Origin of the sequence: Protofrankia symbiont of Coriaria ruscifolia, assembly GCF_900634745.1 — a bacterium.
In the GTDB taxonomy this organism is placed as follows: domain Bacteria; phylum Actinomycetota; class Actinomycetes; order Frankiales; family Frankiaceae; genus Protofrankia; species Protofrankia californiensis.
Map to the genome: position 1 here is coordinate 87,708 of NZ_CAAAFR010000032.1, position 57,671 is coordinate 145,378.

Genomic DNA, 57,671 nt, shown 5'->3' on the forward strand with positions numbered 1-57,671 from the left:
GACAAGGTCGGCGTGCGCTTCGGTGCGGTCGCCGAGGGGGAGAACGCGCTGATGACCTCCCCGCGGCGTGAGTTCAGCCCGTCCGAACGCAAGAAGCTGGACGAGTTCCTGGACCGGATCTACGAGGACTTCGTCACCAAGGTCGCCGTGGGCCGGAGGATGTCGCCGGAGGCTGTGCACGAGGTCGCTCGAGGACGGGTGTGGACAGGCGCCGACGCCCGTGAGCGCGGCCTCGTGGACGTCCTCGGGGGGCTTTCCCAGGCATGTGAGCTGGCCTGGGAGAAGGCCGGCCTGCCCGCGTCGGTGACCCCGCGGCTGCGTGTCCTGCCGAAGCCGGCGCTGGTGGACAGGCTGCGTCCACCGCGCTCCAGTGAGGAACCCGCGGCTGCCGGGACGGGCGGGGCGCCCCTGAGCGGCCTGTCCCTGACCGGTCCGCCTTTGACCGCTCTGCCCTTGGCCGGCGCGGTGGTTCTGGGAGCATCACTGGAGTTGATGGCGCAACGGGTCATCGGCGGGGCGTATGCCACTGTCGGTGGTGAGGCATTCGCCGCCGGCTGGGGTCCGCTGGCGGTGGCTGCGGCCCGGGCGGGCCTGCCGGTCGGCGGTCCGCTGCTGATGCCGCCGCTGGGCTGTGTCACCTGACCGGCCCAAAAACTCCCTGACCGGCCGATAAGCTCCCTGACCAGCCAGAGATCACTGATCGGGCGAAAGTGGCGCGATCATGTTCTTTCCGCGTCGCCCGCGACAGGCCCGGCGTGATCGGCCGCATTACCGATGGTACGACCTGCTTTCGGCGGCGTCGGCAGGGCAGGTCGCCTCTGGACCCCCTTGTCGTGGCGCCGACGGCGGCTTCGTCATCGCGCACGGACCGGCTTTCGTGGCCGACGTGGCGTGCCGAAGGTGCGTGTCGTGAGCGCGGTGGCGATAGTCTCGGCCGGGTCGTATTTCGTCGGCGCTGCCGATGCCCGCCCTGTCGCACCAGTAGCGTTTTAGTCGGACGTGTCCGTTCGGATGTGCCACACCGGAGGTCGAGGCCCGTGCCGTCCATCGAGGCTGTAGAAGCTCGCGAGATCCTTGACTCGCGGGGCAACCCGACCGTCGAGGTCGAAGTCGTCCTGGAAGACGGCACGCTCGGCCGCGCCGCCGTACCGAGCGGCGCGAGCACCGGAGCTTTCGAGGCCGTCGAGCTGCGGGACGGCGACGACCGCTATGGCGGCAAGGGCGTACGTAACGCGGTGGCCGCCGTGATCGACCGCATCGGCCCCGAGATCGTGGGATTCGAGGCCACTGAGCAGCGGATCCTCGACCTGGCTCTCCTGGACCTCGACGGGACGCCGGACAAGTCCGCCCTGGGTGCGAACGCGCTGCTCGGGGTCAGCCTGGCGGTCGCCAAGGCCGCGGCCAAGGCGTCCGACCTGCCGCTGTTCCGTTATCTGGGCGGGCCGGGCGCGCACCTGCTGCCGGTGCCGCTGATGAACGTTGTCAACGGTGGTGCGCACGCCGACACCAACGTCGACATCCAGGAGTTCATGATCGCTCCGATCGGGGCGGCGACGTTTGCCGAGGCGCTGCGCTGGGGCACGGAGACCTACCATGCGCTCAAGAGCGTGCTGAAGGCACAGGGGCTGGCCACCGCTGTCGGTGACGAGGGTGGTTTCGCCCCGAACCTGCCCGCTAACCGCGCCGCGCTCGACCTGCTTGTGGAGGCCATCGGTAAGGCGGGGTTCCGGCCCGGGGAGGACATCGCCTTGGCCCTCGACGTGGCCTCGACGGAGTTCTTCGACGACGGTGCCTACCGGTTCGAAGGTGCCCGCCGCAGCGCGCAGGAGCTCAGCGACTACTACGCCGAGCTGGTGTCGGCCTACCCGATCGTCTCGATCGAGGACCCGCTTGCGGAGGACGACTGGGCCGGCTGGGTGCAGCTCACCGCCCGTCTCGGTGGGTCGGTGCAGCTTGTCGGTGACGACCTGTTCGTCACCAACCCGCAGCGACTTGCCCGCGGCATCGCCGAGAAGGCCGGTAACGCTCTGCTGGTCAAGGTCAACCAGATCGGCACGCTCACCGAGACCCTGGACGCGGTGTCACTCGCGCACCGCAACGGTTACCGGTCCATGATCTCCCACCGGTCCGGCGAGACCGAGGACACCACCATCGCCGACCTCGCGGTCGCCCTCGATGCCGGGCAGATCAAGACCGGTGCTCCGGCCCGCAGCGAGCGGGTCGCCAAGTACAACCAGCTGCTGCGTATCGAGGAGGGACTCGACGACGCCGCTCGATACGCCGGGGCGGGGGCCTTTCCTCGCTTTTTGCCGACAGCCGGGTGACACCGGTGCCGCGCCGCACCACGTTCACCACCCGGATGACCCTGTTGCTGGTGGTGATCTGTGTGCTCGTGCTGACTCTGGCCTATCCGTTGCGGCTCTACCTGCGGCAGCAGAGCCAGATCGATGAGCTCGCGGCGCACAACGCCGAACAGCGCAAACGGGTGGAGGCCCTGAAGACCAAGGTGGCCGGCTACGACGATCCGGCGTGGGCCCAGGACGAGGCCCGGGTCCGGCTGCATTACACCCGGCCCGGGGAGAAGGTCTACCTGGTACCGGCGGCGTCGGCCACGTCGGCCCCGACCCCCCCGGCCACCGCGCGATGACCGGCTGTCGGGGCGGTAGTACACCCGGCGAGGCTGCCGTCGGCCCGGAAGCCGCCATCGGCCCGGAAGTCATTGTCAGCCCGGATGCCGCCGAGGTTGTCGGAACTGCCGAGGTCGTCGAGGTTGTCGCGCGTCAGCTCGGCCGGCAGCCGCGGGCGATGCACCGAGTCGCGCATTGGTGCTCCTGCGGCCTGCCGGATGTGGTCGAGACCTGGCCCAGGCTGGCCGACGGGACGCCGTTCCCCACGTTGTACTACCTGACCTGCCCGCGGGCGGCGTCGGCGATCGGGCGGCTGGAGGCGTCCGGCCTGATGCGGGAGATGACCGAGCGGCTTGCCGCCGACCATGACGGCTCTCTTGCCTGCCGTTACCAGGCGGCGCATCGCGACTACCTGGCCCGCCGGGACGCCCTTGCCGAGCTGCCCGGCGCGCCGAGCGCGGGCGGGATGCCCACCAGGGTGAAGTGCCTGCACGTGTTGGTCGCCCACAGTCTGGCAGCTGGCCCGGGGGTGAACCCGTTCGGTGACGAGGCCCTGGCCCTGCTACTGGACTGGGGTGCCCGCGGGCCGTGCGTGACCGCTGATCCGTGTGGATCCGGACGGGAGGGTGGATCGTCGTGACCCGGGTGGCTGCCATCGACTGCGGCACCAACTCGATCCGGCTGCTCGTCGCCGAGGCGGCGAGCGAGGCCGACGCCGGGTACGCACCAAGTGATCATGCCGGTCATGCCGGAGGTACGGGCCGTGCGGGAGGCAGGCGGGCGGCCACCGGTGTCCCCCGACTGCGGGATCTGGCCCGCCGCATGGAGATCGTCCGGCTGGGAGCCGGGGTGGACCGTACCGGCGAGCTGTCACCCGAGGCGCTGGATCGGACGTTCACGGCGTTGCGCGACTACGCCGGGGAGATCGACCGGCTCGGCGCGTCCAGAGTGCGGATGGTGGCCACCAGCGCGACCCGGGATGCCCGCAACCGGGACGTCCTGGTGCACGGGGTCCGCGCGATCCTCGGCGTTGAGCCGGAAGTGATCACCGGCGACGAGGAGGCCGCGCTGTCCTACGCCGGTGCCACGGGGGAGCTGCGAGGCCACCCCGAGCCGTTCGTCGTGGCCGACATCGGGGGCGGGTCGACCGAGCTGGTTCTCGGGGACGCCGTGAAGGTGTACGCGGCCAGGTCGGTGAACGTCGGCTGTGTGCGGCTGGCCGAACGGCATCTGCACGACGACCCACCCACGGCCGGGCAGCTGGCGGGGGTGGTCGCCGATGCCCATGCCGCGTTCGACCTGGCCGAACAGACCGTGTCGATCCGCTCGGCCGCAACCCTCGTCGGGGTGGCCGGGACGGTGACGACGGTGGCAGCCCTTGCCGCGGACCTGCCCGGTTATGACCCCGACCGGATTCACCTGTCCGTGACATCGGCATCGGACGTCGCCGCGGTGGCCGACCGGTTGGCGGCGATGTCGCATGCGCAACGGGCAGCCCTCCCGGTGATGCATCCCGGTCGGGTTGACGTGATCGTCGCAGGGGCTCTGGTGCTGCGGACGCTGGTCGAGCGTGTCGGCGCGGCTACCGTGATCGCCAGCGAGCACGACATCCTCGATGGTATCGCTCTGTCACTGCTCGGCTCGTAGGTTTCCCGGGTCCTCCGAGCACGCGAAAACCATGATCGCACGCTCGTTGGCCAGCTACTCGTCGGCCGGCTGGGCAGGTCTAGTCTTGTGGCTCGATGGACGAGCTCTGCAACGGCGTACGCGACCTCGACGCTTTTGACGGCGCCGACGGTGTCGATGGCGCCGACGGTGTCGATGGCGCCGGCGGTACCGGCGGGGCCGACGCCCTTGGCGGTGTCGGCGGTACCGCCGGTGCCGGTGATGTCGATGACCGGCGTCCGGTTGCGCCGGGTTCGGGCTGGCCGGGGGATCCTGCCTCGGTGGTGACCCCGGTGGCCGTCACGTCAGGTGATGTTGAGCGGCTCGCCACTTCCGCGACCGACACGTTCGAGCTTGACGCCAGGATGTCGGTGTGCCGGGCCTGTCCGCGTCTGGTCGGCTGGCGGGAGGATGTCGCCCGGCTGCGGCGGGCCGCTTTTGCGCGTGAGCGCTACTGGGGTCGACCGGTTCCGTCGTTCGGCCCCGCTGACGCCCGGGTACTCGTTGTCGGTCTGGCGCCGGCGGCTCATGGCGGCAACCGCACCGGGCGAATCTTCACCGGAGACCGAAGCGGCGACTGGCTGTTCGCGTCCCTGCACAGGGTCGGGCTCGCACAGTTACCGACCTCGGTGTCGGCTGGTGACGGCCAGCGTCTGATCTCCACCCGCATCGTGGCCGTGGTTCGGTGTGCTCCGCCGGTGAACAAGCCAACCACACAGGAACGGGACACCTGCCGGGGATGGCTGGTCCGTGACCTTGAGCTGTTGCGGCCGACTCTGCGTGCGGTCGTTGTGCTCGGCGGGTTTGCCTGGACGGCCCTGTGGCCGGCGCTGGAGCGGGCCGGTTATCGGGTGCCGTCGCCGCGACCGGCATTCGGACATGGCCGCCGTGTTGTCCTTGCGGATGTTCCCGCGCACTCTCCGGCAGAGCTGCAGCGGTATGGGACGGGTTCAGAGCAGCGAGTTGCCGCTGAACCCGCCGCTGAACCCGCCACTGAACATCGTGCGGGGTTGGTTGTCTTCGGCTGCTACCATCCCAGTCAGCAGAACACGTTCACGGGACGGGTCACCGCCGAGATGATCGACTCTGTGCTTGACAACGCGGCGGGCGTAAGTGGTGCGGTTGGTGATAAATAGCTGAACCGTGGTCGACGTACGCGCTATCGGGTTGATCTCCGCGTGTTGCACGTCACGTGAGTCCGTCGCTCACCGGCGGCGTATCCGCGGGCATAGTCGCGTGGTGGCGAGTACCTTTTTTGTATGAGCTTTGGACAACCTCCGCACATCCTTGTTGTGGGTGGCGGTTACGTCGGTATGTACACGGCTTTGCGTCTTCAGCGTCGCCTTCGCCAGGGCGAGGCGACCGTGACGGTGGTCGAGCCCAACTCGTACATGACATATCAGCCGTTTCTTCCCGAAGCGGCGGCAGGAAACCTCGAGCCACGTCACGTCGTCGTACCGCTACGTAGGGTGCTGAATGGTTGCAGGGTGGTCAGCGGCAGCGTGACCGGGATCAACCATGCCCAGCGAGTCGCCCATATTGCACCGAATCAGGGCGCGCCGCATGAACTCCGCTATGACGTTCTGGTCGGCTGTCCCGGATCGGTCGCCCGGACGCTGCCCATCCCGGGTCTTGCGGAGCTGGGTATCGGTTTCAAGAGCGTGGCCGAGGCGATCCACATCCGAAATAAGGTCATTGAGCGAATGGATGCCGCGGCGTCCAGCACCGATCCACAGTTGCGGCGCCGTGCGCTGACGTTTGTATTCATCGGTGGCGGATTTGCGGGTATCGAAGCGATCGCCGAGCTTGAGGATATGGCCCGGGACGCGTGCAAGTTCTATCCCGAGTTGTCGCCGTCGGACATGCGCTGGGTGATGGTCGAGGCGAGTGGGCGGGTGCTGCCCGAGGTTTCGCCGGCGATGGGTCTGTACACGCTGAAGCAGCTCGAGCACCGCGGTATCGAGATGAAAATCAATACCCGGGTGAAAAGCCTTGTTGACGGTCATGTCGTGCTCGACAGCGGTGAGGAGTTCGACGCCGAGACCATTATCTGGACCGCCGGGGTCAAGGCCCACCCGCTGCTCGCCAACACCGATCTCCCGCTCGACGACCGGGGCCGGATCAAGGCGACGGCGTTCCTCCAGGTCGACGGCGTCGAGCAGGCGTGGACAGCGGGTGACTGCGCTGCAGTGCCCGACCTTACCAAGGGTGAGGGTTCGACCACTGGACCCTCTGCGCAGCACGCCGTTCGCCAGGCCAAGGTGCTGGCGGACAACATTCTCGCCGATCTCCGCGGTGAGCCGATCGCGCCGTACGAACACAAGTACGCCGGAAGCGTGGCCTCCCTCGGGCTGCACAAGGGTGTGGCCGATGTGTACGGGATGAAGTTGCGTGGCTGGCCCGCGTGGTTGATGCACCGTACGTACCACCTCAGCCGGGTGCCGACCTTCAACCGCAAGGCGCGAGTGCTCGCCGACTGGACGCTGTCGCTGTTCTTCCGACGGGAGATCGTCTCGCTGGGAGCCTTCGCCGACCCCAGGGCGAGCTTCCGTGAGGCTGCAAGCCCGCCGGCCACTCCGACGTCGGCGGCGCAGGTGTCGGCTGCTCCGGAGCCTGTGCTTTCCGGGAAGCCGGCAGGGCGGGTGGAGACGAACGGTTCCTCCGGGCCCACCCGCAAGTCGCCTGCGCCCGCCAGGACCGTGGGGCCGGCCAAGGCCTCCGGGGGAACATCGGTGGCGTGACTGAGAGCGACCGAGGGTAAGATCGTCCGGTTCGCGACTCCCGGACGCACCTCGCTTCATCTTTTCCGTGCGCCACCACTCGCACCGCCACCACCCGCACCGTCGCTTCGCGACGGCACGGATCCCCAGTCGCGACGGCGCGGGTTCCCGGTGGCGGTGGCGCGGGTTCCCAGTGGCGACGTATGGGTATTCCGGCTCACCCGGCCGGCGCCCACATACCTCCGGCGCCTGTCTGCTGCCACCTCGTGATCCGCTCATCCGGACACCGCCGACTGATCGAATGCTCTGTCTTCAGGTGTTTTACCCGGAGACAAACCATACAGATCAATTTGTAACGATTTAATACCAGATGCCCGCTGTAGGTCACTACAGCGGGCATTTCCATGAGCGGGTGCCCTGCGCGGTTGGAGCTCCCAGCGGCCACCGTCCATCGGAGAAACGGTGCTGTGGCGACCGTGGATACTGCATGGCCCGGATACCGGCCACGGGGCGTCGTCGGTATCCGATGACCGTCCGTTCGAGTGTCCGACCGATCCCTGGGTGGCTGACCGGCCGCCGCCTGCCTGAGAGCGGCGCGTGCGCGAGGTGAGGTCCCCAGACGCCCCGACTGTATTGCCATCTGGTCATACCGTGATCAATCGCCTACCTTAAGTAGGCGAGTCGGGTGTGAGTGTCACAACGAGTTGCGGATCGGGATGGTACGGTCACTTCTCACACTTTCTTCATGTTGTCTCTTTCACAAATCCTACGTAGCGTGGTAGAAACATCTCCGATGTAGCCGAGCCGGTGTATCCCAACAGGCAGAGGAGGCTGTCCTAAAAACAGCTCGAGTGTCGGTTCGACTCCGACCACCGGCACATTCAGGTGCGTTCTGGGGTCGCCGGCCGGATCATTCCGGCCGGCAGTTCACCATGCCATCAGACTATTCGCCTGAATGCCTCACCGTTATTGACGGGTGACCCTTTCTCGTGCTGGTTGCCGTCCCGACACCGGCAGTGCCGTCCACGAGTTCTGCGATCATGTCGGCGGTAGCTCTGGACGATCTTGTGGGTGCTCCGGTGCCATCGGGTGACCGTTTGCAGGACTCCGGGCACAGCCTCCGTGCGGGGCGTTCTACTCTGTATTCCGGACGGGTTCGCTGATCGTGTTCGCTGATCGGATTGGTGTGCGGCGCGATCGACCGGGCTCGACAGCAGCTGCGATCTGTACGCCCGGCTGGATGCGGGTGGCGGAAGGAGTCATGTCCTGATGGCCGAGATGCGCTCGTCGAATCCGGTGTTCAGCCGGCGTGGATTCACCGGCTGGTCGGCGCCGCCTTCGGGGTACGGCCCCGGAGGCTATGCGCCGCCGGGCGCGGGAGCCCCGCCCACCCCGACACCGGAACATCTCGCCGGGCTGTACAGGGCGCCCAGCGGGTTGACCATTGACGACGTCGTCGTCCACACCCTGGGCCTGTTCGCGGTGATGGCCGTTACCGGGGCGGCCGGCTGGGTGATCGCGCCGACCGCCCCCGCGGTCGGGTTCGCGGCGATGCTCGCCGCGTTCGCGCTGTGCCTGGTGATCTCCTTCGGCCGGCGGTTGCGTCCCGCGCTGATCGTCGTCTTCGCCGCGCTCGAGGGTCTGTTCGTGGGCGCGGTTTCCCGGTTCTACGAAGACGCCTTCCACGGGATCGTGCTCCAGGCATTGCTCGGGACCGCTCTGGTCTTCGTGGCCATGCTCGTGGCCTACCGCAGCGGTCGGCTCCGCGCGACCGGTCGGATGGTCCGGATCGTCTACGGATCGCTGCTCGGTGTGATCATGCTCGGCCTGGCCGACCTGGTGATCAGGGCGGTGTCGGGCAGCCATCTGCCGATCATCAATGACGCCTCCCCCCTCGGCATCCTGTTCAGCGTCGCCGTGCTCGTGGTCGCGAGCCTGCAGTTCATCCTTGACTTCGACTACATCGAGCGGGCGATCGCCGCTGGCGCTCCCCGGGAGGAGGCGTGGCGGGCCGGGTTCGGACTGCTCGTCGGCTTCGTCTGGACGTACCTGGAGATGCTCAGGCTGCTGTCGAAGCTTCGGGGCTGACTCCTCGGGTATGCGGCTTGAAGGGCTTGAGGTAGCCCGTAGAGGTTTCGCGGCAGGCCGCGGCGATGGGGCCCGGTGGCGTTCCACCGGGCCACCGCCACCTGTGGTGACGATCGGCTGGTCATCCGGAGCGGTCGGGACCGGCGTGCTCGATCTCGATGCTGATCACGCAGCGCTGGTCGCGGACCATGGCGGCGCGATAGTCCTCCCAGTCCGGGTGTTCACCCGACAGCGTGCGGTAGTAGTCGACGAGGGCCTCCATGGCTTCCGGCAGCGAGATGATCCGCGCGCGGCCGTTCACCTGAACCCACGGCCCGAAGAAGCTGTCGGGAAAGACGCACAAACTGGCCCGCGGGTCGCGGTACAGGTTGCGAACCTTGTACGCGGTTTCCCTGCTGCTGATGACGAGTCTGCCGCCGGTGTCGACGCCGACGGTGACCGGTGACATCTGCGGGGTACCGTCCTGCCGGAACGTCGCAAGGACGGCCTGGTGGTTGTCCCGGACGTAGGCCCGAGCCGCTTCGATGTCCATTGGCTGATTCTCGCCCAACCGGCCCGGTGGTACCGCGCCGGATAGCACGACTGCCGCTCGTCCAGAGCGCCAAAGGCAGTGCGATCATGTTTTTCGCGCTGTCGGAGGCCCTTGTCCCCGGGTTGCGCCGAGGGGGAGGACGACCGGGATCGGGTCCGTGGGTCACGGCAATGGGGACCGGTGTCGGGCCGGTTGGGCGAGGGGGTTGTTGTGTCAGGTCCGGATGGCGCGCCTGCGCAGATCCGCTTCGTGGACCACAGCCGCCGCATAGCAGTGGGGAAGCCCGTGCTCATCCCGTAGCCAGTTGACGCGTTCGGAGAAGCGAAGGAGACCAGGTCCTCGGTCCAGGCATCCCAGCCAGTGGCCGACGTCGTGTCCGGTGATTCTAGGAATTCGTTCGATAAGGCTGTGGTGGGTCTCTTCGGAGCGTTGTTGCGACATTGGCGCCTCCAGTACGCACTGGTCAACCAGTCATGGAAGGAGCGTGCACCACCAGTCGGACAACGGCAAGACCCGCCACGGCTGTCATGGGGTAGCCTTTATGGATGGCCGAAGCGGGTCCCCTGACGATTCGGGATCTGATCAATTCGGACGTGACTGTTCGGGATGCGCCCATTGTGGAGTTGGTCGGTGAGGTACGACGGCTGCACGACCGGATCCACAGGTGGTCACCGGCTTCCTGGTGGGAGCCCTGTACCACCTCCACCTCCGGGTCCGACGCCAGCTCGTCCGGATCCGGGTCCGCCGTCGGCACTCGCGCCGATCGGGTACGTGCTCTTGCCGTCGAACTCGCTGACCTGGGGCGCGAGGCGGGATCCGGGGCCCCCGCGGGGGCCGGTCCACCGCACCTGGCCGACCACGCTCTCGCGGATCAGATCGTCGTGTTGGCGACGGACATCATCGAAGCGCTGGTCGCGGACGCTGCCGGTGATACCACCGTGAGTGGTTCGCCTCGTCGAAATGATCTTTCTGAGCGGGTTCGGGCGGCCATGTACACGGCTCGCATGGATCTGGAGACTCCCCGGCCGCGACACGGTGGGGGAGGTTCTTGAGGGCGACCGGCACCGGCGACCGGGCGTCCCGGACGGGATATCTCACGGATCCGCGGAAGTGCGCCGAAAGGTGGGTTTTTCAGGAAGGTATGTGCCAATCGGTGTTGATGGCCTTTATGAGGATGTTGGCGGCGATTCGGGCCCCGTCGAGTGTCAGGTGGACACCGTCCCTGGTGCGGGCCAGCACGGTCCGCCCGTGGTCGTCGGTGAGGTAACTGCTGTATTCTCCGTTTTTCGACAGCCGATCATCGATATTCACGAAACGAGCGCCCGGAACCTCCCGGACGGCATCCGTAGTTATCGCGCGGAGCTGGCGGAAATAGCCGTTGAGGGTGGGTTCGCGAGTTGGTGGCAGGCTTGTCCAGTACACTCGCCGTCTGCCGCCGTCGGACCAGATCCGCAGGATGGCGACGGCCCGCCGCCGGTACTCCGCACACCATTCGGGTGATCCGGTCCGCAGTACACTGCCATCCGGCATCGTGATTGCCTGCCCGTCGTTGCCGCCGAGGGCGACCACGATCGCCTCCGGATCGCGGTTTGCGATCTGTTCGCGAGCGTGCCCGGCCCAGTCGAAGAAGTCCGGACGCACCAGGCCGGTGCCGGACCGGGTGTCGGTATCGGCGTGGATCGTCCCCGCGGACGCACTGGCGAGCATCGGCCCCAGCCCGTCGGAAAGGGAGTCCCCGGTCACCAGGAGGCGAAGTGGTTCGGCGGCGCTGGGAACGCGCAGTCGAGGTGTTGTCGTGCCGGAGCCGTCTGTTCCGCCCGGCAGCGGGATCCCCGCGCCGGTACCGGCGCGGGGAGGCAGGGCCGTCCGATCATCGGCCGACAGTTGGGGCGAACCGCCTGCGCCCACCTCGTGCCCGAACGCCGCTGCCAGCGTCCGGGTGACCCCGTCGAGGCCGGTAACGCTGGTGATCCGGTCGAGTGGACGCCCCACGGCGAGCACAAGGCTGCGTGTTGCCCCGGCTGGCATGCCCTCCCCGGCGTGCACCATTCGTGAGGCATCGAACACGATGAGCATACCGAGACCGGTGGCGACGAGCCTCGTGGCGCGTCTGGCGTGCACAGCGCTTCCTGGACCGCAACCCGGGGCGTGGTAGTGCTGTCGCCGGCTGCGTCTCCCGCGGGCGGACTGGGGTTCGACCATGGTCGACTGCGTCGTCCCGGTCGTCCCGGTCGTCCCGGTCGTCCCGGTCGTCCCGGTCGTCCCGGTCGTCCCGGTCGTCCCGGTCGTCCCGGTCGTCCCGGTCGTCCCGGTCGTCCCGGTCGCTTGGGCTGCCCTGGTTCTCTCGGTTGCCCCGGTCGGTGGGGCGTCGGTGTCCCTGGGGACCCGATGCTCGGGAGGCCTCCCCGCCGCATGGACCCGTTCTCGCTCGTTCATCATGTCCCCGAAAAGGTGGTTCCACTCTCGGCCCTCAAGTGGTCGGATACCTTCAGCTGTTTCTGGTCCGATTGCGATTACTCTAAGTATCGGATGTGATCGATCCGGGCGTACGCGGGGATGGTGCGGCTGGTGCCGTCCGCCTGGGACGGCGTGGACTCCTTGTGCACAAACCTGGCCTGTCCGTGCCCGTCCCGGTAGTATCCGGACATCGTCAGTTGGCCGAAGAATGCGTGATCACCGCTGTTTTCACGTACCCGGAGAGCGCAAGGATTCTAGGTACCTCGTACCCCGAGTGCATTGTGCCAGTCAGCCTGAAGGGCCACAGGCAGTGCGATCATTCTTTTCTTGCGCTGCCGGAGGTCCGGGTCCTCAAGCCACCAGGAGAGTAGGCGCGGTCATGCAGGCTTTCACTCTGCCGGACTTCTACATGCCGTATCCAGCCAGGATCAATCCTCATCTGGAGCGTTCCCGCGAACACAGCGCGGCCTGGGCCCGGCAGATGGGCATGCTTGAGGTGTCCAAGCCCGGTGGCGGTGTCGTCTGGGACGACGCGGCGTTGGCTAGGATGGATTACGCGCTGATGTGCGCCTACACCCATTCGGCACCCATCCGGACTGCGACGGCCCCACCCTGGATCTGATCACCGACTGGTACGTCTGGGTGTTCTTCTTCGACGACCATTTCCTCGAGCACTTCAAATACTCCCGTGACCTTTCCGGGGCGAAGGCGTACCTCGACCGCCTCGAACTGTTCATGACCGCGGAGGGCGAGACGTCGCCGGAACCGACGAACCCGGCCGAGGCGGGGTTGAAGGACCTGTGGCGGCGCACCGCGGGGCCGATGGCGCTGCCTGCGCGCAGGCAGTTCCGCAAGGCGGTGGAGGACATGACCTCCAGCTGGTTGTGGGAGCTGGACAACCAGGCCCAGCACCGTATCCCCGACCCGGTCGACTACATCGAGATGCGCCGTAAGACCTTCGGGTCGGATATGACGATGAGCCTGGCCCGACTCGCACACGCGGACGTGGTACCCCCGGAGATCTACCAGAACCGGACCCTGCGCGAGCTGGACGCCGCGGCGCAGGACTACGCAGCGTTCACCAACGACCTGTTCTCCTACCAGAAGGAGATCGAGTTCGAGGGTGAGACCCACAACCTCGTCCTGGTCGTGGAGAACTTCCTCAACGTGGATCGCCTGCAGGCCCGGGACATCGTGGCCGACCTGATGACGGCCCGGATGCGGCAGTTCGAGCACATCATCGCCAACGACCTGCCGGCGCTGTTCGACGAGTTCGACCTGGACGAGCCGGTCCGCGACATTCTCACCCGCCACGCTGACGACCTCAAGGAGTGGATGTCGGGAATCCTGGAATGGCACCGCAGGTGTGTGCGGTACACCGAGTCCGAACTCCGGCGCAGCCGGACCCCGGATGCGCCGGCGGACTTCTCGTTCCTGCCCACGGGGCTGGGTACCTCGGCGGTTCGGGTCACGGCGTTGGTGGGCAGCGGCGGGCTCCGTTGATCCGTTGATTGGCTGATTCGTCGGTCGCGTCGTCGTGGCCACCTGAGCGGGGTCAGAGCCGTCGGTCTTGGCCCCGCCTTCCACGTGATTGTTGTTCAGAACCGGAAGTACACGAAAGGTGCGACGTCCTGCCGGCCGACAATGGTGTGGGCCAGCAGGACGAACGCAACGATGCCGACGACCTGGCCGAACATGCTGAGCCGCGAGAAAAGGTCCTGGGCGTGCAGCCACCAGTTCTTCGGCACCATCTGGGTGGCGAGCCCGGCGGCGATGGCGAGCAGAACCGTCCGCGTGACCATGGGCGCGGGTCCGGGCGCGGTGAACAACCGGACGAATATGTTCATGGCCGTCCCGAGATCGGGCGAGCGGAAAAGGACCCAGGTCGCGCAGACGAAATGGAAGACGGCCACCCGCCCCAGCCACGCCCGCCCATGGGAGCGTAGGCGTGCCACCGTGAATGCTCCTCCGGGGGCTGTGGCCACGGCCGTGGCCGTCATGGCTGCGGGAGTCACGGCGGTGAGGCCGGCCACCGTGGTTTCGGGGGTGGCCGCCATGGTGACAGCGTCCGGAACGAGGGGCGGCGTGCCGTGTAGGTGTGGTCGGCGTCCGACCCACCAGCGTTCGGTCGACAGCGCCGCACCGTGCACGGCGCCCCAGATGACGAACGTCCAGGCGGCACCGTGCCAGAGCCCGCCGAGGGTCATTGTGGCCAGGAGATTGGCGTAGGTGCGGCGAGGGCCGGCGCGGCTGCCGCCGAGAGGGATGTACACGTAGTCGCGCAACCAGCGGGACAGGGTCATGTGCCAGCGTCGCCAGAATTCCTGCAGGCTGGCCGCGGTGAACGGGCGGTCGAAGTTGTCCGGGAAGTGGAAGCCCAGCAGAAGGGCGATCCCGACGGCCATATCAGAATAGGCCGAGAAGTCGCAGTAGATCTGGACGGCGTAGCCGTAGACGGCTACCAGTACTTCCGGTGACGAGTGTTGGCTCGGCGTGTTGAGGACCGGGTCGACGAGCTGGCTGGCAAGAAGGTCGGCGAGCGCGACCTTCTTGAACAGCCCGCCCGCGATGAGGAAGACCGCCCGGGTGACCTGCACCTGGTTGGGGTTGCGGGGGGCGGCGAGCTGGGGCATGAACTCGCCGGCCCGGACGATGGGTCCGGCGACCAGGTGCGGGAAGAACGCCAGGTACACCGCGAAGTCGATCGTTTTCGTGGGACGGATGTGTCCACGCCGGACGTCGACGAGGTACGACATCGCCTGGAAGGTGAAGAAGGAGATGCCCACCGGCAGCGCGACCTGGAGTAGCGGGAAGGGGGCAGGCAGCCCTATGCGCTCCAGCGTCCGGTCGACGGAGAGGGCGAAAAAGCCGTAGTACTTGAACCAGCCGAGCAGCCCGAGATCACATACGATTCCGACGGCGAGGATGCGCCGGTGGGGCCATCGCCCGAGCGCGCCGGCCGTCGCCTGGTTGACGACTGTCGAGGCGAGCAGAAGAAGGGCGAAGCGTTCGTCCGCGTATCCGTAGAAGAAGTATGAGCAGCACAGGATGAACGGCTTCCACAGGCGTGGACGGGGCATCAGACGCCAGGAGGCCGCCATGACCACGACGAAGAACGCCGCGAACTCGATTGTCGGGAAGATCACCTGTACCCGTCCTCACGGTTGCCCTGGGCACCGATTTTCTGACTCAATGTAGCCGAATGGGTGCGGTGTGTTCTAGATCTCGGACGCTGGACGTGACAGGTGTCAGCAGATATCGGCGGATGCGAAAGGTTTGCGCAACGCAGCTGACGAAACCGTGGGCCACCGTGCCCGGCGGCCGGGCCACCGTGCCCGGCAACGGCGGTGTCGTGGGTGCGCCTGATGGCATCGGCGCTCCCGCTCGAGCTCCGATGCGTGCTCGCTGTCACCCGAATAGGTGACCTATGAGCAAACTTCGCGGGATTGCGAGCGTCAGCGGCGAACGCTCGCTACCTTCCGTCTATGGGCACGGTTCAGGCCAACGGCATCGAAATCGCGTACGAGCTGCACGGTGACTCCGGCGGCTTGCCACTCGTCCTGGTCGGCGAGCTGGGCCAGCAGCTCGTCGGCTGGCATCCCGATCTTATCCGGGCTATGGTGCGTCGCGGCTTTCAGGTTGTCGTGTACGACAACCGGGATGTCGGTCTTTCCACCCATTTCGACCATCTTGGGCAGCCGGATCTCGTGGCCGCGATGTCCGGGGATACCAATGCCACCCCGTACACGCTCGCCGATATGGCAGCCGACGCCATCGGCCTGATGGACGCCATCGGCTGGCAGTCTGCGCACGTTTTCGGGATCTCCATGGGCGGCATGATCGCCCAGACCGCCGCACTGCGCTTCCCAGACCGGGTACGCAGCCTCACCTCGGTCTCGGTCACCACCGGCAACCACGGGGTGGGTCAGGCCGCCTGGGACGCTGCCGCCGTTGTGCTCCGCCCGGTGGCGGCGAGCCGAGAGGCGCATGTGGACGGAGCCGAGCAGACCTACAACATCATCGGCTCGGCCGAGTTCCCGCACGACCGCGGGTGGATACGGGAGCGGGCCGGGCTGGCCTGGGACCGCAGGTACGACCCGCACGGAACCGCGCGGCAGCTGATCGCGATCCTGGTCGCGGAGGACCGGACACCCGATCTCGCCCGACTGGAGATCCCCACCTTGGTCGTGCACGGCACGAACGATCTGCTGGTTCCGGTGGCCGGCGGGCGCCTGACCGCTGCCGCCATCCCGTCCGCGGAGCTGTTGGAGATCGATGGCATGAGTCACGACATCCCACGCCAGGTCTGGGACCGTCTGCTGGACAAGCTCGACGACGTGGCCCACCGGGGCGAAGCGGCCACCACGGCGCGTCAGGCGACCATCCCCGTCGCCGTCACCGGTCGTTCGTAGTCCTCGCAGCCGGGCAACGCCCCGGCTCGCCGGTTGGCGTCCAACCCGCCGGTGTCCAACGTCCTGGGCGCGAAAGAAACATGATCGCGTTGTCTTTGTCCCGCCGGCCACCCGGCTGCCGTTGGCCGATCGAGCGTCCTGCCCCGGGCGTTCTTGCTACTGCGTGTCCGCAACTATCATTTTTGTGACATCTGTCCGTAGGTGTAGCGGTGGGGGGTGCTCATCCGGGATGTAACAAGGGATGGAACGGTACCTCCCACCCGGCCAAAGGCCACGCGATCATGGTCTTCTCGCGCCGGGAAGCCCCGGATGCGCGGGTGCAGGTACGGGTCGGCGTACGACGAGGTCGTCCGTCCTCGTCCGCATATTTCTTCCGTGACGGCAACTGATGACGATAAGGGATAAAGGCCATTCGAACAGTTTCGGTACCGGGCAACCGTCCGGTGTTCGTCGAACGATCGTCTGTTCTCGTTGGCGACGCGGGTGACGGACGGCTACGACGATCCACCCCACTGCTCGTCGGGCTGGCGGTGGTGATCACACTCGGGACGCTGGCGTTGGTGGTCAGGCAGGCGGGTCTGCGCGAAGGCGAGCGCCAGCGGCTGTCCGACCGCTCCCGGGTTGTCGAACGGGTCGCGGAGAACGCCTCGAGAATGCACGACCCGCAGCGGACAGCCGCGGCGGCCGCCGGCTCTTCCTTCGCGCCCGACCAGCCCGTCCACAACCAGAAGTTGCTGCGGCAGCTGGCGATGGCGCCTCCCGGGAACATGAGCCTTCTGGTTGCCCTCGTCGATCCGGACGGCACGTCGCTGGCTACCGTCCCGGACGGGCTGCAGGTACCGCTTGCCGGTCTCGGCACGGCCTGGACGGCGGCGCTGGCGGGGCGTCCGGCCATGTCACCGGTGTTCATCCTGCGTGACGTACCGGTGCGGGCCACGGTCGTGCCGGTGGGCGCGTCCCGCCCGTGGGCCGTGCTGGTCCGCATCGTCGACGAGGGGGTGGCCCGGGAGAGCAGTGAGAAGTTCGTCGCCCTCGTCAGCGGGTCGGGCAGCCTCTGCGACGTCGATGCGTCCGGCGTCGCGGTCGCCTGCTGGAAGCAGGACCTGCGGGGTCGGCGCCTGGTCGAGCCGGGCGAACTGGCCGGTCTGGTTCCGGGCACGGTCCGGGTGTGGACGTCGGACAGCGCCGAGGGACAGGTGACCAACGTCGCCGAGACGCAGCCCACGACCGGTTACACCACGATCTTCCAGCAACCCACCGCACGGCTGTTCGCGGACCTGCGGACCGCGCAACATCACGGGAACCTGACGCTGCTGGCTGTCCTGGCGGTCTGCGTCGGCGGGCTGGTCGTGTTCGGTCTGCGCCGCGAGCAGGTCGCCCGGCGTGCCCGAGCGCGTCTGCACACCATGCTCGGAGGTGTCCGGGACATCATCCTGGTCGTCGGCGACGAGCAGAAGATGACCTTTGTCAGCCCTGCGGTGAACGACCTGCTCGGCTACGATGCGGCGTCCTGGCTCGGTCGCGTGCTGACCGACTTCGCCGATCCCGACGACACCGGACGGATCCGGCGGCTGCTGGCCGACCCGGGTGGGGGTGTCGTCTTCGACATACGGCTGACCACCGCCTCCGGTGACCTGCGCTGGTTCGACCTGGAGGCCAGCGACCTCACCGGCCATCCGGAGCTTGCCGGTGTGCTGGTGACCTGCCACGAGGCCGGGGAGCGCAAGGACCTGCAGGATCAGCTGGGTTACCAGGCGTCCCACGATCTGCTCACCGGGCTTCCCAACCGGGTGGTCTTCATGGACGAGCTGGAAAGGGCGGTCGATACCGCCTACGCGGGCGGTGCGCCGTTCGCGGTGCTGTTCATCGATCTCGACCACTTCAAACCGGTTAACGACGGTCTCGGTCATGATGCCGGCGACGCTGTCCTGCGGGTCGTCGCGGAACGTCTCGTCCAGACCCTGCGTGACGGTGACCTGGCGGTCCGGTTCGGCGGTGACGAGTTCGGGATCCTGCTGCGCGGCGCGGATGAGGTATCCGCCGGCGCGGCCGCCGACCGGATCATCAAATCGGTGCGCGCTCCGATCATGGTGGACGCCTCGGCGGTTCGGGTCGACGCCAGCATCGGTATTGCGGCGTCGACGCTCGAGGCCGCGGCGCCCGAGCATCTTCTACGCGCCGCGGACAACGCCATGTACGAGGCCAAACGGGCGGGAAAAGGCCGTTTCGCCGTGGCGACCGGCGCGCCGTCCACCAGGGTGTCCACCATGGCGGGCGGCGCACAGCCTGGCGCGCAACCCGCCGTACCCGTCACCGAGATCCACGACGGGATGCCCCTTCCGCTGCCCCTGCCCGAGCCGCGGCGCCCGGCCGAGCAGCCGGCCGAGCGACGCTTCCCCCCGCCGACCGGGCCCGGTTCCATCCTGCCCTGTGGCTATCCCGCCCGCAGCCGCCTCGGCCGACTGGGACCGCCGCTGATGGCGGGCGGAGCCCTGCTCGCCATGGCCGCGGTCAGCCTGTGGCTGCAGACGCAGGCCCGGCACACCGCCGAGCGGCAGCGCCTGGCCGAGCACGTGACGCTCACCGCCATCGTGGCGGACTCCTCCGCGCACAGCGTCGACAGCCAGCGTCTGATCGCGGCTGTTTCCGAGGCGTCCTGGTCGCTGAGCGATCGGGCTCAGGACGCCGGCACCCTGCGGTCGTTCGCCGGATCAGGGATCGGCGGAAGGAACTACGTCTGGGCCCTGGCCACCGTGGACGGCGAGGTGCTGGCCGCCGAACCGCCGTCGCTTACCCTGCCGATCGGTCCGGGTGATCCGGCGTGGCAGACCGCTCGCGGGGGACGGGCCGGCAACTCACCCGTGATGAACGTCGACGGGGTCTGGCGGGACTATGCGACGGTCCCGGTCCTGCGCGAGGGCCGGCCGGTGGCGATCGTCGTCATGGGCGAGTCGCTGCGGGATTCGCCCAGCCAGGCCAACCTGGCGACCAGCGGCACGCTCGGGTTCGTCGTGGGCGGCCTGTCCGTGGTGGATTCGGCGGGAACGGTCATGTTCTCCTGGAATCCCGATCTGATCGGCCACCGCCTGGCGGCCCCGGCCGACCTGGCGAATCTGCGGGTGGGTGAGGCCAGGAAGATCGATCTGGCCGGCGCCGGCGACCGCATCACCATCGCCTCTCCGGTCGCGGATCTGCTCAATGGCGGCTACCTGGTGTTCCAACAGCCGGTTCCGGCCTTCTACAGGGACATCCGCTCCGGTCAGCTCACCCGTGACAGCAGCCTGCTGGCCGTCGTCGGTGCCGCGCTCGTCGGGCTCACCGTCCTCAACGGCCGGCGCGAAGCGGCGATCCGCCGGGAACAGGGGCGCCTGCAGGCCCTGCTCCACAACGCCCATGACATCGTGATCGCCACCGGAGCGGATGGGAGCGTCACCTTCGTCAGTTCCGCCGCCGCGCTCCTGCTCGGCCTGCCGGCCTCGTCCTACCTCGGTCGGCAACTGCCCGACATCGCCTACCCGGACGACGCGGCCACCCTGGCGGAGTTCCTGCACCGGGCTGCCGAGGCCGGGACCGCCGCGGTCCGCGACGTCCGGCTGTCGACCGCGGGCAGCGGCCACCGCTGGTTCGACATCGAGGCGATCGACCTGCGCGACCGCCCGGAGGTCGCCGGTATCCTGCTGACCTGCCACGAGATCGGCGAGCGCCGGCTCCTGCAGGACGAGCTGCGCTACCAGGCGTTCCATGACGCCCTCACCGGCCTACCGAACCGGGCGCTGTTTGCCCGCCGGCTCGATGTCCTTGCCGCCGAGCGTCCGACACCGGCGTTCGCGGTCCTGTTCATCGATCTCGACCGGTTCAAGTCGGTCAACGACACCTACGGCCATGACGCCGGCGACGAGGTACTGCGGATCATCGGTGCCCGCCTGCAAGGGGCCGGGACGGGGCAGGACGCCGTCTGCCGCCTTGGCGGGGACGAGTTCGCCGTCATCCTGGGTGACACCGACAGCGCCCGGGCGCACGATGTCGCGGACCGGCTGCTGGAGTCGATCCGGCGGCCGATATCGGTCGCCGGGCGTTCCGTCACCGTCGACGCGACGATCGGTGTCGCCCTTGCGGAGTCGCAGGACGCCCCCCCCGGCGCGGTCGTCCGCAACGCGGATCTCGCGATGTACCGGGCAAAGGAGGCCGGTCGTGTGCGCCAGGCCGCCTGCGTGCCCACCGCCGGCCAGCCCTGACGTCACAGCCGATCATGGGCGCGTGGGTGCGCGCCGCCGGACCCGGCCTAACCGGTGGTCCGCCGCCGTCCGCCGCGGGCACGCAGGTAGTCGCGCACGACGTAGCGGCCGAGTGCGCCCGGATCCGGGGAGAGCATCCGACCGCCGTTGCGGCGGACGACCTCGTCGACGAACTGGACCAGCCGTGGTTCGTCGTCGAGCATGAAAACGTTGATGGTCGCCCCGCGACGGGTGAGCCGGTCCACCTCGGCCAGGGTCAGTTCCAGGGTCTCCGGGACCGGCGGCCAGGAGAAGGACGGGGTTCCGTTGCGCATGAGGTGAGCGGTCGGCTCACCGTCAGTGATAATCAGCACGACCGGTTCGGAATCCGGGTACCGCGACAGCAACCGGCCCGCGATCATCAGAGCGTGCTGCAGGTTCGTACCCTGTACGACCTCGGAGTCCAGGCCCGCCAGCTCGACCGGACGCAGCAGACGGGCATAGTCGGAGAACCCGACCAGATGGATCGTGTCCTGCGGGAACTTCGTGCTGATCAGGGTGTGCAGCGCCAGCGCCGTCGACTTCGCCACTCCCCAGGTGCCCCGCAGCGCCATCGAGTAGGACAGGTCCACCAGCAGGCAGACGGCCGCGGAGGACCGGCGTTCGGTCTCGGTCACCTCGAAGTCACCGACTTCCAGCCCCACCGCCCCGTCCGGGCCGCTCGGACCCGCCCGCAGCACCGCGTTGCGTACCGTGCGCACCACGTCGATCGGCTGCGTGTCGCCGAAGTGCCATGGCCGGGACGTCCCGGTGGGCTCTCCCGCGGCACCGGCGTCCCGGGAATCGTGATCGCCGCGTCCGCGGGCGTCCATGCGCTGGAAGATGCGTGACAGCGCGCTCTGGCCGATCCGGCGGACCGCCCGCGGGGTCAGTTCCAGCTTGCCGGCATTGCGGGTCAGGAAACCCTGGCGCTCCAGCTCCTTCTCGATCTGCTGGAGGGTACGCAGGTCGTCGATGGCGTCCCGGCCCAGCGCCCGGGCGACCGCGTCCGGGTCGACGTCGTCGAGGGACGCCCCGGGGTAGTCCTGCGACAGCGCGGCGGCGAGCTCGTCGAGTTCGGCCAGCTCCTCCAGGACGCTCGTGGCCTCGCCCAGCCCAAGCGCTGTGTCACCGGTCATCGGGTCACGGAAACGGCTGCGCCGGTCCCAGCCGAGGTCCGGACGGGCGGCGCGCAGCGCCTGCTGCAGCCGGGACAGCTCGGCCGCCATACCCAGGTCGGCCATGGCCGACGCCATCAGATCGGCCAGCTCCTGGCGCTGCTGGGGGGACAGGCCCGCCAGCAGCCGGGCAGCGGCGGCGGCGCGGCGCGCCAGCGAGTCCACCAGCTCGTCCAGGGATTGCGGGTTCTCCGGGAAGAAGTCGCCGAACGAGCGCATGAAGTTCGCGAAGGCGTCGTCGATGTGCTCACCGCGGGCGTCGGCTTCCAGCATGTCGTTGAGGGCGCCCAGCATCTCGGTCACCCGGGCCATGTCCTGCGGTGTGGCGTTCTCCAGCACCTGTTTCATGCCGCGGAACTGCGTGTCGAGCACCTCGCGGCGGAGCAGGTCGGAGATCTTCTCGAAGGTCTCGCGCGCCTGTGACGAACGCCACTCGTAGGTGGACAGTGCGTTCACGGCCCGAGCCGGATCGGCCGGCAGCGCGTCGAGTTCGGCCTCGCGCAGCCGGGCGTCATCGGAGGGGTCGGGGAACAGCTGCGCACGCTCCTGGCCGACGGCGGTGTCGAGGAGTTCACGGACCTGTTCCAGGGTGCCGTCCAGGCGGCCGCGTGCCCGGGCCTCGCGCCGGCGGCGTTCCACCTGCCGGCGCAGGTCCTCAAGCCCGCGGCGCTGGTTGGTACCGCGCCGCAGCAACGCGTCCAGCGCCTCGCGCGGGGTACGGCCGTCCAGGATGTGCTCGGACATCTCGTCGAGCGCGCCCGCGACGTCGAACGGGTAGGCGAGCGGGTCCGGGCCGCCGTCCCACGGGCCGTACCGGAAGCCCGCCGACCCGGTCGGATCGCTCATGCGCCGTACACCGTCCGGCCCGGCAGCTCCTCCTTGGCCAGCCGCCGGTTGAGGTGCAGGCCCTCCATGGCCAGTTCCAGTCCGGCCGCGGCGAGCCCCGGCGCCTCGGCGCCGTCGATGCCCAGTTTCGTCAGGATCGCGGCGAGCCCCGACACCGGACCGACCCGCCGCAGCAGTTCCGCGGCAGGGACGAGGTCACCGGTCTCGACCGGCCCGTCCACCTCGAACCGCCGTTGCAGGCCGGCGAGGTCGGTGCCGGCAAGCCGGGCGCGGAAGGTCTCGGCGACGGCCCGGCGCAGCAGGTGCGCGAGGATCTCCTCCTCCCGTCCCTCCTCGAGCTGGTCGAACTCGATCTTCCCGCGCACCGCGGGCACGATCGCCGCAAGGTCGACGACCCGGGCGGTGGGGACGTCCTCGCCGGACAGGGCCGCGCGGCGTACCGCCGAGGCGGCCACGGTCTCCGCCGCGGCCACCGACAACCGGGCTGACACGCCGGACCGGCGGTCGACCTGGGGTGCGTCGCGGACCAGCCGGGTGAAGCGCGCCACCACCTCCAGCAGGTGGTCCGGGACGGCGGGAAAGCCCAGCGGCGATTCCTTCCAGTCCAGCACCGCCTCCTGCCGGATCAGGGCCAGTTCGTCGTCGAGCCGCAGCGGGTAGTGGGTGCGGACCTCGGCGCCGAAGCGGTCCTTGAGCGGCGTGATGATCCTGCCACGGTTGGTGTAGTCCTCGGGGTTCGCCGAGGCGATGAGGAACAGGTCCAGCGGCAGCCGCAGGATGTAGCCGCGGACCTGGATGTCGCGCTCCTCCAGCACGTTGAGCAGCGAGACCTGGATGCGTTCGGCGAGGTCGGGTAGCTCGTTGACGCTGAAGATGCCCCGGTTGGTGCGCGGTATCAGGCCGTAGTGGACGGTCTCCGGGTCGCCAAGGGTACGGCCCTGCGCGACCTTCACGGGGTCGACGTCGCCGATCAGGTCGCCGACGCTCGTGTCCGGCGTGGCGAGCTTCTCACCGAACCGTTCCGACCGGTGCTTCCAGGCGACCGGGGTGTCGTCGCCGAGCTCGGCGAACAGCAACCGGCATCGGGTGCACACCGGCGCGTAGGGATGGTCGTTGATCTCGCAGCCGGCGACCACCGGCGTCCACTCGTCCAGCAGACCGACCAGGGTGCGGATCAGGCGGGTCTTGCCCTGCCCCCGCTCGCCGAGGAAGACGATGTCGTGACCGGCCAGCAGCGCACGTTCCACCTGGGGGAGCACTGTGTCGTCGAAGCCGACGATGCCAGGGAACCGGTTCTCGCCGCTGGTCATTCGGGCAAGGGTGTTGTCCCGCAGCTCCGTGCGTACGGACCGATGCCGGTGTCCTGAGCCGCGCAGAACGCCCAGTGTTGTCGGTTCGGGGGACGGCGGCGCCGGAGACCCTGACAGATCGAGCACCAGTTGACGGTACGTCCCCGCGCTCCGTCGCGCAGGGAAGTCGCATTGTGTCCACGTCCGGCATGCCGGGTGTCCACCGGTCGGCATACCGGACGTGGGGGGTGCGCACCGGCCGGTCGGCCGGGGTACGTCAGTGGGAGTACGGCTCCACCGCGACGATCTCAACGGTGGCCGAACGGCCGTTGGGCAGGGTGTAGGTGACGGTGTCACCCGCCTTGTGGCCGGTCACGGCTCCGCCGAGCGGCGACTGGGCCGAGTACACCTCCAGCGACGTGCTGTGGTCCTCTCTGGACCCGATCAGGAACTTCTCCGTGCCGTCGTCCCCGGCGAAGCGCACATCGACCACGGTGCCCGGACCTGCCGCACCGTTGAACTGCGGAGCCTGCCCGACCCGGGCGTCACGCAGCAGGTCGGTGAGCTGCCGGATGCGCGACTCCATCTTGCCCTGCTCTTCCTTGGCCGCGTGGTAGCCGCCGTTCTCCTTGAGGTCGCCCTCCTCGCGGGCAGCTTCGATCTTGTTGGCGATCTCGACACGACCGGTCCCGGTGAGGTGGTCGAGCTCCCCGCGGAGCCGGTCGTACGCCTCCTGGGTCAGCCACGTCTGCTGCGACACGCGTCACGCTCCTAGATTCCTGAAGAGGCCCGGAGACACGGGAAGAACCATGATCGCTCATCCTCCGGACGCTCGTACTTCGACGGCCACACGACGCATACGACCGACCCGCGGTGAAGTCGGTCGTATCTCGGTTCGGCCTCGTCGGGCCCATACGGGGGCCCCTGGACAGGGACAGTGGGTCGGGTGCTCGGAAACTACGGGATGCACGGTTGGTCGAGGGCGGATCACGAGATGATGGGACGGGGGCAAACGCCCAGCTTAACAGTTGGCATTCGAGTCGGAACAGCGTGAGCAAGCGCCGCTGCTTGCCGTGCGAGGCGAACCGGGAATCGGCCGCGCCCTGGTCGCACACCAGTGGCCCGAGCGGTTGTCAGCCGGCGCGGGCGATCTGACAGTCCTCGACCTCGACCACGTTCGCTTCCCGGGACGTAGCGAGTACGACCGTTGTGGTCATGACCCGCTGGCCGTCCGTAGCCGGACCGACAACGATGTCGGTGCGCCGGCCGACGACCTCGTTATCCCGGGAGCGTGCGCGGACAGTGCATTGTGCCACGGCGTTGGGTGACTTTTCCACATCGAAGGTCAGCTGGGCCTGCGTCGGAGCGATCCGGTAGGCGCGGGTCCCGTAGTTCAGGCGCTCCGGATGGCCCTGGATCCACGCCGCTCCCACCGCGGCGACCACGACGATGACGAACCCCGCCAGCAGGAACCAGGGGGCGACCCGGATGCCACCGAGCCACGGGATGTCCAGGAGGCGTCGCGCCACGGCGAACACGCCCGACTTTCCCGTCGGGGAGCCGGGTGGCGTCGTAGTGGAGCCGGTCACGGAAGGCATCGGGAACAATGGTCGCATGTCCATGGCGATCAACGGGGGTGGCCTGCGACTCATGGCCGTGCATGCCCACCCCGACGACGAGTCCAGCAAGGGCGCTGCCACCATGGCCCGTTACGTCCACGAGGGTGCCGACGTCCTCGTGGTGACCTGTACCGGTGGTGAGGCCGGAACCGTCCTCAACCCCGCCCTGGACCGTCCGGACGTCCACGAGCGCCTCGTCGAGCTGCGCAGGGCCGAGATGGGCGAGGCGCGGCGCATCCTCGGCGTCCAACAGGTCTGGCTGGGTTTTCTCGACTCCGGACTGCCCGAGGGCGACCCACTCCCACCCCTTCTGGAGGGCTGTTTCGCGCTCACGCCCCTCACCGACGCGGCCAGACCGCTGGTCAGGTTGATGCGCGAGTTCCAGCCACAGGTCGTGGTCACCTACGACGAGAACGGTGGTTATCCACACCCCGACCACATCATGAACCACAAGATCACGATCGAGGCGTTCGAGGCCGCGGGTGACCCCGGGCGGTACCGGGAGGTGGGCCAGGACATCGGCGTGGCACCGTGGCAGCCTCTCAAGCTCTACTACCATCAGACGTTCCACAAGGAGCGGATGCTCGCCCTGCACGATGCCATGCAGGCAAGCGGGCGGGAGTCACCATACGCCGCCATGTTGGAGAAGTGGGTCGACCGCTCCGACGACTCCGGCCGGATCACCACCAGAGTGCCGTGCGGCGACTTCTTCGAGACCCGCGACCGCGCGCTGCTGGCACACGCGACCCAGGTCGACCCGAACGGACCCTGGTTCCGCGTTCCGCTGGAGATCCAGCGGAAGGCCTGGCCCACCGAGGACTACCAGCTTGCCCGGTCGTTGATCGAGGTGGGCATGCTGCCCGAGGACGACCTGTTCAACGGCATCCGCTGAGTCGTCCTTCAACGACATCCGCCGAGCGCTTCGGGGACTTCGGCGATACCCGGCTGTCGACCGGTTACCGCTGTCGACCGATCACCTGTCATCTATCCGCCGGTAACCCTGAAATCATCCGTAGTCGGGGCACGGTCGCTCGTCATCGGTCGTTGCTGGTGACGGAGGGCGTGACCGTGGGCATCCAAATCCGCGTATACCTTGAGACTGATGAGGGGATCACATCATGGCGATCTGGGATCGTCTGCGCACCAGTACCGCATCGATGCAGCAACAGCTCAACGCCAAGAAGAACGATCTGAAGAGTGGTGCCTTCAGGGATGCCAGCATGGCCATCTGCGCCCTGGTGGCCGCCGCCGACGGGACCATCGACCTGGAGGAGCGTCGCAAGGTCGCCTCGCTCATCGCTTCCAACGAGGTACTCCAGAACTTCCCCGCCGAGCAGCTCCAGCAGAAGTTCAACGACTACTGCAACAGGCTGCAGACCGACTTCGACTTCGGCAAGGTCGGTGTCATCCAGGACATCGGCAGGACGAAGAAGAAGCCGGCCGAGGCCCGGGCGGTGATCCAGATCGGGATCGTCATCGGAGGCGCGGACGGTCACTTCGACAAGTCCGAGCAGCAGGTCGTCCGCGACGCCTGTTACGCGGTGGGGCTGGATCCCAACGAGTTCGACCTCTGATCGCTAAACCCCAGCCGGTGCCTGATCGCCAGGCCACTGGCTCCGGCCGGAGCTCGGCGGCGTTTCTCGTCGCCTTGCCAGCCGTTTGCCCTGCTCGGCGGTCAGCGACGTAGGGTACGGGGGTGACTCTCGCTGGGCAGCTCCTCGCGCTCGAGGTCAGCGCGGGCGCCGGCGGATTCCTCGTCGTCCTGCTGCTGGGCCTCGCCGCTGTCGGTCTTTTCGTGATGATGCCGCGCAGCCTGGCCCGGATGCGCGGCAACGTCGCCAACGGGCGGTTCGGTGACCGTGCGACCGATCGGAACAAGCCGGCCGGCGGTCAGGGCTCCGACACCGGTATCCCGCCCCAACACTCGCCCCGGCACGACCAGTAAGCGCCCCTGGGAGCTGTATCCCCTCAAACGCCCCCGCGCCGGATCAGCCGCGTTCCGTATCGGTCATGATGTGGACGGCCGGGCCGGGGCACCGAACCGGGTATCTGTCGCAGGACGCCGCCAAGAGCGTAGGTAAAAACCGTCGTCAGGGCAGTGGTTCCTACCTACGGCTTCCGTATCTGTAGGTGGATTTCGTCGTCGGGGCGGCGGTTTCTACCTACGCTTTCAGCTCAGTCGGCTTCGGCCCGGCGTTGACGCTTGATCTGAGCTCGGTGCTTCTTGCCGGCGATGCGCCGTTGGACGGCGCTTGCTGACGGACGGGTGGGGCGCCGTACGGGCGGCGGGGGACTGCTTGCCCTGCGCAGAGTTGTGATCAGCCTGGCCGCGGCGGCCTCCCGGTTGCGAAGCTGCGACCGGTGTTCGCTGGCCGTGACGGTGAGGATGCCGTCGACCAGCCGGCCTTCCAGCCGTCCGAGCGCCCGCTCGCGCAGCGGCTCGGGTAGGGACGGCGAGCGGCGGACGTCGAAGGACACCTCGACCCTGCTGTCGGAGGTGTTCACCCCCTGCCCGCCGGGTCCGCTCGACCGGGAGAACCTCCAGGTCAGGTCGGATTCGCGCAGAACGAATCCGGGGCTTACCTGCATGGATGGGAAGGCCATTCTCCCATGGTGACCGATCCCGGTGATCGCGATTCCGGCAGCATCGTGATCATAACTATGGTCCGGATACCCGACCCGGTCGCCGGCTCATCCATGCGATCTTTGTATCTGGGTCGGTCCGGGTCGCAACTGTTGCGGCTGATGAGGGTATGACCGACCGTCAGCTGCTGATTTCTCAACGATCGCGCGCCATAGTGTCCCGCGTTACGCTCGAAAACGGCCAGGGCGGGAGGGTTCCGGCGTGATTACCAAAGGAGGACCCGCGTCCACTGTGAAGCGTCCATTGTGAAGCGTCCACACCTTGACGATCTTCTTGACGGACTCCTCGACGCCGGTACGTGGAGGTGCTGGGATTGCGCCCCCGAGCAGCCGGTACTGAGCGCCGCCTACGGTCGGGACCTGGCGCGGGCCGCCGAATGCAGCGGTGCGGACGAGTCGGTCCGCACCGGTGAGGGCCATGTTGGCGGTCACCGTGTCGTGGTCGTGGCCAGCGAATACGGCTTTCTCGGCGGCAGCGTGGGGATGGCCGCGGCGCGTCGGGCCACCGCCGCGATCGAACGGGCCACCGCGCAGCGGCGGGCGCTGCTGGCGCTGCCCGCCAGCGGCGGTACCCGGATCCACGAGGGAACCCCCGCGTTCCTCCAGATGCTGACGATCAGCAGTGCCATCGCCGAGCACCGGGCGGCCGGTCTGCCCTACCTCGTCTACCTGCGCCATCCGACGACCGGGGGAGTGCTCGCCTCCTGGGCCTCCCTCGGGCACGTCACGTTCGCCGAGCCCGAGGCGCTGGTCGGTTTCCTTGGGCCCCGGGTCGTCGAGGCGCTCACCGGCACGACGCTCGGACGGGACGCGCAGAGCCCCGAGACCCTGCGCCGGGCCGGCCTGGTGGACGCCGTCGTCACCCCCGATGACCTGCGGGAAAGCGTCCAGCGAGTGCTCAACGTCGTTGCGGTTGGGACCGCAGTTGCCCCCGCGGGGCGCGACGGCGAAGCGGATCCGCCGGCCCGCCTGGATCCGCCGGCCCGCCCGGAGCCGTCTGGAGCCGAGCCGTCCGGAACGGAACCGTCCGGGACCAAGCTGTCTGGAGTCGGGCCGTCCGGGATCGAACTGTCCGGCTCTCAGCCGTCCAGGAGCGGGCGGGATCCGTGGATGTCGGTGCTGGCCACCCGCGCGCCCGACCGCCCCGGCCTGCGCGAGTTCCTGGCGGCCGCGGCCAGCGACGTCACGCTGCTCGGCGCGTCCGAGCTGGGTCGGGGTGGCAGCCAGGTTGCGGACACTCCCGGTACGCCGATCGTCACCGCGCTCGCCCTGCTGCGGGGGACACCCTGTGTCGTCATCGGGCAGGACAGGGCGGCCCAGTGGCATCGGCGCATCGGCGTGGACGACCTTGACGCGGCTCGGGACGCGGTGCGACGGGCCGCGGACCTACGGTTACCGGTGCTCACCGTCATAGACACCCCGGGAGCGGAGCTGTCGGAGGCGGCCGAACGCCGCGGGATCGCCACGGCGATCGCGCGTTGTCTGGCAACATTGTTGACGACGCCGGTACCCACGATGAGCGTACTGCTCGGGCAGGGTGCGGGCGGTGCGGCGCTCGCCCTGCTGCCGGCGGACACAGTCGTCGCCGCCGAGGACGCCTGGCTCGCTCCACTGCCGCCCGAGGGCGCTTCGGTGATCATGCATCGGGACGTCGGCCACACCGCCGGCATGGCCCGCGGCCTGCAGATCACCGCCCACGACCTGCAGCGGCTGGGCGCGGTCGATCTGGTCGTCCCCGGCCCGGACGGCGGTCCGAACAGTGGCCCGGGGACGGCGACATCGTCGGGCGCCTACGGGCGGATGGCCGGTCTGGCCGAAGCCGCCGCCGGGTGCCTGCGGGCCGCCGTGGGGCTGGAGCCGGCGACGAGGCTTGCGGCCCGACGCGACCGCTACCACCGCCTGTCGCCGTAGTAGCTTCGCCGTGCCGCCGTGATCGACGGTCTGCTCCGGTGAGCGAACCGCGGACGGCTACTGAACGTAGCCGGCCACCGAACGCGGTCGGCCACCCGGGCTCAGCCGTCCGCCATCCAGATTCAGCCTAAGGCCGGGTTCAGCCCAGGGCGATGTTGACGATCCGGCCGGGAACCACGATCAGCCGCTTCACCGTCCGGTCCGCGGTGTGTCGCGCGTACTCCTCGTGGTCGGTCACCGCAGCGCGGACGGTCTGCTCGTCGGCGTCCGCGGGGACGTCGACGGTGAACCGCACCTTGCCGTTGACCTGCACCGGCAGCGTCACCGTGGATTCGACTGCCAGCGACTCGTCCCCCTGCGGGAAGGGATGCAGGGCGAGCGAGCCGTCGTGACCCAGCCGCGACCACAGTTCCTCGGCGATGTGCGGGGCCAGCGGGGCGACCATGAGCACCAGCGCTTCGGCGAGTTCGCGCGGCAGCCCGCCTGAGCCGCCGTAGTGCTTGCTCACGAAGTTGGTCGCCTCGATGAGGCGGGCCACCGCGGTGTTGAAACGCAGGCCCGCGTAGTCCGCGCGGACCGCGAGGATCGTGCGGTGCAGCGTCCGGGTGGCCTCGGCGTCCGGCGGGACGTCGGAGACGACCGCCGTGCCGGTCGCCTCGTCGATGATGTTGCGCCACAGTCGCTGCAGGAAGCGGTGGGAGCCGACGATGTCGTCGGTGTGCCACGGCCGGTCCGCATCCAGCGGGCCCATGGCCATCTCGTAGACCCGCAGGGTGTCCGCGCCGAAACCGTTGTACATCTCGTCCGGGCTGACGCTGTTTTTCAGGCTCTTGCCCATCTTCCCGGACCGCCGGTTCACCGGCTCACCGTTGTGGGTGAACCCGCCGTCGGCGGTGCGGACGATCTCGGCCGTGGGCACGTACATGCCGCGGGCGTCGGTGAACGCGTCCGCCTGGATGTAGCCCTGGTTGAACAGCCGCTTGAACGGTTCCTTCGTCGAGACCAGCCCCAGGTCGTAGAGGACCTTGTGCCAGAACCGCGCGTACAGCAGGTGCAGGACGGCGTGTTCGACACCGCCGACGTAGAGCCCCACGCCACCGTCGCCGGGCGGGCCGTCCGGGGTGTGCATCCAGTAGCGCTCGACCTCGGCGTCGACGAAGCGCTCGCTGTTCGTCGGGTCGAGGTAACGCAGGTAGTACCAGCACGAGCCGGCCCACTGCGGCATGGTGTTGGTCTCGCGCCGGTACGTCCTCGGCCCGTCGCCCAGGTCGAGGGTGACGGTGGCCCAGTCGGTGATCCGCGCCAGCGGGGGGACCGGATCGCTGACGTCGTCGTCGGCCATGGCCGCCGGCCGGAAGTCGGTCATCTCCGGCAGGGTGACGGGCAGCAGCTCGTCCGGGAGCGCGATCGGCAGACCGTCCTCGTCGAACACGATCGGGAACGGCTCGCCCCAGTACCGCTGCCGGGAGAACAGCCAGTCCCGCAGCCGGTAGGAGCGGGCCGCGCGGCCCGCGCCGACGTCCTCCAGCCAGCGGACCGTCGCCTTGATCGCCTCCGGCTTCGACAGTCCGACCAGGGACGGCGTCACACCCGCCGCCGGCAGGTACTCCCCTTCCCCGGCGAAGGCGACGGGCCAGGTGTCCGGGGCCGCGCCCGCGGGTACCTTGTGCTCGGTTCGCCAGTCCTCGCTCGGCGCGAGCACGGCCGGGACAGACAGGCCGAGCGTGCGGGCGAAGGAGAAGTCGCGCTGGTCGTGCGCGGGAACAGCCATGATCGCGCCCGTCCCGTAACCCATCAGGACGTAGTCGGCGAGGAAGACCGGGATGGCGCTGCCGGTGACCGGGTTGGTGACGTACGCGCCGGTGAACACGCCGGTGCGCGGGATCTCGTCGGTGCCACGCTGGCGATCGCCCAGGCGTGCGGCGTATGCCCGATAGGCGGCTACGGCCGCCCGCGGCGTCCAGGCTGCTTCGTCCGGTGCCGGACCGCGACTGTCGGTTCCCAGAGTTCCCAGGGTTCCCGGGACGCCCGGGCCGGCTTCCGGGCTGTCCTGACTGTTCTGCGGGCGGCCGGCTTTCGGGCTGTCCCGCAGTCCGGTTTCCAAACCGGGAACCGGGTCGGCGAACGTCCAGCCGACCGGCGTGCCCGGCGGCCAGGTCGGCGCGGTCAGCGTGTCGACGAGGGGGTGTTCCGGTGCCAGCACCATGAAGGTGGCGCCGGCCAGGGTGTCGGGACGGGTGGTGAAGACCTCGATGCGGACGTCGGAGCCGACCGCGGGGAACTCGACCGTGGCACCGTCGCTCGGCCCGATCCAGTTCCGCTGCATCTGCTTGATGGAGTCTGGCCAGTCGACCAGGTCCAGGTCGGCGATCAGGCGTTCGGCATAGGCGGTGATCCGCATCATCCACTGGCGCAGCGGGCGGCGGAAGACCGGATAGTTGCCGATGTCGCTGCGTCCGTCGGCGGTGACCTCCTCGTTGGCGAGCACCGTGCCGAGGCCGGGACACCAGTTGACCAGCTGCTCGGAGATGAAGGCCAGCCGGTACCCGTCCACGACCTGCCGGCGCTCGGTCGGGCTGAGCGCCGACCATGGTCGGTTGTGCGGGTTGGCGCTGCTCCTGGGCGCCCGGGTGCCGGCGGAGAACTCGGTGATCAGCTCGTCGATCGGGCGGGCGCGGTCAGCCTGGTCGTCGTACCAGCTGTTGAAGATCTGCAGGAAGATCCACTGGGTCCACCGGTAGTACTCCACGTCCGTGGTGGCGATCTCGCGGCGGGCGTCGTGGCCCAGCCCCAGCCGTCCGAGCTGGCGCCGCATGTTGTCGATGTTGGCCTCGGTGGTGACCCGTGGGTGCTGCCCGGTGTTGATGGCGTACTGCTCGGCCGGCAGGCCGAATGCGTCGTAACCGAACGGGTGCAGAACGTGGTGACCAGTCATCCGCAGGTAGCGGGCGAGCACGTCGGTGCCGATGTAGCCGAGCGGATGGCCGACATGCAGACCGCTACCGGACGGGTAGGGGAACATGTCCATGATGAAGAACGTCGGACGTCCGGTGACCTCGTCGAAACCGTCCGACAGCGGACCCCGCGGGTTGGGGGAGTTGAACGTTCCCCGCTGTGACCACGTCTGCTGCCAACGGCGCTCGATGTCGCCGGCCAGCCGGGCATTATAACGGAACGGTAGGTCCACGACCGGGACTGTGCCCGCGGCGGGCTGGGCGCCCGCAGGCCGGGTGTCGCTGTCGCGCCCGGTGCCAGTGTGCTCGGCGTCGGCGCCCTTCGTACTGGTGTCCTTCGTACTGGTGCCTTCGGTACTGCTGTGCTCGGTACTGCTGGTCATGTCTCATCATCCTCAGGTCGACCCGACCCGACCCGTCCCGCGGACCCTGCGGGAATCCGCGGATCACGACAGCGGTGCCGGCTGCAGGCTCACGCGGATGGTGTCGATCGTTGTTCTGAGCCTATCCGGAGCCTGGAAACGGGGGCTGGGAGGCCGGAAGATACGAGACCGGAAGATACTGAGGTTGGAAGGTATCGGGCGCAGACCAGGCCGATGCCGGCCGCGACGAGGTGCCCGGCAGCGGTGAAGTCGGGTGTGTGGAGTGCGGCAAGGACGAGCACCGCCAGCCCGCCGCCGGTCAGCGGCCACCGCCAGCAGGCCTGCGCTGTGGCGGCGAGCACCGCGGCGCAGGCGATCAGGCCGTAGCTGGCGCCGACGTCGACGGCGTCGGTGACGTGGTCGTCGACGAGCCCGACGAGCTGGCCCAGCACCAGCCCGCCGGCGACGAGCAGGCTCGCCCCGGCGTGTCCGGATGCGAACACGCCGAGTGCCGGTCGAGATCCAATCGCTCGTTCCAGGGGCGCGAGGACCGCCGCCACCGCGGCACCTGACCGTAGGAACATGCCGCTTTCAAGCCAGAAGACGCTGGCCACCAGGACGTAGAGCGGGTGCGTGCGCAGCCCGGCGAGGTTGGTGGACCGGCTCAGCAGAAGACGCCGGTAGGCATCCTGGTCGAGCCGGTGGGCGACCGCGACAACGGCCGAGGTGAAGCCCAGGATCGAGACGTAGGTCATGGCCAGGGGCGCGGCCCGCCAGGCCTGGATTATCAGATCGCTGCGGGCGGGAGACGTCGCCCGTGGCGACGACCGGGACCACAACGGCGAAAACGACCAGGATAATGCCGGAGAAGCCGGATCGGAAGAAGCCGGATCGGAAGGAGCCGGATCCGGAGACGTCGGAAGAGGGGGGCGCGGCCAAGGGATGTGACGTCCCGTTCGTGCGCTTTGCCACGATTCCGGCCGAGTCTGCGACCGCAGTCGTAACCAGAACTGTGAGCGGGACGGCGCGGCGGGTACGGCGCGGGTCGCGATCCGGTCGGCTTTTACCACACAGGTTCCAAGGTTTCGAAGCCGGCCGAGCTTCCCGACAGTAGGCCCGGCAACGGGAATGCTGGGCATATGCCGAACCGTCTAGCCGACCAGACCTCGCCGTACCTCCTTCAGCATGCCGACAACCCGGTCGACTGGTGGCCGTGGGGCTCGGACGCCTTTGCCGAAGCTGTCGCCAGGGACGTACCCGTCCTGCTGTCGGTGGGCTACGCCTCCTGCCACTGGTGCCATGTGATGGCGCACGAGTCCTTCGAGGACCCCGACGTCGCGTCGATCATGAACGAGCACTTCGTCAACGTCAAGGTCGACCGTGAGGAGCGGCCCGACGTCGACGCCGTCTACATGGACGTCACCGTCGCTCTCACCGGCCAGGGCGGCTGGCCGATGACGGTATTCCTCACCCCGGCGGGCGAGCCGTTCTTCGCCGGTACGTACTTCCCGCCGGTGTCGCGGCCGGGGATGGGATCGTTCCGGCAGCTTCTTGTCGCGGTCACGAACGCCTGGCGGACGCGGCGTGACGAGGTGGCGGCCTCCGGTGCGGACATCGCACGCCAGATCGCCGCGATGACGCTGCGCTCGGGTGCCCCGCCGGCCAGGCTCACCGACGAACTGCTCGGCACCGCGGTGGAGAAGGTCGCGCGGACCTTCGACCCGGAGCACGCCGGTTTCGGGTCGGCGCCGAAGTTCCCGCCGTCCGCTCTGCTGGAGATGCTGCTGCGGCACCAGGCACGCACCGGGGACGCTGCCAGCCTGCGGATGGTCACCGCCACCTGCGAGCGGATGGCCCGCGGAGGGATCTACGATCAGCTCGCGGGCGGGTTCGCCCGCTACAGCGTGGACGCCACCTGGACCGTCCCGCACTTCGAGAAGATGCTCTACGACAACGCCCAGCTGCTACGGGTGTACCTGCACCTGTGGCGGGCGACCGGGTCACCGCTGGCCGAGCGGGTCGCCCGGGAGACCGCAGCCTTCCTGCTGCGCGACCTGGGCACCACCGAAGGCGGGTTCGCCTCGGCGCTGGACGCGGACACGGTCATGTCCGGCGGACCCGACCCCGGTGAACCCGACCCACACAGGCATGGCTCCGGCGGTCACAGTGTGGAGGGCGCCACCTATGTGTGGACGCCGGCCGAGCTCGTCGACGTCCTCGGCCCGGACGACGGCGCCTGGGCCACGGGCGTGTTCGGCGTGACTGCCGCGGGCACGTTCGAGCATGGCACGTCCGTGCTGCAGCTGCGGGCGGATTCCGACGAACCGGGCAGGTTCGCGTCGGTGCGCGAGCGGCTTTTCCGGTCGCGGGCGGCCCGCCCGCAGCCCGCCCGCGACGACAAGATCGTCGCAGCCTGGAACGGGCTTGCGATCGCGGCGCTCGCCGAGGCCGGCGTGCTGCTGGCCGAGCCGGCGTGGGTGGCCGCGGCCACGCGGGCCGCGGCGCTGCTGCGCGATGTCCACCTGGTGGACGGCCGGCTGCGACGCACCAGCCGGCACGGCCGTGCCGGGACGAACGCCGGGGTGCTGGAGGATTACGGGGACGTCGCCGAGGGTTTGCTCGTCCTGCACCAGGTCACCGGGGACGAACAGTGGCTGGCGCTGGCAGGCGACCTGCTGGCGGTTGTTCGCGAGTACTTCACCGCGGACGACGGTGGTTTCCACGACACCGCCGACGACGCCGAGCTGCTGCTGCGCCGGCCACGGGACCCCTCGGACTCACCGACGCCGTCCGGCCAGGCCGCGGTCGCAGGCGCCCTGCTGACCTACTCGGCCCTGACGGCATCGTATGAGCATCGGCAGGCTGCCGAGCGCGTCCTGGAGACGCTCACCCCGCTGCTCGCCGCGAACGCGTCCTTTGCCGGGTGGGCCGGGGCGGTCGGTGAGGCGCTTGTGGCCGGACCTGTCGAGGTTGCCGTCGTCAACCGTCCGGACCTCGAGCGGGTGGCCCGGCTGGCCACCTCGCCGGGCGCGGTCGTGGTCACGTCCGGACCGCTGGCGCGGGGGCGGAGCTCCGCCGGGGTCTACGTGTGCCGGGGTTTCGTCTGCGAACGGCCGGTGACCACAGCCGAGGCGGTGCGTGACCAGTTGGGAGTCCGGCTCGTCCTGCCGTCGACCGGCTGAGCGCCTTGGGTGGATGCCCCGGGGACGTCTCCTGACTGATATCTGTTGCCGCGTATCTCGTGTAAGGGTGTAATCAAACAAGGTGCGAGACGCGCGGAAGTCCACACCGGGTGCAGGTGACGAGGAGGCACGGCATGGCAGGTTCGCGTGGACGCGGCTTCGGTCGTTGGGGCGAGCGTGAGCAGGCGCCGCCCGCGGATGACGCGTCGGCATGGTTCTCCGGGAGGCTCCCCGACGGCTGGTTCACCGCCCCCGCGGCGGTGACCGTCGACCGGGACGAGATCGTGCTCGTGGGGACGATCCCCGCGCCGGAGCTGGAGACCGACGATCTCGCCGCGACGGCCGCCGCCGAGTCGGGTCGCATCCGCCGGTTTCGTGAGCAGACCAGGGAGGCCCGCATCGCGATTGCCCAGGAGGCCGAGCGGCGCTACGGGCGCAAGGTGGCATGGGGGGCGACCGCGGGCGGGACGACCGAGCTGTTCACCACGTTGTCCGTTCCGGTGATGACCAGGCTCCGGCAGCCGGAACGCCATGTGCTCGACACGCTGGTCGACTCCGGGGTCGCGCGCAGCCGAAGCGACGCGCTGGCCTGGTGCGTCCGCCTTGTCGGTGACAATGCGCAGCCATGGTTGGCCCGCCTGCGGGAGGCGATGGAGAAGGTCGAACAGGTCCGTGCGGAAGGGCCCGAATTGTGAATTCGCATACTTGGCCGGTGCCGGGCCACGCAGACGTGGCGACCCCCTGGAATACGTAGATCGCCGGGCTAGGTCGCGTAGATCGCCAGAATGACGGCGATGTAGTGACACGTCGCGGCGACGAGGGTAAATGCGTGGAAAACCTCGTGGTAGCCGAACGTCTGCGGGGCCGGATTGGGACGTCGGGATGCGTAGACAAATGCCCCGAGGCTGTATAGAACGCCACCGGCGAGGATCAGAACCATCGTCGCGACACCCGCGGTGTGCAGCAACTCGGGTATGACGAAGACCGCCACCCAGCCCAGGGCGATGTAGAGCGGCACCATCAGGAAGCGCGGCGAGTGCAGCCAGAGCATCCGCAGCCCAATACCGATCGCGGCGCCGCCCCAGACCACCGTGAGTATCGTCCTGGCGGTCCGCGGTGGTAGGGCGAGCAAGGTCAACGGCGTGTAAGTTCCAGCGATGAAAACGAAGATCATAGAATGATCGAGTCGTTTCATCAGAGATCGCGCACGTGATGTTGACCACATTTTTCGGTGATACAACGCGCTCGTACCGAACAGCATGGCGATGCTTAGCGCATAAATGCCCACTGCCACGCGTGCACGGAACGTCGTGGTCAGCGCAATGGCGATGACGCCGAGTGCCAGGCTGACTGGGAAGGCGCCTGTGTGCAACCATCCGCGCATCCTTGGTCGCACCAGGTCGTTCGGATGGTGACGGAAGTCGCGGCCAGGTGCGGTCGTGGTCACGCGGTCACCGTATCTTGCTGCCGTCATGGTTGCCAGTGGGAGTTGTTGATCGGCTCCTTGCCGACTTCGAAGCACGCGGATTTGACCGATTGCCATGGCTCGACCGCGCGACTGTCGGAAGCTCCCACGGTAGAGTCAAAAGATCCTGTACACGGCCTCGAATCGGCTATGGCTGTGGCTGATCCACTATGTGGTGGACGGTGAGTTGCGGGCACAGTGTTGCGGGGTGACCGCGCATGCGTTCCGCGGCCCCGGGCACGAGTGGACCTTCCCATGACTGGGCATAGGTGCTATGGCGAGGCCGTGGTGGGCTCGACTCAAGCGGAGGTGGGAGCTGTGACGACCGCGGCGCAGATTCCGGGGCTGGACGCCGTCCCGACCAGGCATGCCGGGCTGATTGCCTGGGTGCGCGAGATCGCCGAACTCACCCAGCCGGAGCGCATCTGGTGGTGTGACGGCTCTGACGCGGAGCATGCCGAACTGGCCCAATTGCTGGTCGACAAAGGCACGTTCGTCCCGCTGGACGCCGAGAAGCGCCCGGGCAGCTTCTACGCTGCTTCCGATCCCACCGACGTCGCCCGGGTCGAGGACCGTACCTTTATCTGCTCCCGGGATCCCGCGGACGCCGGGCCGACCAACAACTGGACCGATCCGGACGAGATGAAGGTGAAGCTGCGGGGCCTGTTCGAAGGCAGCATGCGGGGGCGGACGATGTATGTCGTCCCGTTTTGCATGGGTCCGCTAGGTTCGCGGATTTCGGCGCTCGGGGTTCAGATCACCGATTCGGCGTATGTCGCCGTGTCGATGCGGACGATGACGCGTATGGGTGCCTCCGCTCTCGAACAGCTGGGTGACGACGGCTTCTTCGTCCCGTGTGTGCATTCGCTGGGTGCACCGCTTGAGCCTGGTCAGGCGGACGTGCCGTGGCCATGCAACTCGACCAAGTACATCACGCACTTCCCGGAGACCCGGGAGATCTGGTCCTATGGCTCGGGTTATGGGGGTAATGCCCTGCTCGGCAAGAAGTGCTATGCACTGCGGATCGCCTCGGTAATGGCGCGGGACGAGGGCTGGCTGGCCGAGCACATGCTCATCCTCAAGCTCACCTCGCCTGCGGGCAAGGTCCACTTCATCGCGGCGGCATTCCCGTCGGCCTGCGGCAAGACCAACCTGGCAATGCTTATTCCCACGTTGCCGGGCTGGAAGGCCGAGACCGTCGGTGACGACATCGCCTGGATGCGGTTCGGGGAGGACGGCCGGCTCTACGCGGTGAATCCCGAGGCCGGTTTCTTCGGGGTGGCACCCGGCACGGGCGCGGAGACCAATCCGAACGCGGTCGCGACCCTGTGGGGCAACACGGTCTTCACCAATGTCGCCCGCACCGACGACAGTGACGTGTGGTGGGAGGGGCTGACCAAGGACAAGCCGGCTCACCTGGTGGACTGGAAGGGCCGGGACTGGACGCCGGAGTCCACCGAACCGGCTGCGCACCCCAACGCCCGCTTCACCGTGCCGGCGAGCCAGTGCCCGACGATTGCGCCGGAGTGGCAGGACCCGAAGGGTGTCCCGATTTCGGCGATCCTGTTCGGCGGGCGCCGGGCGAGCGCGGTTCCGCTGGTGACCGAGGCGCCGACCTGGCAGCGCGGGGTGTTCTTCGGGTCGATCGTCGCCTCGGAGACGACCGCGGCACAGGCCGGCGCGATCGGCAAACTGCGGCGTGACCCGTTCGCGATGTTGCCCTTCTGTGGCTACAACATGGCCGACTACTTCGCGCACTGGCTGTCGATCGGCCGTCAGGCCGACCCGGAGAAGCTCCCGCGGATCTACTACGTCAACTGGTTCCGCAAGAACGCGCAGGGTCGCTTCCTGTGGCCGGGTTTCGGTGAGAACAGCCGGGTCCTGGCCTGGATCGTCGGTCGGCTCGAAGGCGATGCCGAGGGTGTGGAGACCGCGCTGGGCACCCTGCCCACGCCCGAGGCCCTGCCCACCGATGGGCTCGACGTCCCCGCTGAAGATCTTGCGGAGCTGCTCACCCTCGACACCGAGCTGTGGAAGCAGGAGGCAGAGCTGATCCCCGAGCACTACCGGACCTTCGGCAATGCGCTTCCGGCCGAGTTGTGGGCCGAGCAGGAGGCACTGGTCGGCCGCCTGAAGGACTGATTTCGGGGGATGCCGGGGCCGATGGGTCCCGCTTCCCAGGGGCAGGGGTGGCTGCGGCCACGTACGTGGTGACAATCACCCCATAGCGATCCTGAGCGCGAAAAAAGCATGATCGCGCCGCCTTGGGCCCTCTGTCCAGGGTCCACTGCCGTAACCAAGGTCATCCAACGGTTATGGCTGGAGCTGGAGACGGTCGGGTCGGCGTCCGGTATGTGCCACGGACGTCGACCCGACCGCTGTCGTCACGGCTTGTCGATGTTCTGACGCCTGTCGTACCGACTGTCTGCTTGCCGCTGTCGTGTCTGTTGTCACTGTCATGTCTGGCGACTTGTCCTGTCCGGCGCAAATGTCGTCGTGGCCTGTCGTCGTGGCCGTCCGTTCTCCGACCGAGATGCCGGCCACGTGAACGCAGGGAAACGTGGGGATACGAACGCAGGGACACATAGTTGTCTTCTGTCGCACGGTCCAGAGAAGGCGATCATCGATTGTGGCTGAAGTGCAAGCGGTTTCCCGCTGGCCGTCACTATACGGTCGGTGACTGTTGCTGAACGTGTTGTGCAAAGATGGTCGCGCTTTCGTGGCGGGGGAGCTAACGTGTGGCCCTGGGTACGCCGGGTGGGCGTCGCGGAACGGCGATCCACCGAGCGGATCCAGATGGCTCAAGTCGTGGTCCGGCACTGGGCCGGGCCACTCGGGAGGCCCCTCGGTGCCGCATTCGCGACAACGCCAGGAGGTCGGTACCCGGCCTCCCCAGAGGGGCCCGGTCCCGGACTTCCTCCGAATAAGCGGGTGGGCGTGTGCCACGAACGCATGTCGTCGACACAAGCGTGCTCCTGTCTGATCCTGGTGCGCTGCTGCGGTTTGCGGAGCACAATGTAGTGCTTCCTTTGGTAGTTGTAGGGGAGCTGGAAGGAAAGCGGAACCACCCCGAACTGGGCTGGTTTGCCCGCGAAGCCCTTCGCCTCCTCGACGATCTACGAATCCGCCATGGTCGACTGGACCAGCCATTGCCGTTGGACGACGGTGGAACGCTGCGGGTCGAGCTCAACCACACCGACTCGTCGGTACTCCCACCGGGGTTCCGGGTGGATGACAACGACTCGCGCATTCTTGCTGTCGCGCTCAACCTTGCCCGGGAGGGCAACGATGTCGTCCTGGTCACGAAGGACCTGCCGCTGCGGGTGAAGGCATCCGCGGTCGGGCTCTCCGCCGAGGAGTACCGGGCGCAGACGCCGGTGGACTCGGGCTGGAGCGGCATGGCGGAGCTCACCGCCACCCAGGACGATCTGGACCGGCTCTACGCCCGCGAGACCGTCGAGATCCCGGAGGCGGCCGGAATGCCGTGCCACACGGGACTGGTGCTTACCGCGTCCGGTGGCAGTGCCTCCGCGCTGGGCCGGGTGACCGCGGACAAGAAGGTGCGCCTGGTTCGAGGTGACCGGGAGGCGTTCGGCCTGCACGGGCGATCCGCGGAACAGCGCGTCGCGCTCGACCTGCTGCTCGACCCCGACATCGGGATCATCTCCCTCGGTGGACGGGCCGGTACCGGCAAGTCTGCGCTGGCGTTGTGCGCCGGCCTCGAAGCGGTGATGGAACGCCGGCTGCACCGGCGGGTTGTGGTGTTCCGGCCTCTGTATGCGGTTGGCGGCCAGGACCTCGGCTACCTCCCGGGCAGCGAGAACGAGAAGATGGCGCCCTGGGCGCAGGCCGTCTTCGACACGCTTGGCGCGCTGGTCTCCCCGGAGGTCATCGAGGAGATCGCCGACCGTGGCATGCTCGAAGTGCTGCCGCTGACGCACATCCGTGGCCGGTCGCTGCATGATGCGTTCGTCATAGTGGACGAGGCGCAATCACTGGAACGCGGCGTGTTGCTGACCGTGCTGTCGCGGCTGGGGCAGGGGTCACGGGTCGTACTGACGCACGATGTTGCGCAGCGTGACAATCTGCGAGTGGGTCGGCATGACGGGGTCGCCTCTGTGATCGAGACCCTGAAGGGTCATCCGCTGTTCGCGCACATCACGCTTACCCGTTCCGAGCGGTCGCCCATCGCCGCGCTGGTCACCACCATGCTGGAGGATCTCGTTCTGTAGTCCTCGCGGGGACGTCCGCCTGGTCGGCCACGATTGTTTGCCGCCACAGCCACCATGGCTTGCAGGCATGGTCAACATGGCTGCCGGCGTGGCCAGCCGTGCGGGCGGACATCCGCGCGGACATCCGCGCTGGATCCCGGGTGGACAATCACGGGAGTCGGGGAACGTACCGGGGACGGATGCGGTTGACGTTTCAGGCTCTGCCGCCAGTGGGTCGAAGGCGGCGCGATCATGTTCTTTCGCGCCGCCTTCGACCGTTCCGAATCCCGGAGGTTTTCAGTCATGATCTTCGCTCGTCACAAGTCGGCCCTACCCACCGCCGAGCAGGTGTTGCCCGGTCGTCGGATATCGGCTTTCGCCGTGCCGGAGCGGCACGCCGTCCTCGGTACGCCGTTGCAGGGGCCTTTCCCGGCGGGGCTGGAGATCGCCGTGTTCGGGCTTGGCTGCTTCTGGGGCGCAGAGCGGAAGTTCTGGCAGACCCCGGGGGTGTACTCGACCGCGGTCGGGTATGCGGGCGGAATCACGCCGAATCCGACGTATGAGGAGACCTGTTCGGGTCTGACCGGGCACACCGAGGCTGTGCAGGTGGTGTTCGACCCCGCCGTGGTGAGCTTCGAGAACCTGCTGAAGGTCTTCTGGGAGGCGCACAACCCGACCCAGGGCATGCGCCAGGGCAACGACGTCGGCACCCAGTACCGTTCGGCGATCTACACTTTCTCGGACGAACAGCTTGCAGCGGCGCTGCGTAGTCGGGACGCCTTCCAGGCCGTCCTCGACACGGCCGGTTTTGGCCCGATCACCACGGAGATCGCCCCGGCCGGGCCGTTCTACTTCGCGGAGGACTACCACCAGCAGTACCTTTCGGACAGTAAGAACCCGAACGGTTACTGCGGCCTCGGCGGCACGGGGGTGTCCTGCCCGGTGGGCGTGGCCTCGGCCGACGCCGGCTGACGCCAGGGCGCTGGCCGCTGGGAGTTTTTGGTCGGTCGGCGCTCGTCCAGGTTCTTCGTCGAGCGCGTCCGCTCCCCGTTTTGTACAATTCGGGGTGTGAGTGAGATGTCGATCAGTCAGGCGCGGGACCACCTCGGTGAGATTGTGTCCAAGGCGGAGCACACCCACGAGAGGATTGTGCTCACCCGTCACGGTCGCGCGGTCGCTGCGGTCATTTCGATCGAGGACCTGCGGGATCTGGAAGAGGCCGAGGACGAGTCTGATCTCGTCGCCGCGAGGGAGGCGCTCGCCTCCAGCGAGCCCCGAGTGCCGCATCGGGACGTGATGGCGGAGTTCGGCCTGACCTGACGGTGAAGTACGAGGTCGAGTGGACGACGCGGGCGCTGCGTGAACTGCGCAAGTTGGACAGGACTGCGGCTCGTCGGGTGTTGCTTGCGGTGACTCGGCTGGCGGACGACCCACGTCCGGCTGGTGCGCGTGCGCTGGTTGGCGAGCCATCGGGGATGTTGCGCCTGAGGGTCGGGGACTACCGGGTGGTCTACCTGGTGGACGAGGGGCGCATCGTCGTGACGGTGGTTCGGGTGGGGCACCGCAGGGAGGTCTACCGGTCCTGATCGCAGCTGTCTCGGTGATCGGCGCCACCAGCAGTACCTGTACAAGGTCCCCAACGGCTACTGCGGCCTGGGTGGTACGGACCTGTTCTGCCTGAGATCGGCGACCCCGCCCGCCGGTACGCGCCTTCCACTCGCCCCGACTGATCCAGGACACGTCGTTGTCCAGCCAGTGGTTCTGGTGGATCGGGGCGAACAGGCCCCGCCGAGTCCGTTCCGTGAGATGATCGCGGTGGCATCGTTTGCGAGGTGCCCCAGGTCCCTTGGGTCATCCGGGCGTGCGAAAAACCATGATTGCGCACCCTTTGGCCACTGGGAAACCGGGGAGAATCGGGAAGCCGGTGAAAGTCCGGCACGGGCCCGCCGCGGTGATCGGGGAGCCGCCGTCCACGCGCGTAGGCGCAGCCACTGGACCACGTGGTCTGGGAAGGCCGGGCGGGCAGGCGTTGATCCGAGAGTCCGAAGACCGGCCTCGCATCTGTGCCACCCGTCGACGGTCGGGTGGTGGACAGCAAGCGGGAGCCTGCCATGCCTGTAGACCTGTACAACGTGATCCATGGGCGACGCGACGTCCGCGCCCAGTTCACCGGGGCGCCGATCCCGGACGAAGTCCTGGACCGGGTGCTTGCCGCGGCCCACGCGGCCCCCAGCGTCGGGCTGAGCCAGCCGTGGGACTTCATCGTGATCGAAAGCGAACGGATCCGGAGCGCTTTTTACGAGCATGTCAGGCGGGAGCGGGCGGTCTTCGCCGCGACACTGACAGGCGAGCAGGCTGCCCGCTTTTCCCGGATCAAGATCGACGGTGTTATGGAGTCCACGCTTTCCGTCGTGGTGACCTACGACGGGGAGCGTGGCGCACCTGCTGTTCTGGGCCGGCATGCCATTGCCGACGCGGGGCTGTACTCGGTGTGTCTGGCGATTCAGAATTTGTGGCTGGCGGCCACAGCCGAGGGCCTCGGTTGCGGCTGGGTGTCGTTCTTCCGCGAACAGGCCGTCCGAGGCATGCTGGACATTCCCGACGGTATCCGGCCGGTCGCGTGGTTGTGTCTCGGTCCGGTTACGCATCATGAGAAAATTCCCGATCTGGAAAGGCATGGCTGGACCCGCCGTCGACCCTTGGCGCAGGCGGTCCATCGTGAGACGTGGCAGTCCGCCTGTTGGCTCCGGCCACCGGACGAGGGCAGGCGGCGACTGGACGAGGGCAGGTAGTGACGTGCGCGCAGCTGCGACGGCGATCGTCGATCTCGGGAGCTGCGCCCTCACGTCCGGTCGCCTGTGAGAGGTAGGAGATCCGCGGGATGTGGAAGATCGGTGGGACACGGGAGAAGCGTAGGACAGACCGTGATCAAAGCAGGCCGTGAGGCGGGGTAGGGCAGCGTCGCGGTGGAACCTGCGCGGTGCCTTGCCGACGTCTATCTTCTTGACGAAGGGTAAAGGTGTGAGCATCCATCGGGTATGGGAGCGGCCGGCCGTCGCTTCCGGGACCGATCTGGTGGCGCGAACCGAGCGGCCTGAGCGGCAGGCGTCGTGAGCGGCCGGCGTCGTGCGTATGTGGTGACCCAGGTTTCCGCGGCTACGCCGTCAGCGGTGTTCGATCTCTTGGCGGACGGCGCTGGTTGGTCACGGTGGGCGAGTCCGTTCATATCGCGATCTTGGTGGGAGCGGGAGGGTACGCCCCCGCCGGGCGGAGTGGGAGCGGTACGCCGGGCCGGTCGGCCACCCTTGATCGCCCGCGAAGAGATCGTTGAGCACGTCCCGGCTCGTAGGCATGCCTACCGGATCCGTTCGGGTCTGCCGGTGCGGGACTACCTGGAAACGGTGGATCTGACACCGGTGGATGGCGGTACCGAGATCGTGTGGCAGGGCAACTTTGTTCCGCTCGTGCCGGGGACGGGAGCGATACTGGCGGCCGTCCTGAAGTTCTTCATCACCCGGTTGGCTCGCCGACTTGCCGGGGCCGCGGCTGCGGGCTCAGGAACCACGCCGCCGACCACGGCCTGAGCCGTCTGTCGTCCGGCGCCCCTCGTCCGCCGTCCGCCGTCTGGATCATTGGCGGCGACGAATCAGCCCCAGGGCGTGCCGGCCGAGCCGCCTCGCCGGCCGAGCAGCCTCGCCGGCCGGGGCGCCTCGCCAGTGGCTGGGCGGCACGTCGGTGTCGATGCCGACAGATCGGGTACGGCCGTTTGGACGGGCCGTCGGCGTAGCCGGCCCCGTGTACCGGTCCGCCCTCGAGAATGATCTGGAGGAGATTATGGCCGTGAGGTTGAGCCGCCGGTCCTACGAGCACGCGAGAAGGCTGATCGACAACGGTGCCGTGGTGCTCGACGAACGAGACGACTGGAGCGAGCATCGGCCCTCGTCGCGGCAGGAGAACGAGTTCATAGCCGAACACGGTTTCAGTGAATATCAGAAATGGTACCTGGGAATCTCCGAGGAGGAGGACGAGGACAACAAGGAACGGTACAAGTTCCCGTACGGCGACTTCCACAAAGTGCACCGTTGTGGCGTGCTTGCGGCCGAGTCGCGAGCCGGCCAGTACAAGTACTTCGACATCGAATGGGCGGTGGCACATCTGCACGGGATGCTGGACGCCCTGATGAGCGCGAAATGATATTCGGGTCGACCCTGCCCGAAGTCGGCGGGGTTGGGTGCCCGGCGGCTGTCCGACGGCTGTGACGGGGGCGGCAGCGTGGCGCTGGCCGTGTTGGTCGTCATCACCGCGTAGCCGTGGGCCTGGAAAGCTGCCGGGCTCGGAGCGGGATCCGGCTTACTTCCTCCTGAAGGTAAGTATCGCGCCGTTGGTTGTTCCGATCCCGGCCGCACCGATGGTCCCGGTCAGACCATGACCTTCGAAACCGAGCGAGGCCACGAGGCCGGATATCTGGTTGTCGCTGGTGATCGTATAGCCGGCGGCTGGCAGTGCCGTGCGGTAAAAGGCCGCCACCGCGCTGTCGGAAACACCGGTCAGGGTGACCGTGGACTCGTTGTTCCTGGACGTACCGGTTTCCACCTTGACCCCTGGTGGGATCGGGAAGTCCGCTGGGATGTTTGCCGCCTTCAGGGCATCGCTGCCCGTGGCCACATCCCCGCCACCCGGCAGCGACACCGAAATGGACGGGAGGGCTGTCGGCAGGCCCGTGGGCAGCGACGTCGGCAGCCCCGAAGGACTCACCGACCCGGTTGCCCCGTCCGTGCCCACCGATGCGCTGCAGGCGCCGAGCAGCAGTACCGCCAGGCCGCAACTTGCGGCTATTGCCCCCATCCGATACCGCATGGATCCGGTGTAATCGCCGGAGCCTCTGGAAACACCCAACCTGATCTCCCCCTTCATGAACCCGGGTGCCAACGCGCATCTTGTTCCACCGACCCTGCTCGCCGGAGTCTGTCCCACCTGAACCGATGTGGCCGCCAGCGGTCGAGGCTGATTGATGCGGGTCGATGCCGGTCGCAACACCATAAACATCACATGCCGACACGTCGACGTGGCTGTCGTCAGCCTGTCAGTGCGGCCGCGGGTAAGCCGGTGGGGTGACCCGGTCATGTGTGCGTGATCTTGTCGGCTTGGCGACTCCAGGGACGGCTGCCCACCTGTTCAACAGGGCCACGACCGCCCAACGTGCCGTCGGAAAGTGCGTGCTACGGATGGGATCCGGTTGCTGCGCTCACCGTTCGAACACTGCGAGGTACTCCGTGGGTACGGTCGAAGCGGCAGCGCCCGACAGGCCCACATGTATCCGAAATCGTCCTTTGGCGGTACCGTTATGTGCCGTGGCAGTGAGCAACAATGCGGTCGCCGGAGTGGTTCTCCACTACCTCGAAGACAATCCCGATGAGATCGAGACCGTGGGTCCGCTGGTGCTGGCTTCGATGGAGGGGCCGAGACCGGTGACGGACCCCGCCACGATGCCGGTGCATGTCACCTGCGGCGCGGTTGCGGTCACGGCGGACTGGCGGGTGTTGCATGTTCGTCACCGGAGCTTGGCGGGCTGGTTGCTTCCCGGCGGGCATGTCGCGGCTGGGGACCAGTCCCTGTTGGGCGCGGCCCTGCGCCAGCTCACCGAGGGGACCGGAATAGCAGCGAACTCTGTGATTCCGGACACCGCCCGTCCGGTTGACATCGATGCGCAGGTCGTACCCACTAATCCTGTTCGGGGGGAACCCTCGCACGTGCATTACGACGTTCGTTTTGTCCTATACGTCCCGGACGGGACGGTGCAGCTGTGCTCCGAGGAGATAACTGACTATCGCTGGATTGCGGTGCGGGATCTGTCGGGGACGTTGGGTGACAAGCTCCGTGCCCGCTGTGCCCGCGGCGCCCAGCCGGAGTGGGCTCACCTCGCCCGCTGACTTCTGGTCTCGACGGTCCCGTGGCCTGCGGGGAGCCCGCGGCAGGCCGCCGGCCGGATCCAGCCGGATCAGACCGGGATCCCAGCGGGACCCCGGTTGGGATACGGCCGGATCCCGGTGGCTACCGGTGGGTACCGACCGGCCCGATCCTTCTTCCGGAACGACACCGAGGCTCGATACGACATTGTTTTCGGTCTTCTGAGGCGCTTTTAATCCTTCTGTAAGGACCTTCTCGGCATCATGTGTCGGTCCGTGCTGTTAAGGAAAAAAAGGAATGAGTTAATGCGGCGACGGCCCGGCGCAGGTATACATCGGCTGTGGCTATGCGGCACCGCACAACCGTGGCTATGCGGCACTGTGCAACGCCATACACCACCGCTACGAAAAGCGCGACCTCGTGGACGACAAGGGGCTGTTCAGGCCCGGCGAAATCTGCTGGTATGCCGCTGCGGGTTTCGGCCTCGAGGCGGGCCGGCGCAATACTGGTCACCGCTGCGCTGATCAACGCGCTTGTGGTGGCCCCGGTCATCGGAGCTGCACGCTTCGTCGGTGCGAGCAGGCCCGCAACAAATGTGTCCACGGATCTGTCGGGCATCCCGTCGTCGCACGACGACACCGTCGTGTCACCGGCGCAGCCTGTTACCGACGTACCGCCGGAGTTGTCATCTCCGCCCGAACCCGACCTGGTCGAGCAATTCCAGGGGTATCTCGAAGGATGCCCCGGGCATGTCGGCGTGGCAGTGTACGACGCGGTTACCGGCCGGACCGTCGCGGTCGACGATCCGGCGGTGTCGGGTTTCGAGACGGCCAGCACAGTAAAACTGTCGATACTGTTGGGAATTCTGGAACGTGCCGGGTTGTCCGGACGGCTGAGCGCGGGCGAGATGCGCAGTGCCCAGGCAATGATCGGCGTAAGCGACAATGCGGCCGCGAGCCGGTTGTGGCGGTCACTCGGCGGTGCGGTGTCGATGGACGCCCTTTTCCAACGCCTCGGTATGACCAGGACGAAGGCAGACAGCGGTGGACGGTGGGGGCTCACCCTCACCAGCGCCGTCGACCAGCTTGCGGTGCTGCGTACGGTGGCCTATCCCAACGGGATACTCAGCGATCAGGCTCGCGCCACCGCGACGCAGCTGCTGGCCGGTGTGGTGGCCTCCCAGCGGTGGGGCGTGCCCGGCGGTGTGCCACCGGGCGTCACCGTGGAGGTGAAGAACGGCTGGCTGCCCTATGACGACGGATGGGTGATTGCCAGCATCGGGCATGTCCACGGAGGCGGGCGGGACTACGTGATGGCGGTCTACAGCCGCGACAACCCGTCGATGCAGGCCGGCATCACCACGGTCGAGGGACTGTCCCGGATCGCCTGGGAGGCTGCCGCGACATCACCCGCACTGGCGGCGCACACCCACTGAAGTCATTCCGCTACATATCTGGCACGTCCTCTTCTCCTGCTTTCCGGCTATGGTGATGATCTTATCCGGCTGTGGTACACCGAACACGCTGTGGTAAATCGGGATTATCGCGTCGCCGGAGACTCAACTGAAGGGAACATCGTGGAAGGGAACATCGTGGATGCCGTGGGAGCCATTCCGGCTCATTTCACCGACGCCGGCCCGCACGCCGTGGTCGACATCGTCGAGTCACTCTCGACGATCAAGAGTGAGGGCCGGCATCTGTGGCTCGGCGGTGACGAGACGGTGACGATCGAGCGGGTGACCCTCAACGCCGCCGGAGACGTCTACGACAACCATGTCTCCTTCCCGGTCGGTGACTTCCTGCCGTTGCCGGAGGGGCCGGACGCCGCCGGCGCAGTCCCTGAGATCGATATCGAGGGATTCGACCGGAATGGTGACTATCTGTGGTTTGTTGGTTCGCACAGCCTGACGCGCAAGCGGGTCAAACCGCACCATGCGACCGAGGATGCACTGCGTGCGCTGGCGAAGATCCGTAAGAACGCGAACCGGCACCTGCTGGGCCGTATCCCGGTCGTCACCCAGGACGGGTTGCCCGCCCTCGTGGCCAGCGCCGCTGCCTCGGACGGCACCGGTGGGTCTCTGGCCGCCGCCGCGCTGGGGTTGCGCAAGCAGACCCGGCTCACCGCGGTGTTGAAGGACGACGAGCACCTCAGCCCGTTCCTGGCGATTCCGAGCAAGGATAACGGGTTCGACGTCGAGGGGCTGGCCGTCGTCGGTGGGCGGGTCTACCTGGGTCTGCGCGGGCCGGTACTGCGTGGTTGGGCGGTGGTTGTCGAGCTGCGTCCGATCGAGGGGGACGGCCGGGATCTCAGGTTGCAGCCGCTCGACGGCGGCGTCCCCTACCGGAAGCATTTCCTGGACCTGGACGGCCTGGGTGTGCGGGATCTGCTCGCCCAGGGGGACGATCTGCTCGTGCTCGCGGGCCCGACGATGGATCTGGACGGCCCGGTCCGGGTCTACCGGTGGCGTGGCGCGGCCAGGGCGGCGACGAGCGTCGTCGTCGGTGACGAGGCGCTTGTCCGGGTGTTGGACCTGCCGTTCGGCCAGGGTGACGACCACGCCGAGGGCATCGCCTTGGCCCCGGGAGACCCATCATCGATCATGGTCGTCTATGACAGTCCGGCGGCGCGTCGCCGTCCCGATCCCGGAACGATCGTGATCGACGTCTTCCGGCTGCCCTGACCGGACCGCACCACGCGGGATCGGTGGACCAAACCACATGGAATCAACAGAGCGCGCTGCGCGAAATCGACAGAGCGCACCGCGCGGGCTTGGCGGACCGTGCCGCGTGGCTGCGCCGATGTCAGCCGCTGAACGCCGCTGTCAGCGGCTGAAGCGGACGATGGCGCGCATCTTGTTCATCGCGTCCAGCGCGGCCACCTTGTAGGACTCGGCGAGTGTCGGGTAGTTGAACACGGCATCCACCAGATAGTCGATCGTCCCGTCACAGCCCATCACGGTCTGGCCGATGTGGACGAGTTCCGTGGCTCCGGTACCGAAGACATGGACACCGAGCAGCTTGCGGTCGACCGAGCTCACGAGCAGTTTCAGCATGCCGTAGGAGTCTCCGACGATCTGGCCGCGGGCGAGTTCCCGGTAGCGGGCCACGCCGACCTCGAACGGCACGGCCCGCTCGGTGAGCTCGTCCTCGGTGCTGCCGACATAGGAGATCTCGGGAATGGTATAGATGCCGATGGGCATCAGGTCGTGGCGCATCACGTGGACGGCCTCGCCGCAGGCCGCGTAGGCGGCGAGCCGGCCCTGCTCCATGGACGTCGCGGCCAGGGCCGGGAAGCCGATGACGTCGCCGACGGCGTAGATGTGGTCGACCTCGGTCTGGAAGCCAGAACCGACCTTGATACGCCCCCGGTTGTCGGCGCTCAGGCCCGCATTGGGGAGATTGAGCTCCGTGGTGAGGCCCTGGCGGCCGGCCGAGTACATCACGGTGTCGGCGGGAAGCTTCTTGCCGCTTTCCAGCAATGTCAACGTACCGCCGTTATGACGTTCGACGGATACGACCGACTCGCGAAACCTGAATGTTACAGTAAGGTCTCGCAAATGATATTTGAGAGCCTCGACGATCTCCACGTCACAGAAGTCGAGCATCCGGTCACGGCGCTCCACAACGGTGACCTTGGTGCCGAGCGCGGCGAACATGGACGCGTACTCGATACCGATCACACCGGCGCCCACGACGACCATTGAGTCGGGAATCTTGTCCAGCTTCAGGATCTGGTCGCTGTCGACCACGGTACGGCCGTCGAAGTCGACCGTGTCCGGCCGGGCCGGCCGGGTGCCGGTGGCGATGATGATGTTCTCTGCACTGACCTGGCGCTCGTCGATCTGGTCGCTGCCGATGATGCTGATGGTGTGCGGGTCGACAAAGCTTGCCGTTCCGATGAGCAGTGTGACCCGATTGCGGCTGAGCTGGCTGCGAATGACGTGGATCTCACGCCCGATGACGTGCTGGGTGCGCAAGGACAGGTCTATGACCGTTATGTCGTTCTTCACTCGGTAGCTTTGCCCGTACATCTCCCGCTGGGTCATACCGGTGAGGTGGAGCACAGCTTCGCGCAGTGTCTTGGACGGGATCGTGCCGGTGTTGATGCAGACCCCGCCGACCATCTCATGACGATCGACGATCGCAACGCGGCGGCCCAGCTTGGCGGCGGCGATAGCCGCTTTCTGCCCACCCGGACCCGACCCGATGACGAGGAGGTCGTAGTCGTACATCGTTTGTCACCTCCTCAGCTGAAAATCCCCGCTATTGATCAGTGCGAGAATAGCCGGCCGGGACGCTCGGGACGTCTGGAACGTCAGGTTGTTACTTCCCCTTCTCCAGGGACCTCCGTACCTTCCCCAGCGCACCCGCCCCAGGTGGTCGGTCGTGCCGATGCGTCCGGTACCGGGCGCAAGCGAGCTGCGTGGCCGGGCCGATGGCCCCTCGGGGGTGCCGGAGCTGCGGGGCCGTGGGGGCCGCGGCCTCACGGGGTCACGGAAAAATCTTCAGGTGCCCCGTAACCTCCGCCGTGGTGTCTCGTTGAACACAGGTGCGGGGGTCGTGGGGGCTTGCTGGGGGGTCTTCCACGGCTCCCCGCCGCTGTCAGCGCAACGGCGGGGAGTGCCGCGGAGAAGAGTGTGACCGCGCCGCTTTCAGCCCTCCAGCGTGTGCCCTACGGGTGGGTCATCGACAGGACGTCCAGCGCGGCGTCCAGCTGCTCCTCGGTGAGTGCGCCGGCAGCCACGTAGCCGCGCTCGAGGACGACCTCGCGGATCGTTTTCTCCTCGGCCAGGGACTGCTTGGCGACCTTGGCCGCCTCCTCGTAGCCGATGTAGCGGTTCAGCGGTGTCACGATGGACGGCGAGGATTCCGCGAACCGCCGGCAGCGTTCGACGTCCGCGACGATGCCGTCCACGCACCGGTCGGCGAACAGCCGGCTGATGGTGGACAGGATGTGGATCGACTCGAGCAGGTTCCGTGCGATCACCGGCAGCATCACGTTCAGTTCGAAGTTGCCCGCGGAGCCCCCGAAGGCCACGGCCGCGTCGTTGCCGACCACCTGCGCGACGACCTGGCACACGGCCTCGGGGATCACCGGGTTGACCTTGCCCGGCATGATCGACGATCCCGGCTGCAGGTCGGGCAGGCGGATCTCGCCGAGCCCGGCGCGCGGGCCCGATGACGCCCAGCGCAGGTCATTGGCAATCTTGTACAGCGACAGCGCGATGACCCGCAGCACTCCGGACGCCTCGACCAGGCCGTCCCGGGACGCTTGGGCCTCGAAGTGGTCGCGGGCCTCCGACAGTGGCAGGCCGGTGGCCGTCACCAGCTGCTCGATGACGGAGGCGGCGAAGCCGGGCGGGGTGTTGATACCGGTGCCGACGGCGGTACCGCCCAGCGGAAGCTCACCGATCCGTGGCAGGGCCGCCTGGAGCCGCTCCACTCCGTAGCGGACCGCTGCCGCATACCCGCCGAATTCCTGACCGAGGGTTACTGGGGTGGCGTCCATCAGATGGGTGCGTCCGGACTTCACGACCTCGCGGAATTCGACGCTTTTACGTCCCAGGGAGGCGGCCAGGTGTTCGAGCGCGGGGATCAGGTCGTGGACGATCGCCTGCGTCGCCGCGACGTGGATCGAGGACGGGAACACGTCGTTGGACGACTGTGAGGCGTTGACATGGTCGTTCGGGTGCACCGGCCGGCCGAGCCGCTCGGTGGCGAGGGTGGCCAGCACCTCGTTGGTGTTCATGTTGGACGACGTCCCGCTGCCGGTCTGGAACACGTCGATCGGGAAGTGGTCGTCCCAGGCGCCGTCGGCGACCTCCTCGGCGGCTGCGGAGATCGCGGCCGCGATCTCCGCGTCGAGGACCCCGAGCTTGGCGTTGACGGTCGCCGCCGCTGCCTTGATCCGGGCGAGGGCGGCGATGTGGGCCCCGGAGATCCGCTGGCCCGACACCGGGAAGTTCTCGACCGCACGCTGGGTCTGTGCCCGCCACCTGGCCGTGGCCGGTACGCGCACCTCGCCCATGGAGTCGTGCTCGATGCGGTAGTCCTGCTCGCTCATGTGCTCCCGCTCCCACCGGTCGTTACCTACTCGACACCTAGCTACCTATCTACCGTCCAGGAGGTTAGGCGCAACGTGCCGTGGGCGTCCGGCGGTAGGCCGGTACGTACCCCCGCCGAGGGGCTTCCGGGTTCTGGCAACCCGACCACAGACGTCGCAATCGTGGGTGACGTCGGCATTCGGCGCAGAAGGCGGTGTCGCATCCTCCCGGCGTGAAGAAATCGTCGACCGATTCATACGGGTTGCATTGTCCGGAATCTGTCCCTCGGGCACGGCTCGGCATTTGCCGCGTTCGGTGGCGTCGGTGCTAGTGTCACCGGTGCGGGGAATGAATAGTTGCGCGGTAACGACTGCGGTCGACCGCACGGACATCTGAGATGGCGGCAGTCGTGCGTTCCGGTCCGTGTTATCTGCTGGTGTGTTCCGTGGCGCTGGCCACAGTGTGCGCCGTCAGTTCCTGTGGACCTGCCGATTCGGCTGTACAGGACGGCTCCCCGGCTGCTTTCCTGCGTGCGTCGGACACATCTGCCCCGGGTAAACCGCTGGTGGAACTCATGCCGTCCACGATGTTGTCCCCGTCCCCCGCCGACCCGGCGCCTCTTGCCCGGAGAATGGCTGTTGCCGGGATGCGGGCGGGGGCGGGAGGGCCAGGGGTGTCCGGGGGAGTTCGAACGACTCCGCTGGCCACGGCATCAGCGCAACTGGACGCCGCTGGGAGCACCCGGCCGTCGGCCCGCCCGGCCGGGACCTCTCCCGTCTGCCGGGGGAACCCGATCCTCGTCGTCGACGTCGACGCCGACTTGGACAGGCCGGATACGGGGTGTCCATCACCTCCCTGACACCATTTGCCGGACTGGTGTCGAACACACCCTTAAAAGGCGGCTCACCGTGGCTTTCCAACGGTTGGGACGCCGCCGGACGTGACGTTTCCGTGGAGCTGACCGAATACCGTCGATCCGCTGTACCGACGCTAAGAAGCACGATTCCGCGGCGAGCCCGGCCATATGGCGATCGTTTTGTCATGGTTGGCGGCAGGGAAATGGTCGACCGCCGGTAGGCCAACTTTGTCGAGGTGGGATTCGGTGATCGGCAGCGGGCTGGCCACGGGTGTGTGCAACGGCCTGGCCGGCTACTGCGGCGGGCAGCGGATCGAGGAAGATCCAATGTATTGGCCCACGGTTGCGGCCGGTTGGCCGGTTGGCCGGCTGGCGGGTGGGATCGGCTGTTTCCCGGACAACCAGCCGGTGTGGAGGGTGAGTAAGTCCACAGGGGCGTGAGTAAGTCCCCAGCCAGCGGGTCGGCGGCCGGGTCCGGACACGGCCGGCTCCGCCGCGGCTCACGGGAGCAGGCGGTGGGGCCGCAACGGGGGCGTCACCGGGAATCACCGGGTATGGGCGTAGGCCGCGGTCGGTGAGATCGGGACCGCGTCCCGCGGCGGGTTGGTACCCAGCAGCAGGTCGCCGATGTTGGACGTCACGCCCAGCCAGTAGCGTTCGTTGCGGAAGTGGTGGAGACGGTGGTTACGCCAGACCCCGCGGTACATCCTGCTGCGCGGACGGTAGCCGCTGTGGATGAGGAAGTGCGTCCAGTCGTAGGTGAGCAGCCCGAGACCCGCGCACAGCGCCGCGGTGGCGGCCGGGGGGGACCCGAGCAGGGCGGTGGCCAGCGCGACCGTACCGGTGCCGAGTACCTCCTGCGGCCGGACGAACATCGTGTCCATGTTCGTCGGGTCGCGGTGGTGCTGTTCATGCCCCCAGCCGGCGATCCGGTAGCAGGCTTGTCCGGCCCGGCTGGTCGGCCGGGCGTGCAGGACCCCGAGGTGCACCGACCACTCGACGAACGGCTGCGCGGCGAGTATGGACACGGCGACCGCCGCGTCCGCCCGGCCGAAGCGCCCGCGGGCAAGCCGCACGGTCGCGAGGCTCGCGACCGCTGCCATCAGCACCGGTGGACGGGGATGGGCCACGAAGCGGCCGGCCGCGGCACGCAGCGTGGCAACCTCGGACGCTCGACCATGCGGACCGGGCCTGTCCAGGCGGGCGACGGCTGCGGTGACACGGCGCAGGGCAGCGGTTGCGGTCCAGACCGTTGCCGGTGTCGTCGGCATGATCAGAACGGTACCGTCGAATACGCCTGCAGCTTGGTCAGCTGATGCTGGCTGTCCACCCGCCGGATCGTCCCACTGCGTGAGCGCATCACCAGCGACGACGTGTTGGCGCCACCAGGCCGATACCGGACCCCGGCTAGCAGCTCACCGTCGGTGATACCGGTGGCGACGAAGAAGACGTTGTCGCTGTCCACGAGCTCGCGGGTGGTCAGTATGCGCTCGAGGTCGTGGCCGGCGTTGATGAGCTTGTTGCGCTCGTCGGGATCCCGCGGCCAGAGGCGCCCCTGGATCGCACCTCCGATACAGGTCACCGCGCACGCGCTGATGATTCCCTCGGGTGTGCCGCCGATGCCGAGTAGCAGGTCGATACCGGTGTCGGCGGAAGCCGCCATGACCGCGCCGGCGACATCCCCGTCGGAGATAAGCTTTACCCGGGCGCCGGCCGCCCGGATCTGCTCGATCAGCTGGACGTGGCGCGGGCGCTCCAGGACGACAACGGTCACGTCCCGCGGATGCACACCCTTGGCCTTGGCGACGGCGCGGATGTTGTCCTCGACGGGCGCCGCGATGTCCACCACGTCGGCGGCTTCGGGGCCGGTGACGAGCTTCTCCATGTAGAAGGACGCGCTCGCGTCGTACATGGACCCGCGTTCGGACACCGCCATCACGGCGATCGCGTTGTTCATGCCCTTGGCGGTGAGCGTGGTGCCGTCCACCGGGTCGACGGCGACGTCGCACTCGGGACCTTCGCCCGAGCCGACCTCCTCGCCGTTGAAGAGCATGGGGGCCTCGTCCTTCTCGCCCTCGCCGATGACGACGACGCCACGCATCGACACCGTGCCGACCAGTCGTCGCATGGCGTCGACGGCGGCCTGGTCTGCGCCGTTCTTGTCGCCGCGCCCGACCCACCTGGCGGCTGCGAGTGCGGCCGCCTCGGTCACTCTGACGAGTTCGAGGGCGAGGTTGCGGTCAGGTGCCTGCCCCTGGACGGCGAGAGGATCAGGAAGGTTCACGCTTTCGGCTGCCACGGAACTGAGACTAGTTGCACATAGGTGAATCCGCCCACTGATGATGTGGGCTGTCGGTGGCTCGCCGGCCGCGGTGGGATCCGGCGCGAACCCCGTATGCGGAAAGAACATGATCGCGCAGCCTTCGGCCCGCTGGTGTCGGGTGCGTGACA

The 57,671-nt window shown here is 68.0% G+C and carries 46 protein-coding genes, 1 tRNA gene, 1 pseudogene and 1 riboswitch; of the genes and pseudogenes, 31 read left to right on the plus strand and 17 right to left on the minus strand.

Features of this window, described 5'->3' with window-relative positions; genetic code table 11:
• The 9 genes from CV1CTNOD_RS26235 to CV1CTNOD_RS03900 form a co-directional block, all read left to right on the plus strand.
• The coding region (locus CV1CTNOD_RS26235) for a S49 family peptidase (protein WP_242606343.1) at positions 1–642 on the plus strand (642 nt) is incomplete at its 5' end.
• Positions 643–1,037: 395 nt separating this feature from the next.
• On the plus strand, positions 1,038–2,324 hold the full coding sequence (eno, locus tag CV1CTNOD_RS03865; protein ID WP_131784781.1) for a phosphopyruvate hydratase: 1,287 nt from the start codon (positions 1,038–1,040) through the stop codon (positions 2,322–2,324).
• 5 nt (positions 2,325–2,329) lie between these two features.
• On the plus strand, positions 2,330–2,647 hold the full coding sequence (locus CV1CTNOD_RS03870; RefSeq protein ID WP_347402885.1) for an FtsB family cell division protein: 318 nt from the start codon (positions 2,330–2,332) through the stop codon (positions 2,645–2,647).
• The gene (locus CV1CTNOD_RS03875) at positions 2,644–3,267 is read left to right on the plus strand and encodes a DUF501 domain-containing protein (RefSeq protein WP_131784782.1); all 624 of its coding nucleotides are present in this window, start codon (positions 2,644–2,646) and stop codon (positions 3,265–3,267) included. The genes CV1CTNOD_RS03870 and CV1CTNOD_RS03875 overlap by 4 nt, the downstream gene beginning before the upstream one ends.
• The gene (locus tag CV1CTNOD_RS03880; protein WP_131784783.1) at positions 3,264–4,274 is read left to right on the plus strand and encodes a Ppx/GppA phosphatase family protein; all 1,011 of its coding nucleotides are present in this window, start codon (positions 3,264–3,266) and stop codon (positions 4,272–4,274) included. Before CV1CTNOD_RS03875 ends, CV1CTNOD_RS03880 begins: the two co-directional genes overlap by 4 nt.
• A 95-nt stretch (positions 4,275–4,369) precedes the next feature.
• The gene (locus CV1CTNOD_RS03885; RefSeq protein ID WP_131784784.1) at positions 4,370–5,428 is read left to right on the plus strand and encodes a uracil-DNA glycosylase family protein; all 1,059 of its coding nucleotides are present in this window, start codon (positions 4,370–4,372) and stop codon (positions 5,426–5,428) included.
• Between the two features lie 123 nt (positions 5,429–5,551).
• Entirely contained in the window at positions 5,552–7,033 is a 1,482-nt protein-coding gene (locus CV1CTNOD_RS03890) for an NAD(P)/FAD-dependent oxidoreductase (protein ID WP_131784785.1), read from the plus strand.
• Positions 7,034–7,815: 782 nt separating this feature from the next.
• A tRNA-Leu gene (locus CV1CTNOD_RS03895) sits at positions 7,816–7,890 on the plus strand.
• Between the two features lie 391 nt (positions 7,891–8,281).
• Entirely contained in the window at positions 8,282–9,100 is an 819-nt protein-coding gene (locus CV1CTNOD_RS03900) for a Bax inhibitor-1/YccA family protein (RefSeq protein ID WP_131784786.1), read from the plus strand.
• 121 nt (positions 9,101–9,221) lie between these two features.
• Here CV1CTNOD_RS03900 and CV1CTNOD_RS03905 read toward each other — a convergent pair whose 3' ends face one another.
• Together CV1CTNOD_RS03905 and CV1CTNOD_RS03910 are read right to left on the minus strand one after the other, a co-directional pair.
• Positions 9,222–9,632: a PPOX class F420-dependent oxidoreductase gene (locus tag CV1CTNOD_RS03905; RefSeq protein WP_131784787.1), complete on the minus strand. Its 411-nt coding sequence runs from the start codon at positions 9,630–9,632 to the stop codon at positions 9,222–9,224.
• Between the two features lie 213 nt (positions 9,633–9,845).
• Positions 9,846–10,073, minus strand: a complete 228-nt coding sequence (locus CV1CTNOD_RS03910) for a DUF4287 domain-containing protein (protein WP_013872262.1) — start codon at positions 10,071–10,073, stop codon at positions 9,846–9,848.
• 152 nt (positions 10,074–10,225) lie between these two features.
• On the opposite strand from CV1CTNOD_RS03910, the gene CV1CTNOD_RS25375 reads away from it, so the two are divergent.
• Positions 10,226–10,684, plus strand: coding sequence for a hypothetical protein (locus tag CV1CTNOD_RS25375; protein WP_131784788.1), 459 nt, complete (start codon positions 10,226–10,228; stop codon positions 10,682–10,684).
• A gap of 79 nt (positions 10,685–10,763) precedes the next feature.
• Here the strand turns inward: CV1CTNOD_RS25375 and CV1CTNOD_RS03920 are convergent, their stop codons facing one another.
• A complete protein-coding gene (locus CV1CTNOD_RS03920) occupies positions 10,764–12,068 on the minus strand; it encodes an SGNH/GDSL hydrolase family protein (protein WP_242606345.1) in 1,305 nt (434 codons plus the stop codon).
• 415 nt (positions 12,069–12,483) lie between these two features.
• Here CV1CTNOD_RS03920 and CV1CTNOD_RS03930 point away from each other — a divergent pair.
• Positions 12,484–13,592, plus strand: a pseudogene (locus tag CV1CTNOD_RS03930) (terpene synthase family protein); the annotation flags it as partial.
• 95 nt (positions 13,593–13,687) lie between these two features.
• Here the strand turns inward: CV1CTNOD_RS03930 and CV1CTNOD_RS03935 are convergent.
• Positions 13,688–15,235 carry an MBOAT family O-acyltransferase gene (locus CV1CTNOD_RS03935; protein WP_131784789.1) on the minus strand — a complete coding sequence of 516 codons (1,548 nt, stop codon included), beginning with the start codon at positions 15,233–15,235 and terminating at the stop codon, positions 13,688–13,690.
• Between the two features lie 339 nt (positions 15,236–15,574).
• Here CV1CTNOD_RS03935 and CV1CTNOD_RS03940 point away from each other — a divergent pair, with 339 nt between their 5' ends.
• Both CV1CTNOD_RS03940 and CV1CTNOD_RS03945 read left to right on the plus strand, forming a co-directional pair.
• On the plus strand, positions 15,575–16,501 hold the full coding sequence (locus CV1CTNOD_RS03940) for an alpha/beta fold hydrolase (RefSeq protein ID WP_131784790.1): 927 nt from the start codon (positions 15,575–15,577) through the stop codon (positions 16,499–16,501).
• Positions 16,502–16,944: 443 nt separating this feature from the next.
• Entirely contained in the window at positions 16,945–20,736 is a 3,792-nt protein-coding gene (locus CV1CTNOD_RS03945; RefSeq protein WP_131784791.1) for a diguanylate cyclase domain-containing protein, read from the plus strand.
• Positions 20,737–20,783: 47 nt separating this feature from the next.
• Here CV1CTNOD_RS03945 and CV1CTNOD_RS03950 read toward each other — a convergent pair whose 3' ends face one another.
• The 4 genes from CV1CTNOD_RS03950 to CV1CTNOD_RS03965 form a co-directional block, all read right to left on the minus strand.
• The gene (locus tag CV1CTNOD_RS03950) at positions 20,784–22,778 is read right to left on the minus strand and encodes a vWA domain-containing protein (protein ID WP_131784792.1); all 1,995 of its coding nucleotides are present in this window, start codon (positions 22,776–22,778) and stop codon (positions 20,784–20,786) included.
• Positions 22,775–24,301: a magnesium chelatase gene (locus tag CV1CTNOD_RS03955; protein ID WP_431607065.1), complete on the minus strand. Its 1,527-nt coding sequence runs from the start codon at positions 24,299–24,301 to the stop codon at positions 22,775–22,777. The genes CV1CTNOD_RS03950 and CV1CTNOD_RS03955 overlap by 4 nt, the downstream gene beginning before the upstream one ends.
• Before the next feature lie 43 nt (positions 24,302–24,344).
• Positions 24,345–24,827 carry a transcription elongation factor GreA gene (gene greA, locus CV1CTNOD_RS03960; protein ID WP_131784794.1) on the minus strand — a complete coding sequence of 161 codons (483 nt, stop codon included), beginning with the start codon at positions 24,825–24,827 and terminating at the stop codon, positions 24,345–24,347.
• A gap of 373 nt (positions 24,828–25,200) precedes the next feature.
• Positions 25,201–25,656, minus strand: coding sequence for a DUF4307 domain-containing protein (locus CV1CTNOD_RS03965; protein ID WP_165034737.1), 456 nt, complete (start codon positions 25,654–25,656; stop codon positions 25,201–25,203).
• 25 nt (positions 25,657–25,681) lie between these two features.
• On the opposite strand from CV1CTNOD_RS03965, the gene mca reads away from it, so the two are divergent.
• The 3 genes from mca to CV1CTNOD_RS03980 all read left to right on the plus strand — a co-directional run bounded on the left by mca (position 25,682) and on the right by CV1CTNOD_RS03980 (position 27,631).
• Positions 25,682–26,578 carry a mycothiol conjugate amidase Mca gene (mca, locus tag CV1CTNOD_RS03970; protein WP_131784795.1) on the plus strand — a complete coding sequence of 299 codons (897 nt, stop codon included), beginning with the start codon at positions 25,682–25,684 and terminating at the stop codon, positions 26,576–26,578.
• A 226-nt stretch (positions 26,579–26,804) separates the two neighbouring features.
• Positions 26,805–27,260 carry a tellurite resistance TerB family protein gene (locus CV1CTNOD_RS03975; protein WP_131784796.1) on the plus strand — a complete coding sequence of 152 codons (456 nt, stop codon included), beginning with the start codon at positions 26,805–26,807 and terminating at the stop codon, positions 27,258–27,260.
• A 122-nt stretch (positions 27,261–27,382) separates the two neighbouring features.
• A complete protein-coding gene (locus CV1CTNOD_RS03980; RefSeq protein WP_131784797.1) occupies positions 27,383–27,631 on the plus strand; it encodes a hypothetical protein in 249 nt (82 codons plus the stop codon).
• Between the two features lie 230 nt (positions 27,632–27,861).
• On the opposite strand, the gene arfB is transcribed toward CV1CTNOD_RS03980, so the two are convergent.
• The gene (arfB, locus tag CV1CTNOD_RS03985) at positions 27,862–28,275 is read right to left on the minus strand and encodes an alternative ribosome rescue aminoacyl-tRNA hydrolase ArfB (protein WP_131784857.1); all 414 of its coding nucleotides are present in this window, start codon (positions 28,273–28,275) and stop codon (positions 27,862–27,864) included.
• A gap of 300 nt (positions 28,276–28,575) precedes the next feature.
• On the opposite strand from arfB, the gene CV1CTNOD_RS25385 reads away from it, so the two are divergent.
• On the plus strand, positions 28,576–30,240 hold the full coding sequence (locus CV1CTNOD_RS25385) for a carboxyl transferase domain-containing protein (RefSeq protein WP_131784798.1): 1,665 nt from the start codon (positions 28,576–28,578) through the stop codon (positions 30,238–30,240).
• A gap of 139 nt (positions 30,241–30,379) precedes the next feature.
• Here CV1CTNOD_RS25385 and CV1CTNOD_RS03995 read toward each other — a convergent pair whose 3' ends face one another.
• The gene (locus tag CV1CTNOD_RS03995; protein ID WP_131784799.1) at positions 30,380–33,577 is read right to left on the minus strand and encodes a leucine--tRNA ligase; all 3,198 of its coding nucleotides are present in this window, start codon (positions 33,575–33,577) and stop codon (positions 30,380–30,382) included.
• Between the two features lie 89 nt (positions 33,578–33,666).
• Positions 33,667–34,695, minus strand: coding sequence for a rhomboid-like protein (locus CV1CTNOD_RS27615; RefSeq protein WP_347402886.1), 1,029 nt, complete (start codon positions 34,693–34,695; stop codon positions 33,667–33,669).
• Here CV1CTNOD_RS27615 and CV1CTNOD_RS04005 point away from each other — a divergent pair, their 5' ends adjacent.
• The gene (locus CV1CTNOD_RS04005; RefSeq protein ID WP_131784801.1) at positions 34,696–36,738 is read left to right on the plus strand and encodes a thioredoxin domain-containing protein; all 2,043 of its coding nucleotides are present in this window, start codon (positions 34,696–34,698) and stop codon (positions 36,736–36,738) included.
• A 134-nt stretch (positions 36,739–36,872) separates the two neighbouring features.
• Positions 36,873–37,433 carry a hypothetical protein gene (locus tag CV1CTNOD_RS04010; RefSeq protein WP_131784802.1) on the plus strand — a complete coding sequence of 187 codons (561 nt, stop codon included), beginning with the start codon at positions 36,873–36,875 and terminating at the stop codon, positions 37,431–37,433.
• A gap of 68 nt (positions 37,434–37,501) precedes the next feature.
• On the opposite strand, the gene trhA is transcribed toward CV1CTNOD_RS04010, so the two are convergent.
• Positions 37,502–38,185 (minus strand): PAQR family membrane homeostasis protein TrhA, encoded by a 684-nt coding sequence (trhA, locus tag CV1CTNOD_RS04015; RefSeq protein ID WP_131784803.1) that lies wholly within the window; start codon positions 38,183–38,185, stop codon positions 37,502–37,504.
• 336 nt (positions 38,186–38,521) lie between these two features.
• Here trhA and CV1CTNOD_RS04020 point away from each other — a divergent pair, with 336 nt between their 5' ends.
• The 8 genes from CV1CTNOD_RS04020 (at position 38,522) to CV1CTNOD_RS04055 (ending at position 46,608) form a co-directional block, all read left to right on the plus strand.
• A complete protein-coding gene (locus CV1CTNOD_RS04020) occupies positions 38,522–40,345 on the plus strand; it encodes a phosphoenolpyruvate carboxykinase (GTP) (RefSeq protein WP_131784804.1) in 1,824 nt (607 codons plus the stop codon).
• A 797-nt stretch (positions 40,346–41,142) separates the two neighbouring features.
• Positions 41,143–42,435 (plus strand): PhoH family protein, encoded by a 1,293-nt coding sequence (locus CV1CTNOD_RS04025; RefSeq protein WP_131784805.1) that lies wholly within the window; start codon positions 41,143–41,145, stop codon positions 42,433–42,435.
• A 282-nt stretch (positions 42,436–42,717) separates the two neighbouring features.
• Complete coding sequence (gene msrA / locus CV1CTNOD_RS04030; protein WP_131784806.1) at positions 42,718–43,386, plus strand: peptide-methionine (S)-S-oxide reductase MsrA; 669 nt, start codon at positions 42,718–42,720, stop codon at positions 43,384–43,386.
• Between the two features lie 105 nt (positions 43,387–43,491).
• On the plus strand, positions 43,492–43,734 hold the full coding sequence (locus tag CV1CTNOD_RS04035; RefSeq protein ID WP_131784807.1) for a type II toxin-antitoxin system Phd/YefM family antitoxin: 243 nt from the start codon (positions 43,492–43,494) through the stop codon (positions 43,732–43,734).
• 2 nt (positions 43,735–43,736) lie between these two features.
• The gene (locus CV1CTNOD_RS04040) at positions 43,737–44,000 is read left to right on the plus strand and encodes a type II toxin-antitoxin system RelE family toxin (RefSeq protein ID WP_131784808.1); all 264 of its coding nucleotides are present in this window, start codon (positions 43,737–43,739) and stop codon (positions 43,998–44,000) included.
• Between the two features lie 287 nt (positions 44,001–44,287).
• Positions 44,288–44,486: riboswitch (cobalamin riboswitch) on the plus strand.
• A 39-nt stretch (positions 44,487–44,525) separates the two neighbouring features.
• Positions 44,526–45,206 (plus strand): 5,6-dimethylbenzimidazole synthase, encoded by a 681-nt coding sequence (bluB, locus tag CV1CTNOD_RS04045; protein ID WP_131784809.1) that lies wholly within the window; start codon positions 44,526–44,528, stop codon positions 45,204–45,206.
• 318 nt (positions 45,207–45,524) lie between these two features.
• Entirely contained in the window at positions 45,525–45,998 is a 474-nt protein-coding gene (locus tag CV1CTNOD_RS04050) for an SRPBCC family protein (RefSeq protein ID WP_131784810.1), read from the plus strand.
• A 250-nt stretch (positions 45,999–46,248) separates the two neighbouring features.
• Positions 46,249–46,608, plus strand: a complete 360-nt coding sequence (locus CV1CTNOD_RS04055) for a hypothetical protein (RefSeq protein WP_131784811.1) — start codon at positions 46,249–46,251, stop codon at positions 46,606–46,608.
• Positions 46,609–46,764: 156 nt separating this feature from the next.
• Here CV1CTNOD_RS04055 and CV1CTNOD_RS04060 read toward each other — a convergent pair whose 3' ends face one another.
• The gene (locus CV1CTNOD_RS04060; protein WP_207386168.1) at positions 46,765–47,310 is read right to left on the minus strand and encodes a hypothetical protein; all 546 of its coding nucleotides are present in this window, start codon (positions 47,308–47,310) and stop codon (positions 46,765–46,767) included.
• Between the two features lie 461 nt (positions 47,311–47,771).
• Here CV1CTNOD_RS04060 and CV1CTNOD_RS04065 point away from each other — a divergent pair, with 461 nt between their 5' ends.
• From CV1CTNOD_RS04065 to CV1CTNOD_RS04075, 3 genes are all read left to right on the plus strand, one after another.
• The gene (locus tag CV1CTNOD_RS04065) at positions 47,772–48,344 is read left to right on the plus strand and encodes an NUDIX hydrolase (protein ID WP_207386169.1); all 573 of its coding nucleotides are present in this window, start codon (positions 47,772–47,774) and stop codon (positions 48,342–48,344) included.
• Between the two features lie 440 nt (positions 48,345–48,784).
• Positions 48,785–49,756: a serine hydrolase gene (locus CV1CTNOD_RS04070; RefSeq protein ID WP_131784814.1), complete on the plus strand. Its 972-nt coding sequence runs from the start codon at positions 48,785–48,787 to the stop codon at positions 49,754–49,756.
• Positions 49,757–49,897: 141 nt separating this feature from the next.
• Positions 49,898–51,001, plus strand: coding sequence for a DUF3616 domain-containing protein (locus CV1CTNOD_RS04075; protein WP_431607066.1), 1,104 nt, complete (start codon positions 49,898–49,900; stop codon positions 50,999–51,001).
• Between the two features lie 141 nt (positions 51,002–51,142).
• Here the strand turns inward: CV1CTNOD_RS04075 and sthA are convergent, their stop codons facing one another.
• Together sthA and CV1CTNOD_RS04085 are read right to left on the minus strand one after the other, a co-directional pair.
• Positions 51,143–52,552, minus strand: coding sequence for a Si-specific NAD(P)(+) transhydrogenase (sthA, locus tag CV1CTNOD_RS04080; RefSeq protein ID WP_131784815.1), 1,410 nt, complete (start codon positions 52,550–52,552; stop codon positions 51,143–51,145).
• Positions 52,553–52,992: 440 nt separating this feature from the next.
• Complete coding sequence (locus CV1CTNOD_RS04085; protein WP_131784816.1) at positions 52,993–54,384, minus strand: class II fumarate hydratase; 1,392 nt, start codon at positions 54,382–54,384, stop codon at positions 52,993–52,995.
• 1,082 nt (positions 54,385–55,466) lie between these two features.
• Between CV1CTNOD_RS04085 and CV1CTNOD_RS04090 the strand changes: the two genes are divergently transcribed.
• On the plus strand, positions 55,467–55,661 hold the full coding sequence (locus CV1CTNOD_RS04090; protein ID WP_131784817.1) for a hypothetical protein: 195 nt from the start codon (positions 55,467–55,469) through the stop codon (positions 55,659–55,661).
• A 104-nt stretch (positions 55,662–55,765) separates the two neighbouring features.
• On the opposite strand, the gene CV1CTNOD_RS04095 is transcribed toward CV1CTNOD_RS04090, so the two are convergent.
• Together CV1CTNOD_RS04095 and glpX are read right to left on the minus strand one after the other, a co-directional pair.
• Positions 55,766–56,491 carry a sterol desaturase family protein gene (locus CV1CTNOD_RS04095; RefSeq protein ID WP_131784818.1) on the minus strand — a complete coding sequence of 242 codons (726 nt, stop codon included), beginning with the start codon at positions 56,489–56,491 and terminating at the stop codon, positions 55,766–55,768.
• Positions 56,492–56,493: 2 nt separating this feature from the next.
• Positions 56,494–57,519, minus strand: coding sequence for a class II fructose-bisphosphatase (glpX, locus tag CV1CTNOD_RS04100; RefSeq protein WP_207386170.1), 1,026 nt, complete (start codon positions 57,517–57,519; stop codon positions 56,494–56,496).
• Positions 57,520–57,671: the final 152 nt, after the last annotated feature.

Coding starts and splice junctions, on each gene's coding strand:
- CV1CTNOD_RS04005 (WP_131784801.1), top strand. CDS start 34,696: ATGCCGAACCGTCTAGCCGACCAGACCTCGCCGTACCTCCTTCAGCAT.
- CV1CTNOD_RS04055 (WP_131784811.1), top strand. CDS start 46,249: ATGGCCGTGAGGTTGAGCCGCCGGTCCTACGAGCACGCGAGAAGGCTG.
- CV1CTNOD_RS03885 (WP_131784784.1), top strand. CDS start 4,370: ATGGACGAGCTCTGCAACGGCGTACGCGACCTCGACGCTTTTGACGGC.
- CV1CTNOD_RS03975 (WP_131784796.1), top strand. CDS start 26,805: ATGGCGATCTGGGATCGTCTGCGCACCAGTACCGCATCGATGCAGCAA.
- CV1CTNOD_RS03920 (WP_242606345.1), bottom strand. CDS start 12,068: ATGAACGAGCGAGAACGGGTCCATGCGGCGGGGAGGCCTCCCGAGCAT.
- msrA (WP_131784806.1), top strand. CDS start 42,718: ATGATCTTCGCTCGTCACAAGTCGGCCCTACCCACCGCCGAGCAGGTG.
- bluB (WP_131784809.1), top strand. CDS start 44,526: ATGCCTGTAGACCTGTACAACGTGATCCATGGGCGACGCGACGTCCGC.
- CV1CTNOD_RS03995 (WP_131784799.1), bottom strand. CDS start 33,577: ATGACCAGCAGTACCGAGCACAGCAGTACCGAAGGCACCAGTACGAAG.
- CV1CTNOD_RS04035 (WP_131784807.1), top strand. CDS start 43,492: ATGTCGATCAGTCAGGCGCGGGACCACCTCGGTGAGATTGTGTCCAAG.
- CV1CTNOD_RS03900 (WP_131784786.1), top strand. CDS start 8,282: ATGGCCGAGATGCGCTCGTCGAATCCGGTGTTCAGCCGGCGTGGATTC.
- mca (WP_131784795.1), top strand. CDS start 25,682: ATGTCCATGGCGATCAACGGGGGTGGCCTGCGACTCATGGCCGTGCAT.
- arfB (WP_131784857.1), bottom strand. CDS start 28,275: ATGCAGGTAAGCCCCGGATTCGTTCTGCGCGAATCCGACCTGACCTGG.
- CV1CTNOD_RS03875 (WP_131784782.1), top strand. CDS start 2,644: ATGACCGGCTGTCGGGGCGGTAGTACACCCGGCGAGGCTGCCGTCGGC.
- CV1CTNOD_RS04095 (WP_131784818.1), bottom strand. CDS start 56,491: ATGCCGACGACACCGGCAACGGTCTGGACCGCAACCGCTGCCCTGCGC.
- CV1CTNOD_RS04070 (WP_131784814.1), top strand. CDS start 48,785: ATGCCGCTGCGGGTTTCGGCCTCGAGGCGGGCCGGCGCAATACTGGTC.
- CV1CTNOD_RS03910 (WP_013872262.1), bottom strand. CDS start 10,073: ATGTCGCAACAACGCTCCGAAGAGACCCACCACAGCCTTATCGAACGA.
- CV1CTNOD_RS27615 (WP_347402886.1), bottom strand. CDS start 34,695: ATGCCCAGCATTCCCGTTGCCGGGCCTACTGTCGGGAAGCTCGGCCGG.
- CV1CTNOD_RS03955 (WP_431607065.1), bottom strand. CDS start 24,301: ATGCCGACCGGTGGACACCCGGCATGCCGGACGTGGACACAATGCGAC.
- CV1CTNOD_RS03950 (WP_131784792.1), bottom strand. CDS start 22,778: ATGAGCGATCCGACCGGGTCGGCGGGCTTCCGGTACGGCCCGTGGGAC.
- CV1CTNOD_RS04085 (WP_131784816.1), bottom strand. CDS start 54,384: ATGAGCGAGCAGGACTACCGCATCGAGCACGACTCCATGGGCGAGGTG.
- CV1CTNOD_RS03940 (WP_131784790.1), top strand. CDS start 15,575: ATGGGCACGGTTCAGGCCAACGGCATCGAAATCGCGTACGAGCTGCAC.
- CV1CTNOD_RS04010 (WP_131784802.1), top strand. CDS start 36,873: ATGGCAGGTTCGCGTGGACGCGGCTTCGGTCGTTGGGGCGAGCGTGAG.
- CV1CTNOD_RS03905 (WP_131784787.1), bottom strand. CDS start 9,632: ATGGACATCGAAGCGGCTCGGGCCTACGTCCGGGACAACCACCAGGCC.
- sthA (WP_131784815.1), bottom strand. CDS start 52,552: ATGTACGACTACGACCTCCTCGTCATCGGGTCGGGTCCGGGTGGGCAG.
- CV1CTNOD_RS03890 (WP_131784785.1), top strand. CDS start 5,552: ATGAGCTTTGGACAACCTCCGCACATCCTTGTTGTGGGTGGCGGTTAC.